This window comes from Candidatus Pantoea communis (assembly GCF_011752685.1).
GTDB classification, from domain to species: domain Bacteria; phylum Pseudomonadota; class Gammaproteobacteria; order Enterobacterales; family Enterobacteriaceae; genus Pantoea; species Pantoea communis.
Map to the genome: position 1 here is coordinate 1 of NZ_VWXC01000020.1, position 57,671 is coordinate 57,671.

The following is a 57,671-nucleotide window of genomic DNA, read 5'->3' on the forward strand; positions in this document are numbered from 1 at the left end:
TGGAAAGAATGAAGTATGCGTCCGACGTTTCCGACGGATTAAAGCACCCCAGCGCCCTGTAGGCCGTCGTGAGGCTGAATCCGCTCAGCAGCGGCAGCGGCCGCGGCCCGCCGGGCAGCTCTTCCACTCTGAGATACAGCCCCTGTTCCATCCAGAGCATGGCCACCTCCGTAGCGCCTCTTCATTCTTCAGTAAAAGTTACGGTGCCGGGTGCCTCCCGGTGATTCAGAAAGGCTACCACCTGAATCGCGCTTTTGTTCCTGCTGTACCTGTGTAGCCTGGCCCCGTCGCATAGAGGGATTCACCGTGTTCAGAGCATAGCAGCCAGTCGGCTTTGTTTTCTGACATCACAAAAAATAGTGAAGCAGGACGTTATCTACTGCTGCAGCCATTGAATCAAAAAACATGAATTTATTTTTCATAAAACTACCGGATACATTTGGGAGAATGTGATTCTGGTTAACAATACTCGCCAATTGACTGACAAAGAGAAGGAATTAACTGAAATGATTATGCTGAGAAAAAGCCCGATGGCGGCCAGGTTGTTCTGATTAGTCAGGTCAATAGGGGGGAAGCGGAAAAACCAGCCCATTTTGGACCAGTAAGCGCTTGTTCTGAAGCCAGATAATATCACCTCGGCACTACCCGTGTTCCGCACTGGCCCCTGCTTCCGGACAGCTGCGAAGCGAAAAAATCAGGACAAATCGCCAGGTCTGGAAAAAAATCCCGGGACGGTACCCGGGAAAAAGATTCAGTTTCCATTACACCCAAATCCGGAGGAGTTCCGGACCGGAAATAACTATAGGCAGAATAGAAGGCGTGTCAAAATTTTTCGATAAATCATGTTTTTGGCAAATGCGCATGGGATATTTTCTTTCAACATGCAGCAGGCTTACCCGGCCTTATGTATCTATGCAATACATTCTTTTTTAAAACTTCGAACCCTGTACGCAATATCCTGAACGAATAGCACCGAGAGCCAACCACAATAAGCAGTCCCGCCCGGCAGACTTTGTGCGCAAACTACATGACTCACCGTCGCAATGAGCTGTTTTATTCACATCCATACAATCAGGCAGTACGTAACTCGTGATCGGACCTTAGCTGTGAATACCTGCCCCTGCCAGAATTTTTTTCACCGGGCTGTCGCAATCCCCTCAGGCGACTACACTCTGATGCGCCTCACCGCCCTTACTCACCTGCAGGCACTTACCGGACGCATCACCCTGCCCCGCCGCCGGTATGGAAGGTATATCCTGTGCATTGCATTAAGGTGTGAATGTGAATTCTCAGCCTGAAACCCTTCTGCCGCAGAAAAGACTGGCAGCGATAAGCTCCGGATTGTCAGTCTCAGTCCACACCGGATTAATTAAATGCGTACTTCACGCTACCGCTATGCCGGACGTGCTGACGCTCTGGAAAAATTATGCAAAGAGTTACCGCCCTGACGTTACTGAGATATAAGCACTGGATGGATGCCGGGATGCTCAGCGCCATTGCCGAAACGGACGCGCGCCGTTTCCGCGCTGAACACCGTGAGATGCTCAGGCTCATGTACCACATGCACGCCACTGACATGCTCATTCGTGCCAACCTGAAGGGGGAAGCACCATCCCGGCCGAATATCAGACCGCGCAGGCCGCCTGAGCAGGCAGTACTTATGCCGTGCATGCTGGCCTGCTCCGGCTGGTTCATTGAATATGCGGCCGGCATGACGGCCGAAGCCTGGGATCGCCCCATCATTTATCAGCGCAGAGACGAAAAGATGGCGCAGACAAGCCCCCTCAGCCTTATCGAGCAGGTGATACTGCATGGTACGCGACACCGCGGCGCGGTGAGCTGGCTTATCAAAGCGTGTGGCATTCAGCCCCCTCAGGACGTGGTGTCACATTTTCTGCGTAAACAGCTGACGTCTTTCGACACAAGGGGCTGAAGGAATGGCGATAATCCCAAATTTTTGCCGCAAATCCGGCCGTTTCGACAAAATCGGGCGAAATAAGGTATGAGGCCTGCTAATCAATTGCTGATGAAATTTCAGCAGAAAAGTTATCGGACTTACATCCGGGGGTTTCCGGATGAGAACATTCCGAAGGAAAGCGGCCTAATCTTAAATAACAATCTTTGTAAATTATAGGGTTACGGATTAGGCAATGCGATGTTAGATTGGAGTGCAACATTAGCAGTGCTTAACCCCACCTCTGCGAGAGAGCGTTGTTCCGGCGTGAACAAAACAGGCCCACTGATACTCATTAAGTGGGCTTTTTTTTGATAAAAATTTTTGCTCATTACGGTCAGCCATTTCAATTTTAATCCCCTCAGTTTCAGTGCCATTCTTCGTCTGTGTCACACAGCAAATAAGCCGTTTTGTCCTTAATCCGGGGTTTTGATGAGTTATATTTTTCACCGCCGCGAGCCGGAAGATAAAAAGATCATTGTGATAAATGAACAATGGCAGATTACATACTGGATGCTCACTTTACAGACTACGCAGGATAAGCTGGTGAAAGCTCTTAAAACGGTGGGCACAGACCCGGAAACCGTTAAGCGCTATCTCCTACACTGAGCTTTCTGACTTACCCACCTCCCGGTGGGTTTTTTATTTAAATCGGGCCGCCGTGAACTGTTCGGGGATAAAAAACAGGAAAAAAGTGGATAAAAAAATCCCGGGCGGATGGCCCGGGAGCAACAGGAGTAAGCACTTCCGGTCTGAGGCCGGCGATGTTGGATCCTGATAGCACGTCAGCTATTGCAATACTTCACACTGGTGTTGGCACGAGGAGTAACACACGCGATAAGCTTAGCGCCCAACGCACTTTTATTTACCAGGAAGCGCCTGATTTAACGGGGCGAAGTGCCGGTACGGTTACAATTTATTAAACGCCCTCTGGCTGGATGAACGTCCGGCAGACCATGCTTTGCTCGCCGATGAGCGGACCGGTGAGAAAGTCCGATTGCTGTTTCAGCATCGCGGTAAGACTGCCGGCGCCGTTATACTCAACCGCACTGTAATACCGATGTTTTGCAAGCGTGCGGGTGTCCCTTTGCAAGACAGCGGCGGGACGATAACCAGTCACCGGTGACGGGCCTCAGCGGTGACCGCGCTGGACAGCTTCCCACAGGGCATATCACTGTACGAACTAATGTAATGGACGGAGCATTCAACGCCTCAGTCCACAATGCGTTATCTGCGTATTTGCCCGACACAGCATGCCGTTTCATTTATAAAGGCAGACAGGATCGCGCACATGATAAGCGTGCTGAATGATCCCGAAGCCGCCAGCCTGACGGGACCTGCAACGTATTATGACCTAGGCTATTCATACTGCTCGAATCCCTTCTGGAGCACCTATCAGCACCAGATGGCCTGCATTGGCTGTAATTTTAATCTGCTCAAAGACAGCGCGCGTGGGCTGATATTGGAAAGCTAAGCTTATGTCAGATGTTACTTTGAGGAAGTTCCGCTCACACCAGATGAGAGAGCCATTGTGGAACAGGACGCGGAAAAAAATTGAACTGGCTCTTAAAAGGTTGCCCCTAAAACCAGAAGGGTAAAACGGACCGCTTTGTGCCAGAAGCGGACGTTAACGCGTTATGGTGATGTGCCGTTCAATCAAAAATCACCGGCAAGAACTCGTATCTGAGAACGCATGTCCGCCCCGCTTTTTCAGCTGTTCTTATAGATGGAAAATTTTCCGGAAGGATAGTTCCTGTAATCAAGCAATCCTCCTGGCTAAAGTGGTAAAGAGAGTTACGCAGCAAGCGCTGTGCCCGGGAAGCCAGAGCGCGTCCGCGAAACGTGGGAAGGATGACCTCTTCTGAAATCCGGCAACCCTTTAAAAAAGCTATTTCCCCTGGCTCGCAAATGATTAAGCCGGCCCTATCGCCTTGCTCGTAAATTATATACGCATGGCCCTTGAGAATATGTTTACTGAGGTCTTCGTGATCTACAGAGCGTAGGCTACCTGATAAGGCAGGTATCGTAGACCATGAATGCTGGTAGGCCTCCAGCAAAGCCTGTCGGCACCAATCAAAATCCGCGCCTGCGGCAGGTTTTAGGGTAAGGGCATCGTCATAATATTTTGATTTATTAGCCGGGAAGGATGCATATATAAGCTGATCAGTTATACCCCGGGCAGCAATGTGGCCGGGTGTGAGCTGGCGAATGTGTTGTGGTTTTAATTCCCTCCATTCCCGGCTGATAGCTTTGAGCACGGAATCATCCATACCGGCGCTCGAAGCTACGACATCAATAAAAGGGCAGTTAATATCGCCGCCTTTATAACGCGGGCCTGTCAGAAAATATCGACCATTGATACAGAGCTTTCGCTGTAAAAAATAGGATTGATGCAAACCCGTTTCTTTCCAGGGAAATCTTGCGGCAAAAGCGCTGTCTGCGCATTTTCGTTCCTGCTCATAAATCCATTTTTCGAGCCAGCTATGAAGTTTATTCTGTGAAAAAGGCAGCCCTGCATATTGGGAAAGCATAAACCTAAGCATCATATCCATCTGACATCGCTCCGGGTCACAAATTAAGCTCTTTAATTGTGCTTTTTTTTTTTACTCTTACAGCAAGTGGCATCTTAAGCTATAACGTCCGCTTTTCGCTCATAACGGACATTAGGCACCTACAGTCCGCTATGTGCTGTGAGTTCAATGGCTCGATGCAACGCTATCCTTAATCAAGGGGGGACGTTGCCATGAAACGAAGAACTCGGATTAACTACACGCCAGAGCAGAAGGCGATTATCTGGGACAGATATAAGCAAGGTGATTCCCTGCATGATATCGCCAGAATGTTCGACAGATTTCATTCTTCAATCATGCCCACAATCCACCAGACAGGTGGCTACCGTCCTCCCGTTCGAAAGCGGCATCGATTAGCGCTCACGCTTGATGAAAGAGAGGAGATCTCCAGAGGACTGGTAGCAAAACTCAGTATCAGGGACATTGCTGCCAACTTATCAAGAGCACCCTCAACGATTAGCCGCGAGGTCAGGAGGCACGGAGGTGCCAAGCAATACCGTGCAGCAAAAGCCGATACTGCTGCGTGGGAAAATGCTCTGAGACCAAAACCTTGCAAGCTAATTGAAAGCCCCACATTGTGTAAAATCATTGCAGAGAAGATGCATCAGGACTGGTCGCCGGAACAGATCGCCGGTTGGCTGAAACGCTGTTATCCGGATAATCAGGAAATGCATGTGTCACACGAAACGATTTATAAAACGCTTTTTATACAAACCCGGGGGGCATTAAAAAAAGAGCTGCAGCAATGCCTCAGAAGCGGAAGAGCGGTTCGTAGATCCCGAACGTCATCACTTAAAGGGAAAGGATTAGGGAAAATTCCGAATGCGATACCTATCAGCGAAAGGCCACCGGAAGCCTCAGACAGAGCCATCCCTGGTCACTGGGAAGGTGATCTGAGCCAGGGCTCGAAAAACTCCGATATCGTTACCCTTGTAGAACGCCATTCCCGTTTTGTTATGTTAGCCAAAATCAGGGACAACAAGACCATAACGGTTATATCTGCACTCATCAGACAAGCCCGGGAATTACCTGTTGAGCTATATAAAACATTAACCTGGGATCGGGGAGCTGAAATGACCAGCCACACCCGGTTTACTGTAGAAACAGACATCCAGATTTACTTCTGTGATCCTCAATCTCCCTGGCAACGTGGCTCAAATGAAAATACGAACAGGTTGCTAAGACAATATTTTCCAAAGGGAACTGACTTATCGGTTCACAGTCAGCAGAGACTAAACAGCGTTGCCAGACAGCTCAACGAAAGACCGAGAAAAACGCTAGACTATGAATCACCCGCAGAACGGTTCAATAAGTGTGTTGCGTCCATCAGTTGAACTCACAGCGAGAAGCGGACATCCGAAGCTGTCATTACTCTGAGAGAATTTGCTTGAATAGTCGTGTATTCATTAAAAGGGATCAGGTCTAAACACGACCATCGATGGTCAGTAAATAACAGAAACCTATACATCTGAGCCTTGTCTGCGGGCTTCAATGCAAAGATACTGACGTCTTTAAACTCAGCCAGTATTGATAATTCTATGGAATCTTTCTTTTCATCCACTGCAAATTGTCTCGTCCGCTGGCAGGATCTGCCCGGCAGCGGAACACCCCTGATATTTGTGCATGGACTAGGGTGTGCTTCTTCGTACGAATATCCACTTATAGCCACAGACCCTCGTTTAAATAAAAGACGTGCGATTCTTATAGATTTGCCAGGGTGTGGCTACAGTGAAAAGCCTCGTGATTACAGCTATTCAATCACTGACCAGGCCAGTGTGGTGGCAGAGTTAGTATGGTATTTAGGGCTGAATAAATGTTTTATTTACGGGCACAGTATGGGGGGGAGTATCAGTATTGAAGCGGCAGGCTTAATCACAAATCGCATGGAGGGACTTGTGGTATCTGAACCTAATTTTAGACCCGGGGGCGGTTTTTTCAGTCGGCAGATATGCAGCCACAGTGAAGAAGAGTTCATAAACAAACACTGGAAACAAATGATTGAAAACGAATCAGGCCCCTGGGCGGGAAGCCTCGCTGTTGATGCCCCTTGGGCGGTCTGGCGAGGTGCTTCAAGTCTGATAGCAGGCGGTGACTGGCTTGAGCGATTTATTAAAATGCCTGTGCGTAAACAGCTGATCTTCGGTGAATGGTCGTTACCTGACGACGATGTCGATTATTTAGTCAAGTCAGGGATTTCAACGGTAATCCTTGATGATTGTGGGCATTGCATGTCATGGGAACAACCGGGTTATCTTTCTCTTGCGCTGTCAAATTTTGTCGGTGAGTAGCAGTAAAATTCAGCACTCAATTGAGTTTCGCGGCTTGGTGCCCAACACCATACTCAGAACCGGGCGATAATGGATGGCTGTTCATGGCACACAACAGCCGTTCAGATGTAAGGCCTCATGCCAACTAAATCTAATGGGCAGTTTTAGTTGGCGATGGTCAAGTAATCTGCAAACGGTCGTCAAATGCAAATGGGTAGTCAGGTCAGATGCAATTGCTCAGATAGAAGCACAGATCATCATTTAATGGCCGGGATATCGCGTAGTCGCGTGGTGTACCGTGGGGACAGCATTTCGCGCTTCATCTGCCAGCTGCTGTCCTGAGCCCCCTGGCCCGCAAACCACACCTTTCCCCGGCCCGAGCGGTTAATGCCGTCCAGCGCCGCCATCAGCGCGTCAGCGTTGGCGCGCGGCAGCTGCTCGCTGAACATGTCGAACTGCGCCACGCCTGACTGATAAAAATCACCCAGCATGACGCCGGCCTTCGCGTACCGGTAGCCGTCACGCCAGATGGTGCCCAGCGCCCGCAGCACGGAATCAATAATGTCCCGCGTATCATTCGTCGGATAGTCGCAGATGCACGATGCCGTATTGGAATAATGCGGCCCGTCCCCGTGCCGGCCCGTGTCGATAGAGACGCTGATGTGCCGGCAGCGCGAGTCCTGCTCCCTGAGCTTTTCCGCCGCGCGCGTCGCGTAAAGCACCACCGCCTGCTGCATGTCCTCCAGATGCGTGACGCGCTGCCCGAAGGAGCGCGAGTTCACTATCTGCTGCTTGGGCGGCGGTGCATCCTCAAGCGCCAGACAGGACTCTCCGTTCAGCTCGCGCGCGGTGCGCTCGGTGATGACGTCAAAGTTCTTCCGTATCATGCTGACGTTGCTGTCGGCCAGCTGCAGAGCCGTGGTGATGCCCAGCTGGTTCATGCGCACGCTGATGCGCCGCCCGATGCCCCAGACGTCGCTGACGTCAGTCAGCTGCAGCAGCTTCCGCTGCCGGCTCCGTTCGGACAAATCCACCACGCCGTTTGTCTTCGTCCACTTCTTGGCCGCATGGTTGGCGAGCTTGGCCAGCGTCTTGGTCGGCCCGAAGCCCACGCCGATAATCAGCCCCGTTTCCTGCCGGATACGCGCACGCATCTGCTGGCCGAACGACTCCAGCGGGATCAGGCTGCCAATCCCGGTCACGTCCAGAAAGCTCTCATCGATGGAATAGACTTCCTGCCGGGCCGCCATCTCTCCCAGTATGGCCATCATGCGCGCCGACATGTCACCGTACAGCTCGTAGTTGGAGCTGAACACGTGCACGTCGTTCTCACGGAAGAAACGCTCGTTCTGAAACAGCGGGGCGGCCATTTTAATGCCCATCCGCTTCGCCTCTGCCGAGCGCGCAATCACGCACCCGTCGTTATTAGAGACGACGACAATGGGGCGGCCGCGCAGGTCGGGCCGGAACACGGTTTCGCAGGAGGCATAAAAGTTGTTGGCATCCGCCAGGGCAAACATGGTCACTCTCCGGCGGGTCCGCTGAATCCCAGCCCGGCCACGTCGGTGAGGGCATAGGCCACCACGCCCCAGACCGGCAGCGGCTGGCTCACGTCGATCAGCGTGACGGTTTCATCCGCATCCGGCGCCTTCAGGGCGGGAACGGGGTTGAGCAGCAGGCGCCGCAGCGTCAGCTCGCCTTCCACCTCGGCAACAATGAGCTGGCCATGCGTCGCGGTCAGCGCCCGGTCGATGGCCAGCACTGAACCTTTCACGATGCCGGCGTCAGGAAAATCGCTGTCGCTGCGCATCAGATAGGTGGAATAAGGGGAGAGGCTGACGAGGTCACCCAGGTTCAGGCGCGTCTCTCTGTAATTCTGGGCCGGGCTCTGAAAGGCCATAGACAGTCTCCGTTCTGACAAAAGGTAAGCCCGGTAAAATGAACATGCATAGTTTAACCGGCTTCAGTGTCGCGGGGGCATATCACATGCGCGCGCCCTGCAGTATTTTACGCGCCCGATTATCCACTGTCGCCAGGGGTGGGCTGCCGGCCGTCTGAACAGCGTCTGCCACTGCGAGGCGGCAGTCGGCCAGTCATGCGCCATCTCCGCTCTGACGGCGGGCTGACTCAGCTTCTGATAGTAATTCATCTGCAACTCCTGTCTGCACCTGCGCACCAAATTAAAGCGTCTGATATCAGTATATGTCGCTATCCTTACAGCAACAGCGGGAGGTCTCTATGTGTGGAAGATTTGCGCAGTACAGCAGCCGTGGTGAGTATTTTGACGCGTTGTGCCTGACATAGGACGAAATTACGCTCGACCCGGATCCCATTGGCCGGTTCAACGCCGCGCCAGGCACGCGTGTGCTGCTCCTCATCAGGAGCAGGCCAGAAATGCTGAACCGGATTAAGGCCTAAGGAAAGCTGCCCGTAATGGCTCTTGTAACCAATTATTTTAAAAGCCGATCAGCAGGATTTTAAAGGAGAAGTAAACAGTGTTATCAACGAAGGCCACAGGCGGGTTTCTCATTTTTAGCCATTATTCAGCCCTGTTTGTGTACGGGAGATCTCATGCCGTCTGAACCTGGTATCCGACACGATCTTACTCTGGGGCTCTACTGCCTGCCCGCCATCATCGTTATCAGCGTTGCAGGCTATTTGACCGACCATGTTGCCGCAGCCAGTATTGCAACAGGTGGCGCGATTACCCTTGCTTTCGGAGCAAACAAAACATGGGGGGGGTCATCACTGTCATTACTCGCAACTACTGTGGCGGGTCTTATTTTTTCTGCCTGGCTGGGTAGTCTGACTGGAAATATATTTTCCCTGTATGTGGCCGGTGCACTGCTTTACACCGGCTTGTATGTGGTGATGGCTAACATCGATGTCAGTGCATGGTGGATGCTGCAGCAGTGGACAATTACTTACCTCGTGTCGGGCAGCTTTGCCGGAACCCCGGAGCATGCCCTACTGCGTGCTGGTCTTGTCGGTGCAGGCGGAACACTACAGATGATAATTCTGGCAATAATCTTCCAGCGACGAAAATTTCAGCTTCGCGATTTCAGCCCGGGCACGTGGAAACGTTTTTTAATGCATTTTCTTGTTAAGTACAAACATCGTGTCCATATGCAATGGTCAGTCATATGCGGCATGCTGGGGATGGCTGGTGCGCTGACGGCAGTTCATCTGCTAAAACTGACTAATGGCTACTGGGCGGGTATGACGCTGCTCATCTGCCTGCGAAATAATTACCGGGATACCTTATCAAGGGTGCAGGCACGTGTGCTTGGTACGCTGACAGGCTGCATTACGGCAGCCGGCCTTATCGATTATTGCAGCAGTTCGTTATTCATAATGGCTGGCTTTATTATCACCGGGTTTGCTGCCTTCACCTTCTCTTATTCAATGATCAATCGCTCGTATGGCCTCTTCAGCTTTCTCATCACCACAATGGTGGTTTTCATGATCTCCGGATTCGGCATTCCTCAGACAGGTATTGCCCTGCACCGGTTTGAGTCGACTGCCATGGGAGGGGCAACAGCTATTCTGTCGATCATACTTACCCGTATGGCCACGCGCGCACAGATTATGAAGGTTAGCCGTTCCGGGACAGGATGATTTTTCATCATTAATGCCATCCCACAGGACGATGGCCGGGGGGCGTTAGCGTGACGCCCGCTATGAACGCCAAAATAAGTACCGAAAACATGCATGCCATGCAGGTCACCTGCGAATGCCAGTGCATAATGTCAGGCAGCAGAATCGATACCTTAAATGCAGGGAGCCATTCTGCAGAAACGGAACCAGAGATAGCCTGTGGGCTCAGGCTACGCTCCCCATTAATGGTCTTATCCACAAATACACAGGAGCGATCCAATAACAGTTCCATATAGATCCCTTAAGTTCCATATAGATCCCGGCCCTCTGAAAACCCCGCCATCGCTGGCCTGAAGCCATATTCCGATGTGTACTGAAGGGATCTTCGTGTGTGCTGGAGGGTGAAATATGTGTGTCAGCGGGATGGAAATGTGTCGTGCCGGGATGTATTGTGTGTGCTGGCGGGAAGAGCCCGGATCATACTCTTGACCAGCACATACGCGCAGGGAATTCACATAACAAAATGAAAGAAAACACTTTTATTGGCGATGCGCTGTACAGCGACATGATCAGCAAGGAAAAACAACTCACAGTTAATTCTAATAATACCGTGCAGCCCGTCGCCCTGATGCGACTGGGCGTTTTTGTGCCCAAGCCTTCAAAATCGCAGGGGGAAAATAATGTTGTGGATGCCTCCGAGCTGTTTTCCCAGCTGGAAATCGCCAGAGCTGAAGGTTACGACAACATCAACATTGCGGGCCCGCGTCTGGATATGGACTGCGACTTCAAGGTCTGGATTGGCGTCATCTATGCATTCAGCAAGCACGGGCTTAATTCAAATAAAATCGAGCTGAAATTTAGCGATTTTGCAAAAGGGTGTGGGTTTTCAGCCAAGCGCATAGACAGTCGTCTGCGCAGTGCCATTCATGAATCGCTGGGTAAACTGCGTAACAAATCGATCTCGTTTAAGCGGGGAAAAGACGTACGTGGCAGCTACCAGACAGGCCTGCTCAAAACCGGCTATTTTGACGCTGACAAAGACATTGTTCAGCTTGAAGCCGATGAGAAGCTCTGGGAACTTTTTCAGCTCGATTATCGCGTGCTTCTGCAACAGCATGCTATTAAGGCGCTTCCAAAGAAAGAGGCAGCCCAGGCCATATATACCTTTATTGAAAGCCTGCCCGCTCATCCCATACCCGTGGCCTTTGCGCGCCTGCGTGAACGCCTTTCGCTCTCCAGTTCGGTGAGCGAACAAAATCGCACGATCAAAAAAGCGCTGGAGCAGCTGCAGAAAATCGGGTATCTGGAATTTTCACTTGTCCGTAAAGAACGTGAGAATTACCTTATTATTCATAAACGTAATCCAAAACTCAAACCATCAGATCTGCAATGATATGAGATAGTCGGGTCTGATCTGGCTATCAGTAAACGTGTGTGCTGCCGGGCACGCTATCAGGAGCAGAGTACCCGTGTGAGTGATCAGGATCGGCTCATTCGTGTGTGCTGTCGGGAAAGGCTCTTCTTCACCTCGTATCTGAGTCTGGTAACGCCCTTAAGATGTGCGCTGGCGGGAAAAAACTCCGTCATTCCCCCGCCAGCGCACATCCTCGGTATTCTTATCCCGTCAGCACACACTTACCTGCTTCTTATCCCGCCAGCGCACATCTTAAGGGCCTGCACCTGCACCTGGCAGCCTGATTATCCTCATATAAATGCACCACGTATAAGCGACAGCCGGACTGACGATGGCTCAGCACGGTTACTTTGCGCTCTCTCAGCACTGCAGCACTTTCCCGCTGGCACACATGCTCTCGGCAGTACTCTTCTAAATATCTCAGTGCGCACGGCTTTGCCAGTGGAAAGCGAGGCTCAGGGCCTCCCCGTCCTTCTCCATAATTATCCGTTCTCTGGCACAGACGCCGTTGGGTATGACTTTTTTCCAGTGCCGGTCTGTCAGCTCCGGATGCACGGGGATAAAAAATATCCCCGTCAGAAGCCACAGGCGGGATTCAACCTGACTGACCGTCTGGGGTGACAGCCAGAGCGGCATGCTGAAACCCAGGGCGCGGGTGTCCGCAATCCGCAGGACACCCTCTGGTGGCGGTGAATCGGCAAACACGACCGCGGGCAGAGGAGCACGCAGGCAGAGAGAGCCGTACCGGGGAAAGCTGTCACCCTCGACCGTAACAGGAAAATCGAGATGTGCCCCAGAGATACCGGCGGCGGAAGACGTCCTCCCGCTGAATCTGTCCTCGCTGTAAATAATGCCGGTAAGATTTTCTTCCCGGACTGCCCGGGCGTGCGCGTGTTCAGCAACAGCGCTGCAGAAGGCGCTGAACGTAGATGCTGGCATCTCCCCGAGCGGATAGCGCCGGAAAATGATTTCCCGCTCAGGATGGTTGAGGAGTGACTGTCCGCGGGTCTGTAAAACATTTTTGAGTGTGAGCTCAAACCCGTCGCGGGATACCAGCGTCCAGAACAACCAGGCTGCCGCATCTTCCAGCAGCTGTGGGTGAAATTCATTTTTCATGACGTAATTTTCCTTATGTTATCCCGGTGCACCCGACTGAAGGGAACGGGGCGAAGCCTTTGTATGCCCCGTCGGAACTATGATAATCATGCGACAGCAGTCAGCTGATCTCGCTGGTCAGTTCTCAGTAAAAACGTTGCTTCGGGACAGCCGCACACAGCCTGTGGGGCAGAAACTGGTTGTCCTGCAGGCAGGCCGCTGAGGCCGCCCCGGGCAGGGTCGCTGACGTTAAGATTATCTTTATTATCCCTGATTTTATTTTGATTGCGCCTCCGGAGTGACGGCGTTCCATTCCGGCATTGTAGGCCATGAGACCTTTACGGGTAAAATGATTGCAGATATATATCAGGCGGCAGCGCAGCACGCAAAGGATCCCGTCGCTCATGACCTGCGCCAGCCTGGTAAGCACATTCCATCCCGCCTGTGCAGGTGCAGCCGCGGTGAAAATACTTAAATTTGCTTAATCCACTGAAACTGTGCGCGATAATTTGTAAAATCGCCGTATTGCGGCAATAAGCCGCGGTTTTAGGGGATAGGGAATGCTGGAACTTTTTGACGTGAGCTATGAAGAGCTCAGGACAACGCGGGCGTCAGAGCTTTACAGGCTGCGCAAGCAGACGTTCAGTGACCGCCTTGGCTGGGACGTGGTCTGCAGTCAGGGAATGGAATCGGACGAATTTGACGGGCCGGGCACGCAGTACATTCTCGGAGTTTATCAGGGGCAGCTTATCTGCAGCGTCCGCTTTGCCGCTCTCAGTCAGCCGAATATGATCACCCACACCTTCCGCGACTGCTTCAGCACGGTAGCGTTGCCTGCCGACGGGACCGAATCCAGTCGTTTTTTCGTGGACAAGGCGCGCGCGCGCAGCCTGCTGGGCGAGAGCTATCCGGTCAGTCAGGTGCTGTTTCTGGCCATGGTAAACTGGGCACAGCAGCGGGGACATGCCCGCATCCACACTATCGTAAGCCGGGCCATGCTGACCATCCTGCGCCGATCAGGGTGGCAGATTGCCGTGCTGAAGGAAGCACACCTCACCGAAAAAGAGCGGATTTACCTGCTGACGCTGCCGGCGTCAGGCGAAGACCAGCTGAAGCTGGCAGGCTCCGTTATCGCCCGTACGGGCTGTGAGCCTCAGGAGGCCACTACCTGGCCGCTGAAGCTGCCGGTCTGATCAGATCCAGCTCAACGCCCAGGCGGATGGCCTGCCGGGCGTTGCTGACTCCGAGCTTCACAACGACATTCTTGATGTGAAACTTCACCGTACTCACGGAGATACCGGTAATGGCCGCGATCTCAGCATACGTCTTACCCATGCTGGCCCAGTAAAGAACCTCGTTTTCCCTCACCGAAAAAATCGCGCCACCGGCACTTTCACCCGATGCTTTCGCTTTGTCGGCCAGCGATCCTGTGAGCTTGTACATCTGCTCGTTGAAGTCGATCAGCAGCATCTGTAGCGCACCCTGCTCTGCAGAAATCCGGGCTTCAAGCCCTTCCTGCCCTGAGCCATTAATGATGAGCGACAGGAGCGCAAGGTTATTCATGTGGTCATGCAGCACAAAGGTGAACCCGTTGACGATGTTGTACTGCCGCGACAGCGTGAAAATTTTAGTAAACCGCAGGTCGGACATCAGCGTGATGTTTTCGTCCCAGGAAAAAGGCGAGGTGCGCTTAAAAGCAGAAAGAATTACGGGATCGGTCAGCTGAAAATTGTTGGCACGATAGAGGTGAACCCACTCGTCCGGATAACTGGAAATAATAAGAACTTCTGAAGGATTTTTTTTGTTAACGACGGTATAGGCATATTCAGGCGAGCCATAAGGCTGCAGCTTTCTCTGGATGTAAGCCTGAAGAGTATCTGTAATCGTGTTGTTTCCAGTAAAAAAAGCAAACATCACTGCTCCGGGTGGTTTCGTATTGCGGGTTTTAAACCATACCTGAACTAAAGTACAGGCCACACAATACTTAAGCATAACTTACAAACGAAAGGCAAGCAGTTACAATGCGTGTAAGTTGTTGAGGCAGAAAAAAAACCTGACCTTTCGGTCAGGTAGCTAATACAGCCAACACCAGGGAAATCCGGTCAGACGGTACGCAAACAATAAAGTTACCGCTGACCGGATTCACATTTTACCATCTCCCCCTGCCGCAAGGCAATTCATCGCGTTTAATCTGGTCCTGTTTCCGCAGCCTGCCGTCAGGTTCAGCCATTGCTGTCGTCGACGTTAAGCAGCACCGGGACAATGTCCTGTCCGGCCCGTCCTGAAAGGATAAGGAAGCGGCGCCATACGTGATAGGGCACAAACGCAAAGCCCAGACGATACTCATGCAGCAAGTGCGAGGCTTCACCGCCAATGCCCAGCAGAACGGCTAACCTGTCGTCCGTGGCGTACTCCGGTATACACGCCTGGAAATGGCCGAACCAGGCGCAGACCACTTCTCTGGCAGGTGGTTTCCACCCTTCCGTCATTTCCCGCAGATGCGCGGTGTCGTAGTCGCGGTACCGGAACGAATCCGGCCCGGCGACGGTTGGTGCGCCCAGTCCTTTAAGCATGAGAGCTGATGCTCTGCGCACGTTTTCCTGACGCAGGGCTGATCTGTCAGAGCCCGGTTCCTGGGTTACCAGTTCTTTCATTGTCATCCTCTTATCTGAATATGTTGGAATCGCTCCGGCAGGCTGACATTAAGGCTATGCCGGCCGGTCGTCACTAAAGCAGGGGATCGCCCGCAGCAGGCACAGGCACGGTGGGAGCGCCTGGCCATTACAGCGGGCGGGCATCATATGCCATTAAGATCTTCCAGACGAGAATATCGGCAGCAACTTACGTTCAGCTGAGTAAAAAATGGTTAAACCCGTGCAGAACAGCCACGCACGTGCTGCGAAGGTTACCAGGCTGCTCACGGACGGCAAAGGTGTACCTGCAATCCTGAGTGTCAGTCTGGGCGGATCCGGGAGCCACTGTAAACAGTAAATGCGCTCAGAAAATGTCAGATCTGAGCAAAAGACGCATGCAGAGGGGCGTAGCAGATGGCAGCGTGCATATAGTGTACATTTTTACAGTATACAGTGAACCCAGGCGAAAGCAGCCCGCCCCGATCCCTCAGCATTGATGTCATACAGGACGAACATCCGATAAGCAGCATTTCCGGAAGCTGCTAATGCCGTTTAGCGGGAAGACTTAAAGATGGCAGATAAAAAGGGCGTTCTGCAGGTGCCGGCGCGATCCATCGCATTCCCTGACTGCTGCTTCACGCCCTGCAGCCGCCGGCCGGAGCGGCCCGTGGATCCAGACAGACGGTCAGGGTGCTTTCATCTGCACGTGACCGCCGTCGCTGAAAGTACCGGCCGCTACCAGAAACGCCAGCCGGTCAGATGCAGCGCGCGGGCGATGCCCCCGAGCGCGGTAAGGATGAGCAGGCCAGCCAGCCCCGCCATGGCGCTGAAGCCAAACCGGACGAAAAGAAAATAGCCGGCCACGCACCCCGACAGGAACGAGACGATAGTCACGAGGTGCGTGCCGAGCAGCGCCCGGTGCGCGGGCGCGTCAGCCGCCTCGCGGCGGCTCACCGACGCCCGGAGCCAGGAGCCCAGCGCCATACCGGCATCGGTCAGGGTCCCGGTCACGTGCGTTGACCTGACCCGCCCGCCGGAAAGCTGCGTGGAGGTGGCGTTATGCAGGCCCATCAGCAGCGCGAGCGTGACCAGCACCTCGCCGTTGTTGCGGATGCTGTACCAGCGGATTTCAACCAGCGAGGTCGCCAGCAGCAGCACGCCCTCACACAGCAGCAACAGGCAGAATACCGTGCGCACGTTACGCCGCAGGCCAAAGGCTACGGCGAGGCGCGCCAGCGTGGCGCCCGTCACGAAGGCCAGGATCAGCACCGCCAGAAAAAGCAGGCCGTGCAGGTCATAACTTCCCGCCTCCGCGGACAGCTGGGAGGTGTTACCCGTCATGTGGGAGGGGAAGAAGCCAAACGCGCCGAAGGCCATGGCGTTGAGGACGCCCGCCGTGGTGGCAAGCGTAAGGGCGAGCAGGCGATCCTCACCGTGGGTACGGTGTTTTTTTCTCCTGAGGAGCATACGGTCAGATCCTGATGATAAACGGAACTTTATTATGAGTAATCATGCGCCGTTAGCAATCAGACCCTTACGCCGGCCACTGCCTTTTTTCCGCCGGGCGCACGTTCCGCATACCGGCAGGAGCACGGCCAGCATCCAGACGCTGGCCAGCCCCGTCACCAGCGTCGTGAGCAGCAGCGGCAGCGGCGACCGCTCAGGCGGCAGAAACTGAACCTACAGGCGGAACCGCCGCCGACGCCACCGCCCGACCTTTGCACCCAGACTGACCCAGAGATAAAGGTTCACCGCCGCGAGCCCGGCCATCAGCAGCAGGTCCGTCAGCGTCACAAAATTCCGCCAGTCCGCTATCACAGTCGCCCCCCAGGCAGCAGCAGTGAGCGTGCTTCAGCCGGATCCATCGAGAACCGCACGCCGAGCTGGCGGGTCACGTCCAGCGCAAACACCCGGGTATACCACTCTGTGGACTTCGCGTCCTTGTGCCCCATCAGCGTCTGGATAACCTTCTGCGGCACCTGGTGTTGCACCAGGTGCATCGCAAACGAGTCCCGAAACGTTTTGGGCGTCACCGGTCGGATGGAGAAGGTGACGCCGTCACGCTCGGCGGCCGCGACCGCCTGTGAGATCCAGCTGCGCGCGGTATCCTCGCTCCTGATATCCCACAGCCGGGCGCCCGCCGGCGGGTTTACCGTCGCAAACCATTCTCTTAACCGCTGCACGAACCCTGGATCGGTGAGCGGCACCGCGCGCGGCGGGTTGTCCCTGATTTCGGCCTCAGCCTCCCGCTCCGCCTGCTGCTGCTCCTTCGTCGGGCGCCCGCGCCGGCGGCTGCGGTTTCTTGCGGCCTCCTCGAGCCCGCGCTGCTTGAGGGTGCGCAGCACCACGAACGGTGACGACAGCGGCGCGCCGGTGAGCGGGTCGTCAAGCACAAAGTCCTCCCGGGTCAGCGGCAGTATTTCGTTCAGCCGGCCGCCGGTGTTCCACAGGGCGTCGATGAACAGCCGTTTGCGGAGATCGGTCACCTTAGCGAGCAGCACCGCCACCTCGGGCGCCAGCAGGTAGCGGGGCATGTCGGTGCCGTAAGCGGCGGCGAGGTTGCGCAGCGCCACCGCACTTTCATAGTCAAAGTAGCGCGCGGCGCCATGATCGTGCAGATTATGCTCAGTGACAACGCTGTGCGAATTCTGCAGGATTTCGCGGGGTAAAGTGCTCAGATTTTCAATCTCCGTCGTCTGGCATGTGAGAACGTATTTTCGCGCGTCTGTCCAGCGAAAACCACGGGAATAAATCGATCCTCACCGGATCCTCTGCGGATCGGTTTTCCGGCTATTCTTCCGTATACGGAGAATAACCTGGAAGGCCCGGAATAAAAAGCGGGGCGATCGGCGGCGGTTCCGGCGGAAAATGTACCGTAACTCACTGACGATAAAGCAAAGTTAAGCCAGAGAGGCCCGTCACGATCGTACCAGGCACTCTTGGCTGCGTGCCTGGTCAGTATTAATTTCCACATAACCTGATGAATGAAACCAATCGGCCGGAGGGATTTGATCTGAGCACCTTCACGAAATTCATAACAAGGAAATAATGTCAATAATTTATATCGCTTTTTAACGTCAAAATTTGGTTGTAAATCATTACGTTTTGTCTGCATGAAGGATACGTTATATTCCCTCAAACAAAATATAATTATCACTCAGTATCTATAGCATGCGAGGTGATTATTCATGAATATTTATTAAATTGATTGAAATAATAAAAAATTAACTTAATTTGCCTGAGTGACGCAAAGGGCGGTAGCATGTTTTTTTGTCACTGACTGACAGGGTCATTTATAATTGATTGTTTTTTTCTGAAATACCTTCCATGCCGTAATAAAAGAAAGAGAAATAATAAGCCATATAAGAGTTGAACATGGAAAAGAACTTCTTATATACAATCACTTTATTGGATTTACTTTCAAGCAGAAGTAAACCTCTTGATTCTGCGTCTAAAATCATGCTTCTCAGATGTGTACGAGATATACCACAACGTTTAGCAATAGAGCTTATCGTATCTTTAGAATTTTCGTTACGGATTCCGAGCATATAAATATTAATGAGCACCATGTGACCGGAATCTTTTGCGATAAATACTTCAACATCCTTTACAAGATTAATCAGAAAAACAGAAGACTCATGAATTTCTGTATATCTTTTAAAAAAAAATGGGAGATCAAAACCACTTAAACGTTCACCCTTTAATGATTCAGGAAAGATAGATTTCAAACTAGGGGTCATAGTATTAAGCAGGCATAAAGTATCTTCAATCCCTTTTTCAGTCATCATATATATTTTTTTTCGACGATCTTTATTGCTGTTGCAGACACGGATCCTCCCACTTACCTTAAAAAGAGTCAATAAAGAAGATACAGTATTCAAACTGACCATACCTGTTTTGAGACACTGACGTGAAACTTCTGAGAGAGAGGCATCTTCCTGACTGTAATAAACCGAAGCAGTGATGGTTGAAATTATAAATCGATTATTGCTGAATATAAATTTATAAAATAACTTCTTACGATCGAACTCATTCAAAATCATTTTGCAATGAATATTTACCGCTAGTTGAAAATTTTCATCCGCTTTAATTTCGTCGTTAATTGATTTTATTCGCATGAACGTTTTTACTTTTCTTTCCATAACAACCTCTTCCATCCTAAAAGGCTATGTTAAGATGAATTCAACTTCAACAAAAGACTTATCACATTAATTTAATTTAAGCTTTTTTTGCTAACTCTGGTTAAATCAAGGAGTTGATATTTTTTAATGAGAGAGATTATGAAAATAATTGGATCGGAATTTGATAATTTTTATTTGCTTGGATTAAAAAGTTACCTGAAGAAATATAGGGTCAGTGATGTGGAAAATTTTTCTGATTTTTTTTTAAAAAAGATATCTCAACAAAATCTACTTCAAACACTAACTCTTTCACCACGCATAATAAAAGGCGAAGAGAAAATTATACTCCTTAGTTCGAAAAAAACATTGCCTTTGTCAGTTTTCCTGATAAACCAAAGAGAGGGTGTTTTTTTGTTGAACTCAGGTGCATTATACGGAAAAAACTCGGATTTGAGGAGCGTGGTTTCAGATAAAAATAATATAATCACATCCGGAGAGTTTAACTCTCTCTATGAGAGTATAAACGTTTCACGAAGTTGCCATGCACATTTCAAGACGAAAGGCTTCTATTCACAAAGGCTGTCTGCATTGAAAAAGCTCGGCATCAGCTCCCTGAATGATGTCTTCTTTTCATGAAGTAATACCTGTTTTTTTAAAAGGTGCACAATGAAAATAGCGTTTGAGCCTATTCTAAGTTCCGACGGTAAACTATACGCAGTCGAATGCCTCACCAGAGCTTACGGTAAGAAAGGCGAAAAATTGAATAACACTGAGCTTTTCTTTAAAACAGCGAACGGCGAAGCGTTAAATGAAATCCTTAACTATCAACTCGATGTGATTGAAAAAAATCACCACTTTTTTTTAAATAAAAAAATTCGCGTCAGCCTTAATTTAAATTATAAGTGTATTGAATTTATTAATCCGGAAGCTCTGAGAAAGCTCAATGAACTTGAAATGTTATGTTTGGAAGTTGATGTACATGATATACAGTTTTTGTCTGAAAATGGGGTGGAGTTCCTGAATTCTTTGAATAACGAAATCTGGCTTGATGACCTGGATGCCAATGAAGAGTACCCCCATCTGAATTTAATCAAAAATATCAAATCAATAAAAATAGATAAATATATTTTTTGGAAAGATTTTTCTAATATAAACTCAATTGAAGAGCTAACGGAAAAATATACCTCGAAAAATTTAAGGGTTATATTCGAGGGTGTTGAGACGAATAAGCAATTTAGCACCATAGAAAAAAAAAGACTTCTGTATGCTCAGGGATATCTTTTTGAAGAATTTTTTGAAGACTCCTTAAAGGATCTTACGTTGCTATTATCGGCCACGCCACATCGAAGGGATAATAAGTTATCTTAAAGAAGAAAATTCATTTTGGATAGATAAAATTTCATCTGCTTTTCTCATGCTAAATTAAAGGGTGACTTTCCTGCGGAGGAATAACTATAAACACTAACGCCATCTAGATTCACTATAAAATTATCACGTACGACATTTCATATTGTAAGGTTAAATTAATCATGAATAGAAAGGTTAATATTCTTTTTTCAATTATGTTTATTGTTTTAATCATCAAATAAATCATTGTCATTGGGGTCCTATTTTGAAAAAAAATAATATAGCTATTTTTTTATCCTTGCTTTCTGGTGGCGCAGTTTCTATTGCATCTGCTTCAAATGAAACAGTTTATGATAGTGGTTCGACAGAATATGCAAGCTTTTTGACATATAGTGAGAGATTTAATACTTCATCTAATTTTTTAGTTACTGGATCTGAAACATCTGTCAAAGCAAATTATAGCAGCAGTTCGCCATCGAGTGGCACCATAAATATAGGTAACGGCGCAGCTCCGGGTGATACTGATGCTTACATGCTGATTAAAAATGGCGCCAGTGTATTTTCTGAGCAAAATGTTTTTATTGGAAGTGTTAGTGATCTTACCTCTTATGTAACGGTATCCGGACGAGATTCAACACTTATTACTCCTCAAATTCTCGTTGGTAATGCTGGCGGAGGAAATAATAATTCTCTAAATATTACCGATGGTGGCCAGGTAACTGCGTTTGACGTCTACGCAGGCTATGGCGCTGACGGCATTATTAACGTCAATGGCAAGAGTTCCGTTTTAAATATTAAACCCGGTATCGATGCATCAGGCACAGAAACAAAACAACTCACAATTGGTTCTGGAGGTTTCACCGGTGTGTTGAACGTATCAGAAGGAGGTGTTGTTAACGTCTCTGATGGTGCAATGTTAAGTCTGGGTGGAACAGGTTATGGTAGTGGTGGTTCTGGAACCCTTAACATCTCTGATGGCGGGGTCGTCAATGCCGGAATAGTTGCTGGGGGTAACAGTATTGATAGTTCAGATATTAATATTTTCGTTAATGGCGCTGGCTCAGAGTTGAATCTTAATACTTTCTATCTGGGCGCAGATGAAGGCACTGCAAAAGCTACTGTCAGCGATGGTGCCTCTATTACAGTATCTGACAGATTATATCTTTCGTCTAGTATGTCAGGTATGGCTGAGATGAATATTGAGAGCGGTGGTACACTTTCAGTTGGTGGGAAAAATGGTATCGTTTATGGAGGAAGCAGTACCCCTGCCATTTTCAATCTAAACGGTGGAATTCTAAAAGCATACAAATCCCTTCTGACAACCAGCGTCAATATTAACCTGCTCGGTAATAGTATCTCTTCCTTAGACACTAATGGTGTCGGTATGTCAGTTTCAGGCGTATTGTCTGGCACAGGAAGCTTACTTAAGTCTGGATCTGGAACACTAACTTTAAGTGCTAAGAATACTTATACTGGCGATACTCAGATTGAAGACGGTACGCTGGAGACAGGCGTCGAAAATGCCATCGCTTCAAGCCGCAGTTTAGCTCTTCATTCAGGGGCTACTTTAAACCTAGGTGGTTATAATCAGAAAGTAAGTTCACTCACCGGAGCAGGTAGTATTTTACTCGGAAATAATACCCTCGATGTAATCAACATTGGCGACAATGAGACCACTTTTTCTGGCATTATATCTGGAGATGGCAGCCTCAGTAAAACAGGAGAAGGTACTTTTATTTTAAACGGCAGTAATACTTACACGGGCTCCACGACTATTAACGGCGGTACCCTTAAAACGGTCGTGGAGGATGCTTTTGCGTCGACCTCCGGCGTGAGGGTAGCCGACGCCGCCACCCTTAACCTTGCCGGAAACGATCAAACTGTCACCTCGCTTAACAACAGCGGCACGGTGCTGATTAATGATACCGGCGCAGGCGTGCTTGCGAAAGTAGTAACCCTGTATGGTGACATGATAAACAGCGGTCTGGTAGTGATTAATAACGGTGCCACGAATGCAGGTCAGACGCTGGCCGTTAAGGGGGACTGGACTGGCAAAAGTGGTACGGTTTCCATTGGAACCGTACTGGGTGGCGACGACAGCCTCACCGATAAGCTGGTCATCAGCGGAAACGCTTCCGGTACAACCTATGTCAGTGTTGCCAACGAAGGCGGTACCGGTGCACAGACCCTGGAAGGCATCGAACTTATATCCACCGGCAGCTCCGCAGCAGATGCCTTCGTGCAGAGCAGGCGTGTCGTCGCCGGCAGCTATGAGTATCATCTGCAGCAGGGTAGCGCTTCCGGCGCAAATATGAATAACTGGTACCTGACCAGTCAGAGTGACAATGGTGGTAATGGTGGTAATGGTGACACTGAACACACCTATCGCCCTGAGCGCGGGAGCTACGCCTCCAACCTGCAGGCCGCGGCCACGATGTTCAGCATGCGCCTGAAGGATCGTCAGGGCGGCAGCGTCTACACGGATCCGGTCACCGGTGAAGGCCATGAGAGCAGCCTGTGGGTACGTTCGGTGGGCGGTCATACGGAAGGCCGTCTGTCAGACGGGCAGTCAAAGTACTCTGCTAACCGGATGGTGTTCCAGCTGGGTGGTGATGTCCTCAACGGCAGCCTGGGTGCCGACGATGCCTTTAGTCTTGGCCTGATGGGCGGCTACGGTAAACAGTACAGCAACACGAACAACAACATCTCTGGTTATCATTCAAAAGGCTCCGTGTGGGGTTACAGCACGGGCATCTATGGTACCTGGTATCAGAATGCGAAGGACAGGACCGGCCTTTATGCGGACAACTGGCTGGCCTGGAACTGGTTCGATAACTCGGTTAAGGGTGATGAACTGTCCTATGAGAAGTACAAATCAAAAGGCCTGACGGCCTCCCTGGAAACGGGGTATGTCTTCCATGCCGGTTCGTATGTAACGTCAGGCGGGATGGAAAACAACGTCTATGTGACGCCACAGGCACAGGTACTGTGGTCCGGGGTGAAGGCTGATGACCATACGGAAGCGAACGGCACGACGGTGCAGGGCCGCGGCAGCGATAACGTCCAGGCCCGCCTGGGTGTGCGCCTGTCAATGACCGGTCAGAGCCGCCTGGACAAAGACTCTGTCCGTCAGTTCGAACCGTTTGTGGAAGCAAACTGGTTGTATACGTCAAAGGACTATGGCGTGAAGATGGGTGACAACAGCGCGTATCTCCAGGGAAACCGTAACGTAGCTGAGCTGAAAACCGGTGTTGAGGGGCACGTGACCGAAAACCTGAGCGTATGGGGTAGCGTTGCACAGCAGATTGGGGGAAACAACTATCAGGACACGCAGGGAGTGCTGGGCGTAAAATATAGTTTCTGACGGAAGCCATTCTCTTACGATTGAGATGATTAATCAGAGCCCCGTGATGGCGGGGCTCTTCACTTTCTACCTGTCATTGCTCAATTTCAATGACTGATTCGCAACAGCTCAGGCGCGGTTTATGTAATCATCAAGACAGTAACCCACACCCTCTCGCGTAAAGAAATGAGCAACGATTTTCTTCCGACATAATACATTGTGACATTATAACCGGATGTCGTAAGCGCCGCCCTCAGCGGCTGACCTGATTCTTCGGTTGATTTGGGCTGCATTCCTAGATAACAAGGGATAATCGGTGAAGCGTGCATCCGGTCACTTTTCTGCGCGACCTTCATCCAGTAAAACAGTGACTCACCTTTGCGCAGGTACCCGCAAACCCTGACGAACAAAATGCGACTAAGCCATAACCGGCATCTTCCCGGCGCCGTCGTGCCCTGATCAGGCTTAACGTCACCAGAAGTATTGAAGAAACAATCTGAGCACCAGCGCGTATCCGGCTTAAGTGTCACGACGTTGCCGGTATGACAGCGCTCTGGCTTTTTATGGCCAGATTTTGCCAGCAACTGGTTATTTGCCTGCATGATCCGGTAAATACGTTTGGGGTTAACGCGCCAGTTCTGTTCCTTCAGCGCACGATTGAGGTGCGCAGTCACGCGACGGTTGCCGTTTGTTGCCCGCACGCTGCTTATCTTGCGGATAAGCGGTAACAGTCGGGCGTCATCGTCTATGCTGTAGCGGGCTGACCGGTGCTGGCGTTTCTCCAGCAACCGGTCATACAGATTTGAACGCGATACACGTAGCACTTCTGCTATTCTGATGAGGGGATATCTTCCGGTGGCAGCAATGGCATGCGCGATATCAACTTTTTTGCCTGGGCTATCTCAAGCGCGTCGCGAAGGATTTCGGCTTCCATCGTTTTACGTCCCAGCATCTGTTCAAGCTGTTTGATTTTTTTCTCCAGCGCTTTGAGCTTAGAGACGCTGACTACCTCATCACCTGCGGCGATCGCAGACTTGCCACCTTCGTTCATGAGCCGTTTCCACTTAAAAAGAAGACGGGGAGTGATGCCATATTGCCGGGCAACGAGTGAGACGGTTTAGCCGGGTTGCATGGCGAGCGTAACAAAGCGGGCTTTCTCTTCGGGAGTATAACGACGGCGCTTTTGCTCGCCAGTGATCACTTCGATTCTTTGCACAGGACACTCATTAAACATAGCTCTAAGACTATGTCTTACAGATGAAGTGTCCGGTTTAAACGGGGGCTATTACACCTGTGCCTTTAAAGCCTGTGTGCCTATGCAATACAACTAGGTTTGTTTGTTTAATTATTTCACGAATTGCTCCGCCGTCAGGTTCGCAGAAAATGGGGAAAAAACGCAATACCCTTAAAATACCCAGGCGTGAGAAGACGCGAACGCGGGCCTGACGCGCCTCACACGCACCGGAATTGCTATCACATGCTGTTATTAAGAAACAAAAAAATCATATATGCGGAAAGGATGCGCACTGGGGAGTCTGACGGAAATGCCCAATCGTAAAAATCCGGCAGACGGATCCCGGACGAAAAGCATGACAGGAACAAAAAGGGGGAGGGTTCTTGGAACAGCAGGGTCAAAAAAGGCCTCTGTGAGGAAGCCTTTTTCGAAATTTTCGCGTCCCGGCCTTAGCCGGAATCGCTCACACAGTCAGAGATCCTGTCTCTGGGAAAAGAATATTGTACAAACTAACGGGTACGTCGAGCCTTAAATCTGTGCCATCCGCTCCAGGCCGCAGTAAAACGGACTTGAAAACCAACGGTATGTGGTCTTGCGATAGTGGCGTAGCTATCTGTTATGTAAGATTATAATGGACATAAAAAATCTTATAACAATGGTGTCTTAAACGCGAAAATGGCACTCAACGAACAGCGTTGACTACTAACCGATCCTTCGTGTGTTCATATTTTTTTTATCGTACGTTCCCGTACCGTTGTTACTCAGGCCACAATCACTAGTCGAACCTCGCATAAAATATATCAAAAGTATATCTAGCACGTTTACAAAAGATATAGATTTGATATCATCTCAACATTAACCACCACAATAGGAGACCAAATGCCATAAGAGAAACTGTCCTACATTAGTCAGCGCGCAGATGCGTGCACAAACTGTATCAGTGGACTAATAGCGCCGTAGTTGTTTTGCCTTTTTCCAACGGTTAGCTAACTCACTGAGTGCATCCATAAAAAGGAATCGAAGAAGAGAAGAAACCTATGAATCTCAACGCCGAAAACAAAGCTAACAGCTTTTTGTTTAGATTACGTAGCAAGGATACCCCTACGGGTGTCAGTGCAGTAACGCTGGACAAACTGATGCAAGAGACCGGCCTGAGCAAAACCGAGCTTACACATCTGGCCCTGCGCAATTTGGCGAATGAATATTTGCCATATTACGAACCGGATGATGGGCCGCTAACAGATGCTCAAATCCAGCGTATAAACGAAGTCAGCAAGGCAGCGGATATACCGGAAGAGAGTTTCACCGAAAAACTCTTTTGATGGAGGGAATGCTTGAATGGCTTCCAATAATAATAATGGCCCGACTCAGTTTCACCCATTACCAGCGGTAGGGAGTATCGTTTGGGTGAAATTTCCATACGCTGTAGGCCAGCCGGGCCCATATGCGCGCCCGGCCATAGTGAAAGAAGTGTCACCAGCTTACCATCGCGTTAAGCTGGTGTTTGGTACTAGCCAGAAGACCGAAAAATTGTATCCGACAGAATTTGTAGTCAAAAAGACGGATCCTGATTTTCTACAGACCGGCCTATCATATGACACTAAATTTGATGTAAGCCGTATAGCAAATGTGCCCTACGATGATGAATGGTTTGAGATTCACTCACCTAGGCCTGGAAAGCCGCCTTTCACATCACCCGTTATCGGCCAACTCCCAGCTAGTTATATCCCCGCCATTCAACTTGCAGTATCACACGTCAAATAATCCGCTGCCCCGAAAGGGGCTTTTTCGTTACATTGATTATCACCATCACTTACGCAGATGTCTGAAAATAAATGGATTATAATGATAACCTGCCGATAAAGTCAGATAAATAGGCTCATATTATGGACCAATACTCGCTTCTGTTAATCAAGTCGCTCATTGAGGCGACTCAGCAAGATCACCCATTCAAGGATTTTATATTTCCTGTTGTAAGCTCACTGTTTTCTGCGATTATGGGAGGGCTAATAGCCATATATATAAATAATCAACAGGAAATAAGCAAAGCCGAGAAGGATAAATTTAAATGTTCTATGCACTTAATGTTTACCATCATTGAATCTCTCAATAACTTAATAACGGTAAAAGAAAATTACAGAAACATCGATACAAAAAACCCTTATCTAAGGCTTTGGATCTTTCCAGAAACCCTCTTAAAAGCAGACAGAATCTCTATCGATTTACCTGATTTTTCATTTATCAAAGAGCTTAAGACCTGCAACTTCTCCAGAAAAGAAAGGATGAAAAGATTTATATCCCATAGTATATTCAGGAAAGCAGTAGAAAAGCCAAGCAATCTGGAATTAGGGAAGTCATGGCGTAATTTATCAAGGTTAAGCGCTCTGATTTCGAACTACAACACTGCAATTTATCAGATTGAGAAAAGGAATGTATTGGATGACGACGCCAGAAAGAAAGTGCATGATTACATTAAAGATAAATCCATTAAAGATGATGCAAGCTTTCAGATGGCCCTTCATGCCTGTCTTTCAGATAAGGAAATCCACAATCTGATTGACCTGACAGAACTAACCATATCACTTATTGATCATGTTATAAAAGAAATGGATTCTTTTGTAAGAGAGTTCCCCGATATTGCCGAAAGCAATATTAACCTTTCGAAATTGAAAACAGGTAAAAGACTCATCAGATATAACAACGACAGGCAGGCATACGCTTATTGTTTAAAAAAAAACATTGAGCCTGACTTTCATTTACTGGCTTCCTTATTCAGAGTTGATATTGAATCAATAAAGAAAAGATATACATTAACTGATTGGTATTAGCTGTAAAAAACCATACTTATCAGTATCACATGAATATTTCGAGCAAGTGTTGCAGCCTGAGCTTCACACTCCGCTTAACGACAACGAATAACGCATGACCTAACGGCCTTTAGCTAAATCCATAAAGCACCGCGTAAGCGTTTTTACATGCCTGACAGCTAAGCTTCTGTTTCAGGTCCAGAGCACACTTCGTGCAGATGCCATCATGTCGGCATCTGCACGAGCAGAGGTGCAATATTAATAAGATTGCCAAGTTATGTATGCACCATACTACTTTTTAAGTTATCTTTTGATGTGTCATTAACAAACTATTGACTAGCAATTACTAACATGTAAACCTAGTTAATTGGCAGCCTAAAATTATCTTGCAGAACTAATCACAGATAATTGCCTAAGAATTGATTAATGAAAATCAATCCCCCTATCACCTAAGCACAATGATTTCATTGTCATCTATATCCTTGCACTCGCCTTTCCTTTTAATTGAAGTGTTAATTCTACCACCCTGGTTTATATATTCGTAATGAAATGAATTTTTTAATGCTTTATGTACCATATCACAAGAGTCTTTATTTAAACCTGTCACAATATATGCAAAGGATTTCATATCCCTAGATGTTTCCTCAAGAGGTGGAATTTCTTTCATATATATATTCTTTGGGATTCCTTCATCAAGATAGAATTTTTGAATCCATTGAGGACCTTTCTTCATATAGTCAATATAATACTGTTCAAGTTTAAAATAATATGGCCCTGGCACCTCATTTACCTGTGTTAAAAGCTTTAATATTTCAGTTGAATCATAAATAGCATTTACCCTCTTAATTCCCTCTGAAAAATGATTTACATTTGAAACTGTTTCAGCGACTTCTAGAAGTAATAATGGTGACGCGGATACATTAAATGTAGTTAACTTAACCATTGAGAGTAAAATTAAACCTTGAAATATAGTTTTAATTCTTAATGGGGCTTTATAAGGGAACATGATTTTTCGATCCTTTGATTTAAATTTAAATTCAACTCAGATAAAATGAAAAAGTTTAATAAACTGATTTTAGATTACAATTACACCCGTTTCTATAAAGAAATATAGCGGCCCTCAATGTTGTTCCTGAAAAAGGCGTCAGCGTCCGCGGCCGCGCAGAACGCCTGATACACCTTTGCCGGCACCGCGAGCCAGCGCCGGCACGCGCCGTTGCGGTACTCAAGCTCCAGCACGCCGGTGGTCGGATCGTAGCCCGCGCTGCGAAACAGCTGAGACGTCACTTCATGCCTGTTCATGGTGTGGTTCCTGTCCTGGCGACCGCTCACGTGCTCGCCTTCCAAAAAAGTGGGGCGCCGCCGGGCAGCACCCTGTTCAGGGAATGAAAACAAACGATTTATTATTCTGCTTACGCGGGAGTTATCGGCCGCCCGCCCTGAAACCTGAGTGGCATGTAGGTTCACTGTAGCCTGTAACGTCCGTGACCATTCCGGCCCGCGCATCACGCTGCCCGGAATCCGTCCGCGAGCAGATGATGCAGATGTTCATCCGCCCCGCCAGCCGCTTCCCGGCGCCATCCCGAGCGCTGCAGCAGCTTATCGAGCGCGGGCAGTTCGCCGGTAATACGTGCGGGCAGGGGAATGCGCTGACGGCCACGTTCGTCAAAGCCGGCGTCCAGCGCGTGACGGTTCAGGTAGATGCCCGATACGGACGGGCTCAGGCGCAGCTGCCGGCGGCCGCTCCACTCGCTCTCTGCCAGCACCATGTAAATCCAGCCGGTAAGCTTCACCGCGTGCAGGGTGTGCTGCAGCCGGAAAAGGTCGTTCTGCGCCAGCAGATGGCCGCTGCTGGCGCGCCACAGGTAGTCGAGCTTGCCGGGCAGGTCGGCGCGCAGACCTTTTTCCCGTCCCTCTTTCAGCAGCCAGCTGATGTCCCCGGCCAGCTCACGTGGAAAGCGGCGCTGCTTTTCGGCGGTGGCCAGCCAGCGGGTCAGAAACAGGTTGTCCTGTGCGGGAGAGGTCACAATACCGTCCTGCCGGGCGGTATTCAGCGCAATCAGCCCGCACCAGGCGAGGTGACTGACGTTCAGGTTGTCGTTATCCATAAGCCGCGTCCTTCATGACGGACCACAGGAAAAAGTGGCCCTGAAATCCGGCATTTTATGACATCACCATTCTTCAGAAAACCCTGAAGAGCCTGCACCCGTTTCAGCTGTGAAGTCTGACTTCATCAGGGTCGTCACCCCGGAGTTGTTCAATCGCGAAGATCAGTGAGGGATTACAGACTTGGTTTTCTTTAATGCAGGCTTTTACGAGTGTAACCAGCTCCTGTATCAGTCGTTCACGATCGGTCTGCTGGCCCCTGTCGGCCAGATTCAGGCAGATCATTCCGGTAATCCGGCATGCCTCCCAGTAGGTGGATTCTGTCAGTTCATTTTCTGAGTCTTTCATCCGCGTTTCTTCCGTTTAGATCTGATGCACATGAGCGTACTGGCGAAAGGCAGAGCCCGTTATTGTCGGTTTACCGATAATGTAGCGCCGGGCAGCACTCTGGCTGAAGCCTTAATTCAGACGGGCGAGCAGTGCGTAGTCCGTCCTGTGAATGCCGCGTGAGCGGCATGGAGGCGCCAGAAACCGTTCAGGACGGCACTGATCACGATAAAAACGTTGTGGCATATGACAAGGCCGATGCCCCTGCGTGACAGCCCACCAGTTGCCGGGGACAAAGCAGATGCAGTTATAAATTCATCGGTAAGACAATAGCATCTACTTGATAATGATTATCATTAGTTTTAATAAATATCTTGCTCACTACCACTCGATTAAAGGAGTTAATCATGGCAGAACAGCCACCGATCAATGTTATTGCGACCCCGGTTCCGGCCCCATCATACCCCTCATCCTATGATTATTCCGCCTTTTCGGATAATGGCCTCCCTGCAGGTTTTGCTGATGCAGTTTATTTACAGGCACGTATCCTGGCCTGTGAAGACGGTACTAAAACGGCTCAGATTCTTGAGCAGTGCCGGGAATGGTATCAAAAGCATCCTGAAATACTGAAGCGCGTCCTGGGCGCCGCAGCCTATGCCGACAGTCAGCGGGTAACACACCCCAACTGGGCTTACTGGGATATGTTCAATGCCAATGAAGCAGATTATTTTGAGGCGAACCAGCAGACTGAACTGACCAACAATGCCTTTGGACCGCTGGCGGCTCTGTATCACTTTATTTACGGAGAAGGGCTTCCGCTTAGCGCCGATATGGCCAAGCTTTCCTTCAGTTTTGACCGGCAGACGTTGCCCCCTGTTAACACTATCCTGAGCACGGTTCAGACGGGAACGTTTCCGATTAATGAAAAAATTGGCTACGATTTCCGTAACAGTAGCTACTGGGAATGGGCTTATCTTGGACGCGTAAGCCTGACACTTCAGGGTAGGGGTTTGAGGGCCAATGGAACGAATACGTACGCTAAGAAGTTAATTCATTGTTTAAATTAAAATTTAATTCTCTCAGTTCCCCCTTCAAAATATCCTCCGGTAGCGTAAACGTATAATGCCCAAGTATATTGATATGCCCGTGCATCAGTGGGGATAACCGGGCGATATCTTCAACCCCGGTTTCTTCTGCATTCCTGCGCATCCAGCTCAGGGCTTCCTGCATATAAAGTGTGTTCCACAGTACCACTGCGTTAGTGACCAGGCCCAGTGCACCCAGTTGATCTTCCTGACCTTCACGATAGCGCTTTCTGATCTCACCGCGCTGTCCGTAGCAGATCGCCCTCGCCACAGCATGGCGGCCTTCTCCCCGGTTTAGCTGCGTCAGGATCCGCCGACGATAATCTTCATCATCAATATAATTTAGAAGGTATAGCGTCTTGTTGACGCGCCCGACTTCCATGATCGCCTGTGCCAGCCCTGATGGGCGCGCGCTTTTCAGCAAAGAGCGAATGAGTTCTGAAGCATGAATGGTGCCCAGTTTCAGGGAACCGGCGGTTCGCATCATCTCATCCCACTGATCCTCGGCTTTCGACAGATCGACACAACCACGAGCGAGTTCGTCCAGTGCACCGTAATTTGCCGATTTATCCACCCGCCAGAATACTGCTTCACCGGCATCGGCAAGCCGGGGAGAAAACTGGTATCCCAGCAGCCAGAAGAGGCCAAAAATAATGTCGCTGGTACCGGCTGTGTCTGTCATGATCTCAACCGGATTCAGCCCTGTCTGCTGCTCCAGAAGGCCTTCCAGCACAAAAATGGAATCACGTAATGTGCCGGGGACAACGATGCCGTGGAATCCAGAATACTGATCAGAGACGAAGTTGTACCAGGTGATGCCACGTCCGGAACCAAAATATTTTCTGTTAGGTCCTGAATTGACGGTTTTCACCGGCGTGACAAAGCGCATGCCGTCAGCTGAAGCCACTTCGCCGCCACCCCAGCGGCCAGCAAGCTCCAGTGTGGACTGAAAATCAACCAGGCGGACATTGGCGCTGACCAGCGTTTCTGCCCGGAGGTAATTCTGTTTCACCCAGCTGAGCCGGTGGCGCGTCAGCGCCGGTATATTGTGCTTTATCAGCGGTTCCTGCCCGATATTGCAGGCCTCAGCATCAGGACCGCGCATAGGCTGATGTGCAGTTCCTGCGCCCGGGCCCCGGATTCACTGACATGCGTAAACTCACGTGTAAAGCCCGTTCTGGCATCTATCTCAAGCAAAAGTTCCGTCAAATCTACCGGCGGGAGTAGCTGCCTTACCCGACTGTTGAGACGATGCAACGATGGTGGCTCCTCCAGTTTCTCCAGGCTGCTGATAGTCAGGGAAGGATATTTACCGTCATGGCAGATATTAACCTCCGCATTTCCTTCAAAGCGGGATGCTACGGCTTTCCAGGTTTCATCCAGTTGGACCGCCAGCTGTTGCACGCCTTTATGTCCATCAGTGGGATGTCCCAGCGCCCGGCAGACGGGAACCCGCTGAGCCTGCCATTCTTCCCCCTGCAACAGCTTCTCGCGGGGATTGCCCCAGCGATCGCTGTTTTCGAGCCAGATGTCCCGTCGGCGTAGTGCATCCTGAAGGCGCTCCAGTAGACAAAGCGAGTAGCCAGCACGCTGTATCCGGCCATCCGCATCGTATACCAGGCGTTTCCAGGGGCCGGTAATAATATGTTCAGGCGCATCGTCCAGGATGCGCTTTTTCGAGCCGTTCAGTTCGGTCAGATAATGAATGGCGGACAGCGTATGTTCTCCGGCTGGCGCTGCCTGGAAATGCAGGTCGCGCAATACCGCCGGAAGAAAACGCTTTACCCGCCCGTACTGTTCCACCATTTCGTCATGGAAATTGTTGTTCTGAGGCCGGGCCAGCTCATTTACCTTGCTGACGGATTCTGCCAGTCTGTTCTTCGGTATGCTGCTGAATATGGACTCCCTCAGTTCAGCATCGTCAGCCTGCTCATCTAGCAACAATGAACATGCCCGCGCCAGCAGTAGCGCAGCACGGTCAAGATCTTTCAGCGTCCTGAGCCGTTTTTTCTGCCCCGTTTTCTTCGCCGCACGAGTGATATCCAGTATCAGCATATCGAGCACATCAACGGATTCATCCAGCGCCGCAGTCTCCTGTGCTTTAACGAATGCAGTGAGTATGGCCAGCTTTCTCTGCTGTGGCATTCGCGCGATATATTTTACCGACGCCATGCCTGCGTAACGGGCCAGATTACGTAGTTGTATAGCGGGCAGACCAGTAAAACTCAGTCGGGAAAACTCCAGGTTTCGCAGCCGGATATACCGCTCCAGCGCTTCGATAAATGCCGGTCCGCTGACGGTGACAGGTCCCTTTTTCAGTTGCTCCAGCGGTGAAATTCTCTGTCCCTCAGGAATGTCCAACAGCTCCGTCACGCGGGCGGTCTGCCAGCTGTCAGGCAACGCGGCCAGTTTCTTCCACAGCTGCTGATTTGCCCGTTCACGTATTTCACTGACGAGACGTACAAGTGTGGTTGCTCCGGGCAGCAGGACCTTATTCTGAAGCAGCCAGGCGGTGGCAAAATCAAACATCAGGCCGGGTCGCTCATTACTGAGCCATGCGCGGGTGTATAGCAGGCGCTTCAGGCGGAAAGACCAGGGGAAATCGCCAAATTCATGGTAACCGTAATAATCCTTAATCAGCGCAGTATGCTCTCTGAGGGTGGTATCCCGTTCTGCGTAGCGTGAAAGGACTTCCGTACGGCGGATATTAAGCTGCACCGCGACAAATTGCTGAACACCCGGCAGAACCAGGGTTAAATCCGTCAGAAAGGTGCCCAGAAAACGGGCGGTGGTGAGCTGAAGCGCAATTCCCAGCCGGTTATGCCTTCCCCGTCGCTGGTTAATGAAGGCGAGATCCCGCTCATCAAGATGAAAATAGCGCGCCAGCTGCACGTCATTGGGTTCTGCAACATAGCGACCATAATTCAGTTCCTGCTCAGTGGTCAGAAAATCGACGGGCATATCGGCCTCCCAGCCTGACGGTTATATATTAACAATTTCGCAACCGTCCGAAATGTTATAAATTGTCGGACACACCAAATTGGTATCAATAATGTGTCCGATATATCGATTTTTTGTTATAACAGACACCATATGTCCGATATTTGATTTAGGATACATTTTTATGCGACTTTTTGGTTACGCACGGGTATCAAGCAGCCAGCAGTCTCTCGATATTCAGATCAAGGGACTTAAAGAGGCAGGAGTAAAAGCCAACCGCATCTTTACCGACAAGGCATCAGGCAGTTCTGTTGATCGAGAGGGTCTGGAGCTCTTGCGGATGAAAGTGGAAGAAGGTGACGTGATTCTGGTGAAGAAACTTGACCGTCTTGGCCGCGATACTGCCGATATGATCCAGCTGATAAAAGAATTTGATGCCCAGGGGGTGGCCGTCCGGTTTATTGACGACGGTATCAGTACAGATGGGGAAATGGGTAAAATGGTTGTCACTATTCTTTCAGCTGTAGCCCAGGCAGAGCGCCAGAGAATCCTTGAGCGTACAAATGAAGGGAGGCAAGAGGCGAAGCTAAAAGGTATTAAATTCGGCCGCAAGCGCACTGTAGACAGGCATGCCGTTATGGAACTTCATCGGAGAGGTATGGGTGCAACTAATATTTCTCATCAGCTCAGTATTGCACGCTCCACAGTCTATAAAATTCTCGAAGAGCAAAAGTGCTTCTGATGTTTTCTGCATATCATTAAAAACAATCGGATTAAAAACATCAAAATCGTCTTTAAGGCATTGAGTCATCAAAAAATGGAAATTTAAACAGGGTAGTTATTCTATAGATTTGAATAATCTAATTCTTTATAAGAAGAAACTCATCCCGGGGACGTACTGGCTATAACAGCAAAATCCTCAGGCGATCCTTTAACGTTACATGTGCGACCAGATATGGATATCATCATTTACGATGATTAAATTTAAAATGTCAATCTCAAAAAGTCGCCAAAGAACCCATATTTCTTTCAAATAAATTGAACGAATAAATATTTTGTTACACATGTTTACTAAAAACAAACTTAGTTAAGTATTACATTACATAAAACAATTGCATTCCTATTATCGGCTTTGATGTATGTTCAGGGACTACGAAACTGGGCTATGAATTACACAGGGGTGTAAACGGAGTTAAAAGTAATGAAACAGGGACAGTTGAGAACTTTTTTTGAAAGTAGTTCTTCCGTAATTACTTCATTAGCTATGTTTTTTTTAATATTTAATTCCTCGCCATGTGTGGCGTATGAGGAGATAGACCTCCCCGATGCCAGCGTTCTTTCTGATCCCCCCGATATCTATATTAAAGGGGGTATTATTTATTATAATGGAAAAATCACAGACACATCTTATTCTGAATTCCTAAGGCTTGCTAAAAAATCCCCCATCAATACGGTATCTATAAATAGCATTGGCGGTGATGCCAGGAACGCTTTAGCGATAGGTGATTACATATATAAAAATGGCATCAGTGTTGATGTGCGCAGCGTTTGCGCCTCTGCCTGTGCTAACTATATTTTTCCGGCCGGAAAGAAAAAATATCTGGGTAACGATTCGTACCTTCTATGGCATGGAGGTATCAACGGCCCTGAGAGAGAAATTAAAATATCTGGAAGCATAACAAAGAGTGATTTTTTCTCGCTTCGGGAAATTAAAGAATTACAAAAGGATGATGTTGAATTTTACAGAAGAATTGGCGTGGGAAATAAACTATCTTTTTGTCCTCAGTTAAATTCTGATTATAGGTATAGGTTCCCGGAGAAATGGTTTTCATACACCCCGGCAGACATGAAAAAGTTTGGCATAACAAATATACACTATGCCAATTCATCTTCTCAATGGGTTATTTCAATGAGAAAAAAGCACGTTATATTCGCAACTTACTGTAATTAGGAGAAATAATAATGCGTGAATTATCTTCAAATGAAATGAGTGTAGTCGCAGGTGGGTTTTCAATTGGCAGCTGTTCTATTGGTGGTTCTTTTTCCACATCTAAAGATGGACATGGTGGCTCATCTACCTCGGGTAGCTTTCACGCTGGCTGTGGTCTGAACGCACCTGATGCCGGATCCTCTGCATCAGGGAATAATAAAGGGAACAGTGGTAAATCCAGCAACAAGGGGCAAAGCAGTCAGAGGGGAGGGGGTAAAAACCGCTGATTACAGCGTCTCCGTTTCCCGGGCGGCCATTATGGCCGCCTTATTATGACAACTACTGGCTTTTATTTCTTCAGGATACTCATGGACTCCCTTTATCGTGCAGCGGCGCTCAGTCACCGGTCACGAGTCTGGAATGGTCGGGCATTGCTGTGCCGTGGCCTTCCCGCATGGGTGCATCTCGCCCTCACCGCGCTCTTTTTTTCCCTGCTGGCCTTGTTTCTCTGCATCGGCAGCTATACCCGTCGGGTGACCGTTAGCGGAGAGCTGGCCTCCCTGCCCGGCCCAGTCCGGGTCACCGCACCCGGGCAGGGGTTTATTATCAGCCGTCTGGTCAGTGCAGGTGATAAGGTAAAAAAAGGACAGCCTCTTTATGAAATTGACGTCAGCCACACGACGCGATCCGGCGTGGTCAGCCTTCAGCAGCGGCAGAATACGCAGGCCCAGATAAAAAGCGTTGAGGGCATCATTAATCACCTGCGTGAAAACAGGCGCGTCACGCTTGAAACCCTGGAGCAGCAGAAAGCCAGTTATGCGGCGGCGCTTTCGCACACGGCTGACGTATTGAACCAGGCCGAAGAGGGGCTGAAGGAAATGAAGCAGAATATGGACAACTATCGCCGCTATCAGCGCGCGGGCCTCATCAACCGGGACCAGCTCTCCCAGCAGGCCGCTCTTTACTATCAGCAGCAGAACGACCTGCTAACGCTGAGCAGTCAGCGCGAACAGAACGCTCTGCAGGTATTGGCTCTGACGGGCGACATCCGCACGCGCGCCGCTGATTTTGATAACGATATTTTCCGCATGGAGATGCAGCGCAGCGTCCTTATTCGCCAGGACACTCTGGACGACGCGGCGGGAACGCTGGTCGTGACCTCGCCAGTGGACGGGCGGGTAGATATCGCCGGCCTGTCGTCAGGACAGTCAGTCAGCGCAGGCGACGCCCTGGCACAGGTTATTCCTTTCGCACCTCCCCGCTGGGAACTGGTCATGTGGGTGCCGGACAGCGCCGTGCCATTCATTAAGGCAGGCTCGCCGGTCAACATCCGGTATAACGCTTTTCCGGCAGAAAAGTTTGGTCAGTTTCCCGGACGGATCACGCAAATATCTTCCGCCCCAGCCACTCCACAGGAAAGGGCATTATGGTCTGGCGCGCCTGCCGTAAACGCCGGCACATCCGAGACCTGGTACAGGCTGACCGTCACGCCTGATGTGACGCACTTTGTCTGGCAGGGACACCGCCTCCGTCCAGGAAACGGGCTGCGAGCTGAATGCACACTGTTTCTGGAGAAACGAAAACTGTGGCAGTGGGTCCTTGCGCCACTCTATGACATGCGTGACAGCGCGCAGGAGGCGGTGAGTGAACAGTAACGTACCTGAAGGGCTATTACGCCGTCTCAATTTCTCACTGTACCGGCGTGTCCCCCTGATTCTGCAGACTGAAGCTGCCGAATGCGGGCTGGCCTGTATCGCGATGGTGGCAGGCTGGCACGGACATCACGTAGATCTGTTTACCCTGCGCAGCCGGGGTGGCATCTCGTCGCGCGGCGCCACGCTGAGCACCCTGTACACCGTTGCCGGGGAGGTGGGACTGGCGGGCCGGGCTTTATCACTTGAGCTTGAGGAGCTTTCGGACCTGAGGCTGCCCTGTATTCTGCACTGGAGCTTCAGCCATTTTGTGGTGCTGGTCAGCCTCAGTGGCGACCGGGCCGTGATCCACGATCCGGCCCGTGGACGGCTAAGCGTCAGCAGGAAAACTCTGTCAGAAAACTTTACCGGCGCGGCGCTGGAGCTCTGGCCCGGTCGCGGCTTCAGTAGGCAAAAAAAACAGACCCGCGTCAGGCCTGCCGAACTGATGAGCGGTATACGCGGCTTCGGCACTGCCCTGGTCAAAATCTTCTGTTTATCCGCGATGATCGAAAGCATCAGTCTGCTGTTGCCGGTGGGTACGCAGATTGCCCTGGATCACGTGGTTCCCGCCTCCGACCAGGGCCTGCTTGAGCTGGTCTGCCTGTCTCTGGGAGCACTTATCCTGCTTCAGACCGGATTTAACCTCATCCGTGCATGGACGGTGATGGTGACGGACACGCTCACCGATGTCCAGTGGAAGGAAGGTCTGCTCCGGCATCTTCTGGGACTTCCTCTTCCGTGGTTTGCCCAGCGTCGGACGGGCGACATCCAGTCACGATTCGGCTCGCTGGACGTGCTGCGCGACACTTTTGTCCACGATATTACCGGCTGCGTCATTGACGGAATCATGCTCCTAGGGTCTTGCGTGCTGCTGGCAGGCTACGGAGGCCCGCTTCTGTGGGGTGTGGTTACGTGCTTTGTGTTGATCGCCATAACAATGCGGGTGGTTACCTTTCCTCGCTACCGGCAGCTGACGGAGGAGCAACTGATAAAAAACGCGGCGGCCGGATCTCACTTTACCGAATCGCTGTGGGGTATCGCCACGCTACGCGCGCAGGGTCTGACATCGCAGCGCCGCCGGAACTGGCTGACACTTGAAGTAGACGCCGCCAACGCTGCCGTCAGCCGTCGGCGTTTTGACATTCTTTTCAGTACGGTCAGCGGTCTGACGAACGCACTGGACAACGTGGTTATCCTCTGGCTTGGCATTGGGGCCGTAATGACTCATCAGCTTTCACTCGGGGCGTTTGTGGCCTTCGGGGTATTTCGTGAAATTTTCACCTCCCGGGCACTGTCACTGACTGACATGTTCCTGCGTCTTGGCATGCTCTGCCTGCACGGAGAAAGGATTGCGGACATCGCCCACACGGAGTCCGAGCCGGCCGCCCCCGTTGCAGACCTGTACCCAGCGGGTGTCGCCATCGCGCTGGAGGCAAAAGGACTCATGTTTCGTCATGACGCACAGTCACCAGCCATTTTCAAAGGGCTCAATATCACGGTAGCTGCCGGAGAAAGCGTGGCCATCACCGGCCCATCAGGGTGCGGAAAAACCACACTCATGAAAGTGCTGAGCGGCCTTATCCCGCCAGGTGAAGGCTGCGTGCTGGCCGGTGGACGGGATATCCACTCCGCCGGCGTGAACAACTACCGCCGCGCCGTGGCCTGCATACTGCAGGAGGATCGTCTTTTTGCCGGGTCTTTACGCGAAAACATGACCGGCTTCAGCGACTCACCTGACGAGGCGTGGCTTCATACCTGCGCCCGCCTTGGCCATATCCATGACGATATCATGGCCCTGCCTATGGGCTATGACACCCTGACAGGCGAGCTGGGCGAGGGGCTCTCGGGCGGCCAGCGTCAGCGCATTTTTATCGTTCGCGCACTCTATCGGCGTCCCGGCATTCTTTTCATGGACGAGGCAACCAGCCATCTGGACGAACATAACGAGGCGCTGATAAACGAGGCCATACGCGCCCTGAGCATCACGCGGGTTATTATCGCCCACCGGTCATCCACAATTGACTCGGCCGACCGGACAATTCACCTCCGCAGCATGCCGGAATAAAAGGAGTATACCAGTGCGCGACACGCAAATTATCACGCTGATGCTGATTTTGATCCTGACCTTTATCCCCGTCAGCTGTTTCTCCGGTGCCATCCTGCTGGCCCTGCGCCAGCGTAAGGGCTGGGGCTGGTTGATTCTGGCGGGCGTCCTGACGGCTGTTGCTGTGGTGGACACCGCCATCAGCAGCTTTATGTAGCAGAAATAACCGTCAGAAGGGCGGCAGGGAGTCATAATGCCAGTCAGTTCAGCAATTTTTCTAAAGCGAGACTGCAATTTCTAGTTAATTGCAGTTTTTTTGGCCTGATCGTGGCATATCAAGATAGAAGTGTAATCCTGACAAGGTTGAGTTTGATTTCAGAGGTGAACAAAATCAGATTTATGTACTATGCAGGAAGCTCATGCAAAATGTATGAGGCAAATCAGCAGCACTTCAAATTTATGTAAGGGATTTCATGAACGCGATTTTTGATCTTTATATCAATTGCTTCCGTAAATATTTTGTTTTTAATGGAAGAGCAAGTCGACTCGAATTTTTGACTTTTAGTGTTGCGAATTTTATTTTTATCGAAATATTTAACTTGGTGCAAGTTATTGGATGGGTTTTTAGTCTGGCTATTAGCGCTCCGGGTATCGCTGTAAGCGTTCGCCGTCTACATGACCTGAACAGATCTGGTTGGTGGTTCTTCATCTCTTATTCAATTATTATAATCCTGGGGCTCGCAATGGGAATAACACATGACGGTGATGAAGAAACCAGACTGGTTATTATTTCAATCATTCTTATGCTTCTTTCGGCAATGGGCATATGGTGGTATCTTTTCCCGGGTACTAAGGGGCCTAATCGCTTTGGAAATGAAGCGTATTGCCCCTAAAAATCAAGGGGAGCTTCAGGAGAAACATCATAAGACACAGAAATGATTGGAGCAGTTTCTGTTAGGTAAATACTCGCCCTGATTATGTCGGCATTGATCAGGGCAGGATAGGTTTATTGGTGGTTTTTAATCTCGTTTCTGCATATTTCCTCGGTCTTTCTCTAACCACGCGCGGATAGCAATGCTCCCGTCTTGAAGGTGCTTTGTTGAATAATAAGTAATCATGCTTTTAGCCATATCAATTTTGGTTGAAATACCTGCTGTCGTAAAAGGCCTGTATTTCGATGCTTATGTAACCACATGATTTTACGTCAACGCAACAAGCAGTTTTGAGGGCTACACAGCATTAAATCCATTTATTCAACAACGCCGTCATACCCTTAAAAAAGCATCGTTTTGAAGGTGTTTTTCAACGTCCATTATGTTTAGATACATCATAAAGTTACTTCACTAGCGTACGTTTTCGTTCCATTGGACTTCAGACCCCCTAAAAATAACGCTCAACAAAAACAGTTCCCCGGTCCCGTTTCTGGCCCGAATAGAATAAGGATATTGATTTGAAACTGATCCGACTCGAAATCAGGAAGCTTTTTGGCCTGCTCGACTATAGCATCCCGCTCGATGAGAATGAGATAACCATGCTCACCGGGCCGAACGGATACGGCAAAACCATGATCCTGAACATTCTCCACAGTATCCTGGCCAATCGCCTGAACGTGCTCTGCACCCTGAAATTTGAACAAATCACGCTTTACCATCAGGAAGGAACTGTCTTCATCAGAGGCAACGGGACTGACTGCCTGACCCTCATCGCCGAGGGCGCTTCGGGCGCAGAACCCGTGGCTGAAACGCTGACGCTGAAGGAAGAAAAGTCGCAGGCGCACTTCTGGGGACGGAACAATTGGATCGTTGAAGAAAAGAGTGCTCCAAACAGAACCCCTGACTACGCCCGCCTCACATCAGACGTGCTCGGCGCGCTTTTCCCCGCAGGGCTCATCTCATTTATACGCGCTGACCGGCTAGAAAAAGCCGCCGATGGCACAACGGTGATCGACCGCTGCGCAGAGCAGTTGCGAAACCTGATGGGCGCCGCCGAAGATGAGTCTGCCTCGTTCAGCCAGAAACTCGACGCCACGTTCCCTATCCGGCTTTTTCAGCGCTTGCAGAAACAGAAGCAGCTGTACTACACCAATATCCAGCAGCGTCTGATCGGTATCCAGGGTAAGCGCCGCGACTATATGCAGTTCGGATTGATCCAGACGCAGGAGGAACTGCTTCCGGATGAAGGGGACGCCATGGAGGGCAGTCGCGAATACCTGAACGTGCTGGACCTGTACATCAACGATGCGATGGAGAAGCTGTCACCGTTTGAAACGCTGCACCAGAAAATTGCACTATTTGAATCGATCCTACGGGAAAAGGTACTGGCATTTAAACATATCCATATCAGCCGGGAACAGGGGTTCAGCTTCATCAGCGAGAGCGGCGACCCCGTCGGACGCAACATGCTTTCCTCGGGCGAGCAGAATCAGATAGTGCTGCTGTTCTGCCTGATCTTTAATCTGCGTACGCACAAGGTCATCCTGATAGATGAACCTGAGATTTCCCTGCACGTGGCATGGCAGCAGACGTTCCTTGACTCACTGAAGAAAATTCAGAAAATTAATGGTTACGAGAAGGTGATCATTGCCACGCACTCACCGGCCGTGATCAGTAAGAACTGGCCGCTGACGTTCGATCTGTATGATATTGCCCATCGCGACAGAGCCGCGCCTGAAGCCGCAGGAGAATCGGAATGAGTTCGCTTCGCGACGCCATCGGTGAAGAGGACTGGATGAGCACGATGCTGATGGCCATGCGCAACGGGATGAATCGTGACCGGATCCTGGTCGTGGTTGAAGGCATTACTGACATCAGCTTTTTTAACACGCATCGCCTCGATGACCGGATCCTCTATGACTCACCGGAAAGTGGCAAAAGTGAGGTAATACGCGCGGTCAGCACGCTGAGAAGCGCAGGAAACGATGCAGTTTATGGCGTATGTGATGCAGATTTCGACAGGCTGAGCAACATCAGTCATGAAGGCATCTATTTCACGGACGCACATGATCTGGAGATGATGCTGGTTGAGGGTGGCGTGGTGGACAAATTTATTATGCACTTCGCGCAGCGCCGTCTGACAAACGGAGCGCTCGCTATCCCTTTCTGTCAGAAGATCAAGCAGAGTGTCCTGCTGGCAAGCTACCGGCTGGGGCTGCTGAAGTGGTTCAACTACCTGGACCGCGCAGGTCTGAATTTCAAAGGGATGCGTTACCCGGACTTTATATCCGTTAACGGAACCGATGTCGCTGTCGATGAGATGGCCTACATCAGTCACATATTAGACAGAAGTCGCGGACGACACACGCCCCTGAGCGGTGCGGATTTGCTGAATGAAATGCGCAGACTGGAGATGATGTCCCCCGATAAGTACGCCATCTGCAACGGGCACGATTTTGTTTACTTGCTCAAAATGCTTTTTGACACGCCGGTGTCTGTCAGAAACAGCATGCGGCTTGATGAAATCGACAGCTACATGCGTATGAGCTATGACCGTCAGATTTTCAGCGCCACTCAACTGCACTCCTCACTGACCAGCCTGCTGGTACGGCACTGAGGTCCTGAACGCCGCTAAGACGCGGCGTTCAGCTGCCCACATAGTGCTTAACGGATAACAGGAGCGCCCGGGCTTCATCGGCGTCCATGGAGAACCGCACGCAGAGCTGGCGGGTCACTTCCAGCGAGAACAACCCCGTGTACCACTCCATCGACTTTGGATCCTTATGACGCATCATCGTCTGGATCATCTTCTGCGGCACTAGGTGCATCGCAAACGTCACACCGTCACGCGCCGTCGCCGCCAGAGAAATCCAATTGACAGATAAAATATGCAGATATTAAGCCAATATAATTATTTTATGTTCAAAATCAATTACATATTATTGTTGAAGCTAAGCAGAGATGACCGGGTTCAGGCAAATCTGAGATGTCCGGATGAGATGAATTGCAGCCTTTCAAATCACAGTATGATGTGGAATTATTGGCAGATAAATTTGATTATCAGGGAAGCCAACTTTGAGGCATGAACTCTGGGTCGAGCCTGATGGATGCCAGACTTTTTGTCTGAAAGGTGTCCAGGGAAATGCAGCAAGATCATTATTGGATCCTGGTGCAAAACTTATATGGGAAGTGGATGCGGCCAGCCATTATGAAGCAATGACCCTTTATTATAAATATATGGACTGGGGCCAATATATAACGTCTTTTCCTGAACAGGATTGTAAAACTTATTCCGAACTGGGTTGGGAATAAAGTTACTGAACAAGCCTGATTTAAGTATCTTTCCGCTCAAAAATTTCCTCGCTGCGGCTCTGTAAGTCAAATAACGCTTCCAGTAAATCATCCTCATTCACCGCACGCTGCCGCTTTTTAGCTGGATCTTTCTTCGCACTTCTCCGACTCGGCCCGGTTCCGGCCGGGAGGCCCTGAGACCGCGTATTATCACGCTTGTCCTGCATCAGCTTGGCCACGGCCAGCGCGTGTCCAAGCCGCTTGTTGTCAACGATCGCACCCTGGTCAACTTCAGACAGCCGGTCGTAGGCAGAGTAGGGAAGCACCGTGCCGTGACTCCTGAGTTCAACGCGACCATCCGGGTACTGCCAGGCATCCAGATATTTACCCATCGCGCGGCGGCTGTCATCGTTATCCTCAAGCAGCAACAGCATTTTATCGTAGCGGACCGTCAGCGCTTTCGAAACCTTGCGCGGTTCGCGCCAGGTAAATATCTGGTTCAGGTTGTCGTCTGCATCGAGCGGACGGTGAACGTCAAAATCATGCCTCGGTGCCTTCGCGAAACGCCGGTTGTAGTCCGCCATAAACTCAGCGGCAAAGGCGTTAGCCGCGTCAGGCGTGCTGATGTCACGCAGCCTGAGTTCCTTGACCAGCCGATCCTGCAACGTGAGGTGTGCACGCTCCACGCGGCCCTTGGCAGAGCTGGTGTTGGCGCAGATGCCGGTGATGTTCAGCTCGTTCATCGCGCGACCGAACTGCGTCTGACCGTCGCCGCCAGCCGCATTTTTATTGTTGATGCGGAACACGCTGGCCTTGTCGCTGTAAAACGCCAGCGGCTTGCCGTGCTGCTCCAGGTAGCCGCGCGTGGCTTCAAAGTAGGTGAACGTGGACTCGGAGCGGACGAAGTGAAGCTGCATCAGGCGGCTGGTCGCGTCATCCACGTAAACCAGCAGCGTGCAGGCCGGGCCGCGTTCCTCGAACCAGCGGTGATCGCAGCCGTCGATTTGTATCAGCTCGCCGACACAGGCGCGCCGGTAACGCGGTTGCTGAATCTTTGGGGCGCGATGCCTGCGCGGGATCCAGAGTCCTGACTGCATCATCAGCTTGCGTACGGTCTCTTTAGACAGCGTCACGCCGTGCAGCTCGGCCAGCTTCTCGCAGGCCAGCGTCGGGCCAAAATCAGCGTAGCGCTCGCGGATGATCTGAACCGCACGTTCAGCAAGGCCAGCAGGCAGCTGATAGTTGCTGGGCTTACCGCGCCGCCGATCAGCCATGCCCAGCGGACCATCTGAACGATAGCGCTGAAGCAGGCGACGACAATGCCTGTCGGAAATACCGAGACGCTCAGCAGCGAGATGGGTTGTCAGCCGCCGGTCGACGACGTCCTGAATAACTTTAAGCCGGTTAACTTCGTTCATCGTGAAAAACTCCGCACCAGAAGCCGTCATATCAGGATCCTCAGCAGGTAGCCCGAAGCGGCCAGGTCAGCTTTGCTTCTATAATTATAATACGCAAAATACTAATTATGTTAAATCGGCTATTTTAAAACTCACTTTCTACTTTCAGAAACTCTTAAGTGCTTTTCAACGCGGTCTTTAATATTTGCGGTGTGCTCGTGCGATTACGCCGCAGATCCCTTTATCCCCTGTGACAATCATATACTCTTTCTTCCCAGTCAGTCCGGCAGCGGCGTTATGCAGATTATCTTCCGGGCGGCGCTGAATGAGGTTTTTGCTGGATTTAGTATGTTTCACTACATCTGAGTAAGTATGGTCACCCAGACTTATCATCAGGTCGTTACCCTCGCGAAGTGAAAGTATATAACCGGCAATATGCTGCATTTCAATTACTGCAATATTTTCGCCCGCGTCATTCTGGCAGACGATAAAACGTTCTTTAGGCATATGACTAAGTGGATCAGTAAGACCCATGGTACAAAAACCTGTGTCAGCCTTTTCGACGACTGCCGGTGCGTTCAGGATGGTGTGGGTAGGTCTTGTGCGCAAGGTTTGGTTAACAGTGGAAAAATGCTTGACCCAATGGCTTGCTTCGGATGAGAGCCAGGAAATTATTTCAATCAAATCAGCATGGATCTGGCTGAGGTTAAGTTTGTAGACTGGTTCGTGATGTGCTATTCGGTTTCGGAAATGGTTCACCTCTCTGATATCGCGCTGAAAACTTTTACGGGTTTTACTCACATTGGGCAGCAGATCGTGCATTTTGGTCTGCCAAATGGAGCGGTCATACTCATCGCGGAACAGATTTGACCAGAAATCAAAAGTTAAGGTAGATACGATATCACCTGTGTTATTACTATTCGATCGGTCAATACCCCGGTCAAGTGCGTCCCGGCTTTCTTGCGTAAGGATCTGTCGGAAATGTTTATCTATGCACCAGTTTTCATTAAACATCACAGTGAAGATATCGCTGATTCGGTTACGCAATACCACTTCCAGTATGTGTAGTGGATAAAGGAACGCCTTAGCCATACGGGCATTGTAAAGATAAAGCGCGAAAGCAAAATCTTGATCGCGGGCTGCGCTAAGCAAATAAGGCTTAAAGCGGGCTTCAGACAGCGTATCGACTAAAGCGGTGCCACAGGTAGCATACTGATAGGGAACTTGACTTTCGGCCATAGTGATTTAAAATCCTTTTCAGAGCAGTTGGAACGGCCCCTCTGGTTTCTGACCAAGCGCCACCAACAATCTAATCAGATCCCCGGGACAGACCTTTATAAGGTTCCTCCCGGGGTTTCGCTTTTAAGGGGATACATAAGTATCTACCGGTTATTTTACCTTCTCATCGGCTCACTCCCAAGCGCAAATTACCCCCTTTTCAGTTCTACCCAAACGTAATCTACTTCTTCGCGCTACCGTTGTTTACGAACCTTTCTTGTCAGTATTCAGTATGTAGCATTCCTAATTATCTATGAGACGATTTCAGCCATAGAGTTCTTAGATGTTATTTTTGTTATCAACTTATCAGATAGGTCAGTAGCGCATCGCACAATGGCTCAGAGACGCAAATTTTCTTGAATTGATCACCCTCCTGCCCGACCGCTGTTTAAGCAGCGGCCTTTTAGGCGCACTGAAGCAAGATGGTCGCAGACGAAAGAAAGAGCCCGCAGCTAAAACTCACAACACTGAAGAATCCAGTAGTTACAGCATCCATTTATCAGCCACTGCAGTTCCGGCCCTCCGGGCCGGGCGGCCGGGGCTGGTCAGTGGGGGCAACCGGGTGTCAGGTACGGCGAGGGTCCGGGCTGAGAGGGGCACAATGGTGCAGAATCTGCTGACCATAGTGAATGTACTGTCTGTTGTAACTAACAGCACTGTCCGGGGCCCGCGTCAGCGGGAGCTACCTTAAATCTCTGAGCGGCGCGGACGTTTACGGCCGCTGCAAGCGAAGGCCTTATTTATTCCAGCAGAATGCCGGCATGAACACCTTATTTATCTTTTCTGATTAATTCTTTCTGACGTAAGTCAGGAATATGTTGCGGGTAATTCCAGGGTCGTTTGCAGATAAGCCATGCTTTACGATTGCGGGTAAATGTGGATAAAAAAATCCGCGAACGGAGATTAACGTGGATAAGGGATTTTTTTTGCGGGAAAACACATGCCGCAGCGAGCCGGAAACGTGCGGTTTTATCTGTGGCACAAACGCCTTTACCGCCAGTCAAGGCGGTAAAATTCACGGGATACATCAGTGGACGACGTCAGGCGGGGCGGGCTCGTAGCCGAGTCCCAGCTCCAGCTGGTTCAGGTTCTGCCACACCAGCCGGTCAAAGGCGTCCGCGTCGGTATTCATCAGCTCATGATTAGGCAGCGTACGGATAAGCCAGCTGGCCATCGCCGTGCGGCGATCGTCGAGCGGCAGCTTACTCAGCTTTTTGCGGCGCTTCTCTTTGACCGCTTTTTCACGCCGCCTCAGCAGCGTGGCCATGCGCATGCTCTCATACCAGCGCTGGCGCGCGGCGCGCACTGATTCGTGTGTGCCAGGCTCGATGATCCCTTCCGCTTCCGCCTCAAGACGCAGATTGCGCTGGACGTAGAGTTTGTCCATGTTGACGCCGCACAGCTGCCAGAAACGATCGGTCAGCACGATATGTCGCGGCATCCAGTACTCTTCCACCGGATCCCACTCCAGGTCAGGGAGTTCAACCAGTCCGAAGCGCTGCAGTTCGGGCAGCAGGCGCGACAGCCGGCCCGGCTCTACCCGGGTGCCGGTGATGACGTCGCCGTTCTCATCTTTCGGGCTGAGCTCGGCGGCCAGACGGCCCACGTTCAGGGTGACCACCCAGGTGGCCATGTCGGCGCGCTGGACCAGCAGCGGAATAAGGGCGTCGATAAGTGCGCGCCGTTCCGGCCGGAAGTCACGCTCGCGACCGGCCGCGTGACGCAGCCTGACAAAGTAAGGGTTGCGCGAAAGCCGCTGGCTCAGGCGAAGCTGACCGGTGGATTTGTCCTTTACGACGAGCCGGCGCATGGCGTGACCGAACTCACCCGGCAGCGGGCGATAGGTCTGAGGCGCAAACCACACGGGTTCAGGGCATTTGCAGAGGACGGAATGATCGCCGCGATGGCGTCCGTCGGATTTGGGAGTCGGGCAGTTTAACCCGATTAAAATCTGGTCATTCACCCTGTCCCGAACTTATGGCGGACAGGGGTTGTCTTATGAACTGCATGCGTTATAATCCTTCACAGGCCAGCGCCTGCTTTTGGACCCCCTGATTTCTGAACCTTCCGCCAAGTTGAGACAGAATTCAGGGGGTTTTTGCATTCAGAGCCCGGTAAAACCGGACTCCGTACCCTGGACGTTTTACGGATACGTCCCATCCGGTTGATTCTTCCCCGCGCCGCGCATGTCCGGCCACAGGTTTTCGCACGTCCTTATCGTCGACCACCACAGTACTCAGATAAGGATCAAAATAAGATCGCCGCCCGGCGAATTCTGAAAAGAATACCCATCTCAACCGGTTAAATCCAGCACAGATTGCACATAGCACGAATCGTATGGATAAAAAAAGTTCACCGATGAAATTTCCCGTGACCGTCATCACATTTCAGGTTTCACATTATTCATGTTAGACGTCTGGCATAAGGCCGTAAAAGGTATGGAACAGTAACAGTGGAGCACCAGAATCTCTGCAGAATAACGATCTCAACAGATCGCGTCATAGAAGACGCACTGGGCTATTTGCTGAGGTGTTTCGAACCGGTACATTAAACGAACAGTGTAAGCGCTGAATGTTTGCTTCAGCCCTTGATAAGATAATGGAAAGCGTCAGCACGGGAGTCTGACCGGTCCGTCGTGAACTGATTGTGGAGAAAGAACAGGAAATAGCGAAAAAAATCCCGGGCGGCTGGCCCGGTAGTAGTAGGAGTAAGCACTTCCGGTCTGAGGCCGGTGATGTTGCATCCTGAGAGCATGTCAGCTATTGCAATACATCATACTGGTGTTGGCACGAGGAGTAACACACAAGATAAGCATAGCGCCAGACGCGTCATTAATTAAGATTAATATACTGATTTAATGGGTTTAAAAGGCACTACGTCATGATTTTGCATAATTAAATTTTCATTTTAAAACCTGTGTGGCTAGGTTCAAAGCCCAGTGCAGAGTAGAAGTGATGTGCATCTTTTCGGGTAACATCACAGGTAAGCTGGACCATAACACATCCCCGCATGCGTGCCTGCTGAATAGCCCACTCAAACAAGTAACGGCCAAGACCACTATTCCTCTTCGATTCATGAACTCTTACTGCTTCAATCTGGGCTCGCCATGCCCCCCTGAGAGATATGTTTGGAAGGTATGTCAGCTGTAGTGTGCCAACTACGATGTTCTCAATTACTGCAACAGCAAGAAATTGGTTCGGATCTGAACAAATTGCGTTAAACGCATCAGTGTAAGTTTTCCGGAGAGGAAGTGTACTATCCTCCCGACTGGCACCAAGAGTGTCATTTGCCAGAAGTGCAACGATAGACGGCAAATCCTCCAACATCGCGCGGCGTATTAACAGTTTGTTCACGTAATGATTCTCCTTTAGAACGGTCAGCTAAGTAAGCTCGCTCGGTAAGCATGGTCATGATGTGCAGTCAAAAATGATTACAGAAGTTTCTGACGGCATTCAGACAAAGGATTTCGCATTTGTCTGCCAGAAAAATCATGTCCACATACTGGTATGTGGCGGGATTTAAAGTGCTTTTATTTTCCAAAAACAAGTAATTCCTCTCCCCATTATTAAGACGATGAAACTGAATACATACAGAAGCTGTATGAGAAGAAGCTGACTCAACTCATCGAGAAGGTAAACAAAGATAAAGTCAGTGCGGGAGGTTTTCAGTGACTTGCGTACTGGCTACTCCAAAACCGGAGACTCCCATGGCGACTGAAAATCCTGAGGCGCCATGCTGGAAGTCAATAATGTCATATTAGTGTTCGTTACGGATTTAAGCAGGCTGAGATAAACCATTTATGTTAAAGCTACAACCCACTCAAAGCTCAAGCAGGCGCATTTAAGTTTAATTAACGAAACATTATCGTTTAAAAAAATCGCAACACCCGCTTAAACGTGCGCTCTGGGAAATGGAATGCGTATCTGATACAGCCAGAGCAAATAGCATATGTTAATTTTTGGCGCATGCGGTTACCCTTTAGAATATAGAGTAAAAGCCATGAACGTATTATCTTCTGCTCATAGCCAGCTTTACGGCAAACAACAGGAATAAGCACCCGGTGAGGCGGTCCATCCCTTTTACCACAGCAGGTTTTTTCAGCACACCGGAAGCATAGCGGGCAGCAGTAATGAGTGTCAGTGACCACAGCGTACCAATCAACACATGGATCGCAACCAGAAGGAACGTCCAGCCGACAGGAGAATGTCCCGCCGGGATAAACTGTGGTAAAAATGAGACATAAAAGACACCCATTTTGGGGTTAAGCACATTGCCTAGCATTCCGCGAATGAACCAGTTATTTGTAGAATTCTTCTCCACCTGACCCTGACTGAAGCTGAAATGTCGTCGCGGACGCAATAAAAGCTGGATGCCCAACCATAACAGGTATGCCGCACCGCACCACTTCAGCATTGCATAAGCAAGCTCAGAGACTGCCAGTAAAGCCCCCAAACCAAAAGCCACCAGAGCCCCCCAGATAAAGCACCCCATATCAATACCCAGCGCCGCATGAAAGGCTTTCCGGCCGCCTTCAGCGGCAGCCGTACGGAGAATCATGGCGGTATCAAGACCGGGTGTTAAGGTCAGAAGTGTTGCAGCGAGAGTGTAAGCAAGCAGTGAATCAGTGACGGACATTTCCTGTCTCCGAAAGAGCTGATGCTACTAAAATACCCATACTCCTGCAACAGGAAGGACGGTCATCAGAGCACTCTCCGGCAGGGCGCTAAGCCGGTTTACACAGCGGACATCGGCACTTAATTAGTATCCCGGGTTCTGTTTTGGTCGGTGCGTAATTCTCAGAGTTATAACAGGCAAAGCCATAACCAGGGGTAGACCATCCAAACAAGAAGCCACAGGCAATGGCGGTTGAACCTCATCTAGCCAACTAACTCCAGAATACGGGGGACCGGACGTGCCGGAAAGCAACCGACCCTGACGTCTGCCGGATTCGGGTTCATATGAGGGTCAGTTCATTAATGGTAATCAGCGAGAGAAAGCATCGGATTCATTCTGGTGATGAACACCCCCGGTTTGTAGCGCGCCCAATGGTAGAAATACCCAGAGCAGTCATTTTATAGTCACGACATGTTCCCCTCACCTGCATGTTAGGGCTTCACCACGGTAATGGGCCGGTTGCATGGCTACACTGTTCCCTAAACCTAAACAGAGCGGAGTATTTCGGCGGCTCTTACAGAATATTCTGGTGAAGAATAAATTGATTATCTGGCCTGTCTTTCGGTGGGATACTCCGGGCGTTAACCGGTTAAGTGCAACCTGCGAACAGCCCGTGAGATATTGTTGTTATAACCGTGGCTGCGTTGCCGCACAGTGTTGCCTGCGCGGCTTTTCCTGGTCCCCGCCACGCCATTGTGGCGAAGAGTTTAAAGTGAGGTTTAAATGAGAGCTCCGGTTCTACTGGTACATGGTCTTTTTGGTTCACTCAGTTCTCCCGGTATTCTTGCCCCTTTCGGCAAACAATGTGTCTATGCTCCTGACCTGATCGGATATGGTCAGTGCCAGAAACAAGGGAACAACGGATGGACGCTGAACGACCAGGCCGACCATCTTGCAGACTTTATTGATGAACGGAAGTGCGGGCCGGTTCATCTGGCAGGTCATTCAGTTGGCGGAGCGGTTGCTGTACTGATGGCAGTAAGCCACCCTGACCTAGTCAGTTCCCTGACTCTCATCGAAGGTAATCTCACGCTGAATGATGCGTTCTGGTCTCAGAAGATATCCGGGCAGAGTCTGGATGAGATACAGACTGAGGTCAGTGTTTTTCGCGCTGACGTTGCCGCCTGGATTGCAGGTGCGGGCGTGTCACCCACGGATTTTGCGATTGAGACTGCCACCGCCTGGCTGGATAACCAGCCCGTTTCCACCCTACGGAAGCAGGCGCGGGCGGTGGTTGCTGCAACAGGCGAAGAAAGCTACCTAGAAGGACTGCGTCACATCCTGTCGTCTTTAACGCCGGTTCATCTTATATCGGGTGAACGCTCACAATCCGGGTGGCATGTTCCCGCCTGGCTCAGAGAGCGCGCAACCACGAATACTGTTATCCCGGAGACCGGCCACCTTATGATGATTGAGCGGCCAGAAGAATTTGCGCGCGCGGTGCTTAACAATCTTTGAGACTGAGCTGCCCGGATTTATGCTTGCCCGCATGTCAGAGTCCTCTGCGCCTGCCTGAAGTTAAACTGCCGGATGTTCAGTCTTCCGGCAGACTTCTCAGAATTTTAGTTTCGTGCCGCAATAGCCGCTGCTGCACCACCCATTGCAACAGCGCCAATACGATTTGCCAGCCTTACCGCTCCAGGTGTACGTAATAAAGCCCGTGCTTTGTGGGCGAGGAATGTCCACGTAAGATCTATGCCAGCCAGTGTAGCCAGAGTAATGCTGGCAAGAATTGCCCACTCACTGGCACCTGCTTTTGGCAAATCAATAAAAGACGGAAGAAGGGCAAGATAGAACACCATGATTTTGGGGTTGCCCAACGTTAATGCCATTCCCGCACTGAACATTGACCAGGAAGAGGAACGCCGGGGAAGTTCCTCTGCCCCCTCAATCACCGGCTTATGCCACATTTTAATCGCAAGCCAGCAAAGATAAGCGATACTGCCCCACTTAATTATATGAAATCCTGTCTGAAATGTTTGTGCGAGTGTCGTCAGACCTGCCATTGCCATAGTGAGCCAGATAACTTCACCGATCCACATTGCAGCGATGAAAGGGATTACATTGCGCCAGCCATTCGTGATTACTCTGGAAACAAGCGCCGTAATACTGGGTCCGGGAACACCTGCATTCAGAAATAACGCGGCTGCAAACAGAATATAAGATATCAGTTCCATAGTTAATCTCACGGTAGAAGCGTATTTATATGTCAGATCTTTGCCAGCAGCTCAGTATAAAACTGTACATGTTTTAGCACGTAACCGGTCTCAGTGCTGACGCATCCTGCCAGAATCGGTCCTATCTGACCCTGCCCTGAACGAATATTTCAACGGGCTGTTCATCTCAATGGACATATTCACTCATCTTCATCACGTTACCGGAGCTGCACGATGCAGGCTATCCGTATAAATACCGGCGTGTTTGCCGGAATGCCATATCGCTGCAGGCCTGGCCGGAACTCTGACGCAAGTCGGGCTGAAAGGTCCTTAGCGAGTCTCTTCCAACTGCTGATGTGTACCTGTCTGGCTTACTCGCGTTTTTACAAATTCTCCACAGGTATTTATACCCGGATATTATTGACATTGTTTTTTACCCGGGTAATATTAGGCCATCGTTTGAGAATGAAATGCCATCTCGCAACGACTTGCTCAGGATGAGCGTCGAACGATGGGCCAGGGCGGCAGGGTTACTTATGAACTCACAGCCTGTCTGTTTTTTAAGCCGGGGAAGTCTGAGCCTGAATTAGCCTGCTTAATGAACGGTTGGCGCATCACTTTATTCAGACGTTACCGGGGAAGGATTTCTGACCAGCTTTAAAAAATTAGCGCGGCTCAGCGCCTGCTGCTCGAGGAAGAAGTTCCTGATGGGCAGTCCGGGAGCAGGAATTTAAAAAAAGAATGTCACTTCCTGAGCTGCGATATGGTTGGCGACAGACCTTTTTTCGTAGATGCAACCTGATCCTTCTTTACGGACGCCTTCGGGTGTCTGGAAGAGCTGGCCGGCACACGTACTCCCCTGGTTGAAGGTAAAAGCATTGCAGGCTTCGCAGACATGCGCCGACTGTACGATTGCTTCAGAAAAGGAGAAACACTGATGGAAAAGGCCAGACGTAAAGAGCTTATCAGTACATACAAGCATACGTTCCCATCGATGGGGATTTTCTCCGTCACAAACAAAATCACAGGAAAACAGCTGCTAGGGAAAAGCAAAAATTTAAACGGTTCGCTGAATCGCCACCGAATGGAGCTGCGCATGGGTGTTCACCGGAATCCGGAGTTGATGGAAGACTGGCGTTCGCTCGGGGAAGATCACTTTGTGTTTGAAATTCTTGAGCTGATTAAGGAGCGTACGGAACCGGGCTTTGATTACACATCCGAGCTGGACAAGTGCCTGGAGCACTGGCAAGGCAAAGTTCCACCGGGTTCATCAGGTTCATACCTTTGATGTTCTACTTCCCAATTTTTCCGGGCTCCTGTGTACATAGTCTGCACAGTGCCCATCACTGAAGAGACTTGTCTATGAAAGGATCCCCTTCAGACTCCTATACGAGTTTCGATGGCCACAGACGCATCGCAACGGGGTCTCTGCAAACCAATGCTCTGGCAGTCAGGCGGGCAAGTGAGAATTCGGCCGCAGGGCCTTTCCTTATAATCGATAATGCGACAGGTCGTCCGGTCGATATTGATTTCAGAGGTTCAGAGGAAGAGGTCGTTGCAAAACTAACCTCCGCAGCATGCGCCCAAACAGAGGGGATCAGCCAGAACGACACATCAGAACCTTCCCGCTCCAGAGGCCGTGGCCGTCCGAAATTAGGCGTGATTGCACGTGAAGTGACCTTGCTTCCCCGTCATTGGGAGTGGCTTGCCGGTCAACCCGGCGGGGCCTCTGTGGCGCTGAGAAAGCTGGTCGAGGAAGCACGACGAGCCAACAGCGAGAAAGAAAAAGTTCGCAAGGCGCTCGAGCGGGCCTACTACTTCATGCTTGCTATCGCCGGTGACCTGCCCGGATTTGAAGAAGCAACGCGGGCGCTTTTTGCCATTGAGCCAGTGAAATTTCAGGAGCTCATCGCCGCATGGCCCAGCGATATACGGGAGCACGCTATGCAACTGGCATTCACTGATTAGCCGTCTGGATCACTTACTGAAAGACGAAAGAGTGCAAAACCAATGACTTCTTTGTCTGCATACGCTCGCTACCTGGAACCCACGCAGGAATCAGGACATGCGCTGAGCAAGCGTGGAATACAGGGCAGCATTATTATGCTGAATATATTGCGATTCCGCGAAATCGCCAATTATTCCGCCAGCCCGGAGTTGGCGCCGGAGGATCCTGTCAGCGGTGCCGACGCTTTTTATCGCTATGTTCACCACGCGCTTCCCTTCCTCCATCAAAGCGGGGGAGAACTTTTATTTCTCGGATCGGGCGGCTCTTTCCTTATAGGTCCGGACCAGGAGCGCTGGGATTTAATCATGATGGTCCGCCAGAGCAGCGTTCAGTCTTTTTTCGCTTTAGCGAACAACAAAGATTATCTTGCTGGCATTGGACACAGGACGACTGCACTTGAAGACTCACGCCTTCTACCTCTAACTCCTTTTGATGATCCCGGATTTAAGAAGGGACAAAATGATGGTATCCGTTGAGTCAAACGGCATTACCCTGAGCTACGAAAGTTTTGGGTACGGAGATGCCGGGTCAATCCTTTTGATATCTGGTCTCGGGTCTCAAATGCTCCGATGGCCAGAAGTATTCTGCGAAAGTTTAGTGGCAAAGGGGTTTCGGGTCATTAGGTTTGATAATCGCGATGCAGGTTATTCGACACACTTTACGAACTCCCCAACACCAGATTTTTCAGCTCTGGCGAACGCAGTCATGGCTGGCCGGACGCCGGCCGTGCCATACACGCTCTTCGACATGGCAGAAGATGCGATGGGACTGCTCAACGCTCTGAAAATAGACAAGGCACACGTCGTTGGAAGATCAATGGGCGGAATGATTGCTCAACTGTTGTGCAGTGAACATCCGGAACGCATGTTGTCTTTGACGTCCATCATGTCCAGTACGGGAAATCCGAATCTTCCCTCTGCGGCCCCGGACATCCTGGACATGTTAACGAAACCTGCACCTCATCCTTTGAAGGATGAGGCCGGCTTTCTGGCACACAGCCTGGCTTTTGCAAAGCGCATCTCCAGTCCGGATTACCCTTTCAATGAAGAAGCACATAGGGTTCTGGTTCTGGAAGAAACCAGGCGTGCCTTTGATCCGACTGCACTGGGAAGGCAGATTGCCGCTATAGCTGCAACCGGGGATATACGTTCAAGGCTTACGCGGATAGTAGCGCCGACTTTGGTGGTGCATGGAGTTGATGATCCACTGATACCTCTGGACTGTGGCAGGGATACAGCCGCATCCATAGCCGGAGCTGAATTCATGCCTGTCGAGGGCATGGGTCACGATTTTCCCAGCGCATTGTATCAAACCGTATCGGATGCGATTGACAGGACTGCGCGCAGATGGCACTCGGAAAGGCGTACGCCTCCTAAATGATCAGACCGTTACAGCTCGTATCAGTTTCAGGATAGCCGCCCTGTAAG

Annotated in this window: 49 protein-coding genes and 3 pseudogenes; 29 read left to right on the forward strand and 23 right to left on the reverse strand. The window is 50.4% G+C overall.

From position 1 onward, the window contains the following. The first annotated feature begins 1,426 nt into the window (after nt 1–1,426). The gene (locus F3J37_RS21600; RefSeq protein ID WP_166935688.1) at nt 1,427–1,933 is read left to right on the forward strand and encodes a DinB family protein; all 507 of its coding nucleotides are present in this window, start codon (nt 1,427–1,429) and stop codon (nt 1,931–1,933) included. Nucleotides 1,934–2,136: 203 nt separating this feature from the next. Here F3J37_RS21600 and F3J37_RS21605 read toward each other — a convergent pair whose 3' ends face one another. Then, complete coding sequence (locus F3J37_RS21605) at nt 2,137–2,331, reverse strand: hypothetical protein (RefSeq protein ID WP_166935690.1); 195 nt, start codon at nt 2,329–2,331, stop codon at nt 2,137–2,139. Nucleotides 2,332–2,386: 55 nt separating this feature from the next. Here F3J37_RS21605 and F3J37_RS21610 point away from each other — a divergent pair, with 55 nt between their 5' ends. Together F3J37_RS21610 and F3J37_RS28170 are read left to right on the forward strand one after the other, a co-directional pair. Beyond that, complete coding sequence (locus F3J37_RS21610) at nt 2,387–2,563, forward strand: DUF3606 domain-containing protein (protein WP_072050593.1); 177 nt, start codon at nt 2,387–2,389, stop codon at nt 2,561–2,563. 682 nt (nt 2,564–3,245) lie between these two features. After that, nucleotides 3,246–3,428 carry a hypothetical protein gene (locus F3J37_RS28170; protein ID WP_240154157.1) on the forward strand — a complete coding sequence of 61 codons (183 nt, stop codon included), beginning with the start codon at nt 3,246–3,248 and terminating at the stop codon, nt 3,426–3,428. A 178-nt stretch (nt 3,429–3,606) separates the two neighbouring features. On the opposite strand, the gene F3J37_RS21620 is transcribed toward F3J37_RS28170, so the two are convergent. Next, complete coding sequence (locus tag F3J37_RS21620; RefSeq protein ID WP_505543779.1) at nt 3,607–4,506, reverse strand: GNAT family N-acetyltransferase; 900 nt, start codon at nt 4,504–4,506, stop codon at nt 3,607–3,609. Between the two features lie 191 nt (nt 4,507–4,697). Here F3J37_RS21620 and F3J37_RS21625 point away from each other — a divergent pair, with 191 nt between their 5' ends. Further along, nucleotides 4,698–5,858 (forward strand): IS30 family transposase, encoded by a 1,161-nt coding sequence (locus F3J37_RS21625; protein WP_166935692.1) that lies wholly within the window; start codon nt 4,698–4,700, stop codon nt 5,856–5,858. Between the two features lie 204 nt (nt 5,859–6,062). Then, a complete protein-coding gene (locus tag F3J37_RS21630; protein WP_166935694.1) occupies nt 6,063–6,812 on the forward strand; it encodes an alpha/beta fold hydrolase in 750 nt (249 codons plus the stop codon). Between the two features lie 236 nt (nt 6,813–7,048). Here the strand turns inward: F3J37_RS21630 and umuC are convergent, their stop codons facing one another. Further along, entirely contained in the window at nt 7,049–8,311 is a 1,263-nt protein-coding gene (gene umuC / locus F3J37_RS21635; RefSeq protein WP_166935696.1) for a translesion error-prone DNA polymerase V subunit UmuC, read from the reverse strand. A 2-nt stretch (nt 8,312–8,313) separates the two neighbouring features. Continuing rightward, nucleotides 8,314–8,691, reverse strand: a complete 378-nt coding sequence (locus F3J37_RS21640; protein ID WP_166935698.1) for a S24 family peptidase — start codon at nt 8,689–8,691, stop codon at nt 8,314–8,316. Between the two features lie 671 nt (nt 8,692–9,362). Here F3J37_RS21640 and F3J37_RS21645 point away from each other — a divergent pair. Continuing rightward, nucleotides 9,363–10,409, forward strand: a complete 1,047-nt coding sequence (locus F3J37_RS21645; protein ID WP_052127522.1) for an FUSC family protein — start codon at nt 9,363–9,365, stop codon at nt 10,407–10,409. 502 nt (nt 10,410–10,911) lie between these two features. Beyond that, on the forward strand, nt 10,912–11,781 hold the full coding sequence (locus F3J37_RS21650; protein WP_034827977.1) for a RepB family plasmid replication initiator protein: 870 nt from the start codon (nt 10,912–10,914) through the stop codon (nt 11,779–11,781). A gap of 441 nt (nt 11,782–12,222) precedes the next feature. Here the strand turns inward: F3J37_RS21650 and F3J37_RS21655 are convergent, their stop codons facing one another. Further along, nucleotides 12,223–12,918 (reverse strand): hypothetical protein, encoded by a 696-nt coding sequence (locus F3J37_RS21655; protein WP_166935700.1) that lies wholly within the window; start codon nt 12,916–12,918, stop codon nt 12,223–12,225. A gap of 539 nt (nt 12,919–13,457) precedes the next feature. Between F3J37_RS21655 and F3J37_RS21660 the strand changes: the two genes are divergently transcribed. Further along, nucleotides 13,458–14,090 carry an acyl-homoserine-lactone synthase gene (locus tag F3J37_RS21660; protein ID WP_166935702.1) on the forward strand — a complete coding sequence of 211 codons (633 nt, stop codon included), beginning with the start codon at nt 13,458–13,460 and terminating at the stop codon, nt 14,088–14,090. Here F3J37_RS21660 and F3J37_RS21665 read toward each other — a convergent pair. The 5 genes from F3J37_RS21665 to F3J37_RS21685 all read right to left on the reverse strand — a co-directional run bounded on the left by F3J37_RS21665 (nt 14,062) and on the right by F3J37_RS21685 (nt 19,672). Further along, nucleotides 14,062–14,811, reverse strand: a complete 750-nt coding sequence (locus tag F3J37_RS21665) for a helix-turn-helix transcriptional regulator (RefSeq protein WP_166935704.1) — start codon at nt 14,809–14,811, stop codon at nt 14,062–14,064. The genes F3J37_RS21660 and F3J37_RS21665 overlap by 29 nt on opposite strands. A 308-nt stretch (nt 14,812–15,119) precedes the next feature. Continuing rightward, nucleotides 15,120–15,551 carry a hypothetical protein gene (locus F3J37_RS21670; protein ID WP_166935706.1) on the reverse strand — a complete coding sequence of 144 codons (432 nt, stop codon included), beginning with the start codon at nt 15,549–15,551 and terminating at the stop codon, nt 15,120–15,122. A gap of 714 nt (nt 15,552–16,265) precedes the next feature. Next, entirely contained in the window at nt 16,266–16,997 is a 732-nt protein-coding gene (locus tag F3J37_RS21675) for a YoaK family protein (RefSeq protein ID WP_166935708.1), read from the reverse strand. A gap of 347 nt (nt 16,998–17,344) precedes the next feature. Further along, nucleotides 17,345–18,103, reverse strand: a complete 759-nt coding sequence (locus F3J37_RS21680) for a tyrosine-type recombinase/integrase (RefSeq protein ID WP_444505531.1) — start codon at nt 18,101–18,103, stop codon at nt 17,345–17,347. Between the two features lie 720 nt (nt 18,104–18,823). Next, nucleotides 18,824–19,672 (reverse strand): hypothetical protein, encoded by an 849-nt coding sequence (locus tag F3J37_RS21685; protein WP_166935710.1) that lies wholly within the window; start codon nt 19,670–19,672, stop codon nt 18,824–18,826. 138 nt (nt 19,673–19,810) lie between these two features. Between F3J37_RS21685 and F3J37_RS21690 the strand changes: the two genes are divergently transcribed. From F3J37_RS21690 to F3J37_RS21700, 3 genes and pseudogenes are all read left to right on the forward strand, one after another. Continuing rightward, the gene (locus F3J37_RS21690) at nt 19,811–20,287 is read left to right on the forward strand and encodes a hypothetical protein (RefSeq protein ID WP_166935712.1); all 477 of its coding nucleotides are present in this window, start codon (nt 19,811–19,813) and stop codon (nt 20,285–20,287) included. Between the two features lie 27 nt (nt 20,288–20,314). Continuing rightward, a pseudogene (locus F3J37_RS21695) lies at nt 20,315–21,019 on the forward strand (EAL domain-containing protein); the annotation flags it as partial. Nucleotides 21,020–21,263: 244 nt separating this feature from the next. Continuing rightward, complete coding sequence (locus tag F3J37_RS21700; protein ID WP_166935716.1) at nt 21,264–24,362, forward strand: autotransporter outer membrane beta-barrel domain-containing protein; 3,099 nt, start codon at nt 21,264–21,266, stop codon at nt 24,360–24,362. A gap of 467 nt (nt 24,363–24,829) precedes the next feature. On the opposite strand, the pseudogene F3J37_RS28180 reads toward F3J37_RS21700, so the two are convergent. Further along, nucleotides 24,830–25,557 (reverse strand): annotated as a pseudogene (locus F3J37_RS28180) (transposase); the annotation flags it as partial. Between the two features lie 1,055 nt (nt 25,558–26,612). Between F3J37_RS28180 and F3J37_RS21715 the strand changes: the two are divergent. From F3J37_RS21715 to F3J37_RS21725, 3 genes are all read left to right on the forward strand, one after another. Next, nucleotides 26,613–26,897, forward strand: a complete 285-nt coding sequence (locus tag F3J37_RS21715) for a hypothetical protein (protein WP_166935720.1) — start codon at nt 26,613–26,615, stop codon at nt 26,895–26,897. 16 nt (nt 26,898–26,913) lie between these two features. Further along, nucleotides 26,914–27,339 (forward strand): hypothetical protein, encoded by a 426-nt coding sequence (locus F3J37_RS21720; RefSeq protein ID WP_166935722.1) that lies wholly within the window; start codon nt 26,914–26,916, stop codon nt 27,337–27,339. Between the two features lie 122 nt (nt 27,340–27,461). Continuing rightward, on the forward strand, nt 27,462–28,403 hold the full coding sequence (locus F3J37_RS21725) for a hypothetical protein (protein ID WP_166935724.1): 942 nt from the start codon (nt 27,462–27,464) through the stop codon (nt 28,401–28,403). Nucleotides 28,404–28,827: 424 nt separating this feature from the next. Here F3J37_RS21725 and F3J37_RS21730 read toward each other — a convergent pair whose 3' ends face one another. From F3J37_RS21730 to F3J37_RS21745, 4 genes are all read right to left on the reverse strand, one after another. Then, complete coding sequence (locus tag F3J37_RS21730) at nt 28,828–29,388, reverse strand: hypothetical protein (RefSeq protein ID WP_166935726.1); 561 nt, start codon at nt 29,386–29,388, stop codon at nt 28,828–28,830. A 92-nt stretch (nt 29,389–29,480) separates the two neighbouring features. Beyond that, the gene (locus F3J37_RS21735; protein ID WP_166935727.1) at nt 29,481–29,684 is read right to left on the reverse strand and encodes a KTSC domain-containing protein; all 204 of its coding nucleotides are present in this window, start codon (nt 29,682–29,684) and stop codon (nt 29,481–29,483) included. Between the two features lie 203 nt (nt 29,685–29,887). Then, the gene (locus F3J37_RS21740) at nt 29,888–30,490 is read right to left on the reverse strand and encodes a DUF2913 family protein (RefSeq protein ID WP_166935729.1); all 603 of its coding nucleotides are present in this window, start codon (nt 30,488–30,490) and stop codon (nt 29,888–29,890) included. A 103-nt stretch (nt 30,491–30,593) separates the two neighbouring features. Beyond that, nucleotides 30,594–30,836: a DUF2767 family protein gene (locus F3J37_RS21745; protein ID WP_166720329.1), complete on the reverse strand. Its 243-nt coding sequence runs from the start codon at nt 30,834–30,836 to the stop codon at nt 30,594–30,596. Between the two features lie 386 nt (nt 30,837–31,222). On the opposite strand from F3J37_RS21745, the gene F3J37_RS21750 reads away from it, so the two are divergent. Next, complete coding sequence (locus F3J37_RS21750; RefSeq protein WP_166935731.1) at nt 31,223–31,882, forward strand: lipid II-degrading bacteriocin; 660 nt, start codon at nt 31,223–31,225, stop codon at nt 31,880–31,882. Here F3J37_RS21750 and F3J37_RS21755 read toward each other — a convergent pair. Continuing rightward, nucleotides 31,854–34,861, reverse strand: a pseudogene (locus F3J37_RS21755) (Tn3 family transposase). The gene F3J37_RS21750 and the pseudogene F3J37_RS21755 sit on opposite strands and share 29 nt — an antisense overlap. Nucleotides 34,862–35,024: 163 nt before the next feature. On the opposite strand from F3J37_RS21755, the gene F3J37_RS21760 reads away from it, so the two are divergent. The 9 genes from F3J37_RS21760 (at nt 35,025) to F3J37_RS21800 (ending at nt 44,057) form a co-directional block, all read left to right on the forward strand. Then, complete coding sequence (locus tag F3J37_RS21760; RefSeq protein WP_166935733.1) at nt 35,025–35,582, forward strand: recombinase family protein; 558 nt, start codon at nt 35,025–35,027, stop codon at nt 35,580–35,582. A gap of 459 nt (nt 35,583–36,041) precedes the next feature. Next, nucleotides 36,042–36,791 carry a hypothetical protein gene (locus F3J37_RS21765; protein WP_166935735.1) on the forward strand — a complete coding sequence of 250 codons (750 nt, stop codon included), beginning with the start codon at nt 36,042–36,044 and terminating at the stop codon, nt 36,789–36,791. Nucleotides 36,792–36,802: 11 nt separating this feature from the next. Further along, nucleotides 36,803–37,057 (forward strand): hypothetical protein, encoded by a 255-nt coding sequence (locus F3J37_RS21770; RefSeq protein ID WP_166935736.1) that lies wholly within the window; start codon nt 36,803–36,805, stop codon nt 37,055–37,057. Between the two features lie 81 nt (nt 37,058–37,138). Further along, nucleotides 37,139–38,425 (forward strand): HlyD family secretion protein, encoded by a 1,287-nt coding sequence (locus tag F3J37_RS21775; protein WP_166935738.1) that lies wholly within the window; start codon nt 37,139–37,141, stop codon nt 38,423–38,425. Continuing rightward, nucleotides 38,415–40,529 carry a peptidase domain-containing ABC transporter gene (locus F3J37_RS21780; RefSeq protein ID WP_369410693.1) on the forward strand — a complete coding sequence of 705 codons (2,115 nt, stop codon included), beginning with the start codon at nt 38,415–38,417 and terminating at the stop codon, nt 40,527–40,529. Before F3J37_RS21775 ends, F3J37_RS21780 begins: the two co-directional genes overlap by 11 nt. Before the next feature lie 13 nt (nt 40,530–40,542). Continuing rightward, nucleotides 40,543–40,725 carry a hypothetical protein gene (locus tag F3J37_RS21785; protein ID WP_166935740.1) on the forward strand — a complete coding sequence of 61 codons (183 nt, stop codon included), beginning with the start codon at nt 40,543–40,545 and terminating at the stop codon, nt 40,723–40,725. A gap of 256 nt (nt 40,726–40,981) precedes the next feature. Then, nucleotides 40,982–41,401 carry a DUF805 domain-containing protein gene (locus tag F3J37_RS21790; protein ID WP_166935742.1) on the forward strand — a complete coding sequence of 140 codons (420 nt, stop codon included), beginning with the start codon at nt 40,982–40,984 and terminating at the stop codon, nt 41,399–41,401. A 557-nt stretch (nt 41,402–41,958) separates the two neighbouring features. Then, a complete protein-coding gene (locus tag F3J37_RS21795) occupies nt 41,959–43,200 on the forward strand; it encodes an AAA family ATPase (protein ID WP_166935744.1) in 1,242 nt (413 codons plus the stop codon). Continuing rightward, nucleotides 43,197–44,057 carry a DUF4435 domain-containing protein gene (locus tag F3J37_RS21800; protein WP_166935746.1) on the forward strand — a complete coding sequence of 287 codons (861 nt, stop codon included), beginning with the start codon at nt 43,197–43,199 and terminating at the stop codon, nt 44,055–44,057. The genes F3J37_RS21795 and F3J37_RS21800 overlap by 4 nt, the downstream gene beginning before the upstream one ends. Nucleotides 44,058–44,085: 28 nt before the next feature. Here the strand turns inward: F3J37_RS21800 and F3J37_RS21805 are convergent, their stop codons facing one another. From F3J37_RS21805 to F3J37_RS21835, 6 genes are all read right to left on the reverse strand, one after another. Next, nucleotides 44,086–44,280: a hypothetical protein gene (locus tag F3J37_RS21805; RefSeq protein WP_205299021.1), complete on the reverse strand. Its 195-nt coding sequence runs from the start codon at nt 44,278–44,280 to the stop codon at nt 44,086–44,088. 492 nt (nt 44,281–44,772) lie between these two features. Beyond that, on the reverse strand, nt 44,773–46,179 hold the full coding sequence (locus F3J37_RS21815) for an ISNCY family transposase (protein WP_166935749.1): 1,407 nt from the start codon (nt 46,177–46,179) through the stop codon (nt 44,773–44,775). A 147-nt stretch (nt 46,180–46,326) separates the two neighbouring features. Next, nucleotides 46,327–47,367 (reverse strand): Abi family protein, encoded by a 1,041-nt coding sequence (locus F3J37_RS21820; RefSeq protein WP_166935751.1) that lies wholly within the window; start codon nt 47,365–47,367, stop codon nt 46,327–46,329. Between the two features lie 1,066 nt (nt 47,368–48,433). Then, nucleotides 48,434–49,369, reverse strand: a complete 936-nt coding sequence (repA, locus tag F3J37_RS21825; RefSeq protein ID WP_166935753.1) for a plasmid replication initiator RepA — start codon at nt 49,367–49,369, stop codon at nt 48,434–48,436. A 931-nt stretch (nt 49,370–50,300) separates the two neighbouring features. Beyond that, complete coding sequence (locus F3J37_RS21830; RefSeq protein WP_346303304.1) at nt 50,301–50,759, reverse strand: GNAT family N-acetyltransferase; 459 nt, start codon at nt 50,757–50,759, stop codon at nt 50,301–50,303. A 655-nt stretch (nt 50,760–51,414) separates the two neighbouring features. Next, nucleotides 51,415–52,041: a LysE family translocator gene (locus F3J37_RS21835; protein WP_166935755.1), complete on the reverse strand. Its 627-nt coding sequence runs from the start codon at nt 52,039–52,041 to the stop codon at nt 51,415–51,417. A 762-nt stretch (nt 52,042–52,803) separates the two neighbouring features. Between F3J37_RS21835 and F3J37_RS21840 the strand changes: the two genes are divergently transcribed. Further along, the gene (locus F3J37_RS21840; protein ID WP_166935757.1) at nt 52,804–53,538 is read left to right on the forward strand and encodes an alpha/beta fold hydrolase; all 735 of its coding nucleotides are present in this window, start codon (nt 52,804–52,806) and stop codon (nt 53,536–53,538) included. A gap of 104 nt (nt 53,539–53,642) precedes the next feature. Here F3J37_RS21840 and F3J37_RS21845 read toward each other — a convergent pair whose 3' ends face one another. Then, a complete protein-coding gene (locus F3J37_RS21845) occupies nt 53,643–54,257 on the reverse strand; it encodes a LysE family translocator (RefSeq protein ID WP_166935759.1) in 615 nt (204 codons plus the stop codon). 916 nt (nt 54,258–55,173) lie between these two features. Between F3J37_RS21845 and F3J37_RS21850 the strand changes: the two genes are divergently transcribed. From F3J37_RS21850 to F3J37_RS21865, 4 genes are all read left to right on the forward strand, one after another. Continuing rightward, entirely contained in the window at nt 55,174–55,524 is a 351-nt protein-coding gene (locus F3J37_RS21850) for a GIY-YIG nuclease family protein (RefSeq protein ID WP_166935761.1), read from the forward strand. A 74-nt stretch (nt 55,525–55,598) separates the two neighbouring features. Beyond that, nucleotides 55,599–56,204, forward strand: a complete 606-nt coding sequence (locus tag F3J37_RS21855; RefSeq protein ID WP_166935763.1) for a DUF2239 family protein — start codon at nt 55,599–55,601, stop codon at nt 56,202–56,204. Nucleotides 56,205–56,246: 42 nt separating this feature from the next. Then, nucleotides 56,247–56,720 (forward strand): DUF1330 domain-containing protein, encoded by a 474-nt coding sequence (locus tag F3J37_RS21860; protein WP_166935765.1) that lies wholly within the window; start codon nt 56,247–56,249, stop codon nt 56,718–56,720. After that, a complete protein-coding gene (locus F3J37_RS21865; protein WP_205299022.1) occupies nt 56,704–57,624 on the forward strand; it encodes an alpha/beta fold hydrolase in 921 nt (306 codons plus the stop codon). Before F3J37_RS21860 ends, F3J37_RS21865 begins: the two co-directional genes overlap by 17 nt. Nucleotides 57,625–57,671: the final 47 nt, after the last annotated feature.

Excerpts from the sequence above, each read along its gene's own strand:
- F3J37_RS21600 (WP_166935688.1), top strand. The coding sequence starts at position 1,427 with ATGCAAAGAGTTACCGCCCTGACGTTACTGAGATATAAGCACTGGATG.
- F3J37_RS21605 (WP_166935690.1), bottom strand. The coding sequence starts at position 2,331 with ATGGCACTGAAACTGAGGGGATTAAAATTGAAATGGCTGACCGTAATG.
- F3J37_RS21610 (WP_072050593.1), top strand. The coding sequence starts at position 2,387 with ATGAGTTATATTTTTCACCGCCGCGAGCCGGAAGATAAAAAGATCATT.
- F3J37_RS28170 (WP_240154157.1), top strand. The coding sequence starts at position 3,246 with ATGATAAGCGTGCTGAATGATCCCGAAGCCGCCAGCCTGACGGGACCT.
- F3J37_RS21620 (WP_505543779.1), bottom strand. The coding sequence starts at position 4,506 with ATGGATATGATGCTTAGGTTTATGCTTTCCCAATATGCAGGGCTGCCT.
- F3J37_RS21625 (WP_166935692.1), top strand. The coding sequence starts at position 4,698 with ATGAAACGAAGAACTCGGATTAACTACACGCCAGAGCAGAAGGCGATT.
- F3J37_RS21630 (WP_166935694.1), top strand. The coding sequence starts at position 6,063 with ATGGAATCTTTCTTTTCATCCACTGCAAATTGTCTCGTCCGCTGGCAG.
- umuC (WP_166935696.1), bottom strand. The coding sequence starts at position 8,311 with ATGTTTGCCCTGGCGGATGCCAACAACTTTTATGCCTCCTGCGAAACC.
- F3J37_RS21640 (WP_166935698.1), bottom strand. The coding sequence starts at position 8,691 with ATGGCCTTTCAGAGCCCGGCCCAGAATTACAGAGAGACGCGCCTGAAC.
- F3J37_RS21645 (WP_052127522.1), top strand. The coding sequence starts at position 9,363 with ATGCCGTCTGAACCTGGTATCCGACACGATCTTACTCTGGGGCTCTAC.
- F3J37_RS21650 (WP_034827977.1), top strand. The coding sequence starts at position 10,912 with ATGAAAGAAAACACTTTTATTGGCGATGCGCTGTACAGCGACATGATC.
- F3J37_RS21655 (WP_166935700.1), bottom strand. The coding sequence starts at position 12,918 with ATGAAAAATGAATTTCACCCACAGCTGCTGGAAGATGCGGCAGCCTGG.
- F3J37_RS21660 (WP_166935702.1), top strand. The coding sequence starts at position 13,458 with ATGCTGGAACTTTTTGACGTGAGCTATGAAGAGCTCAGGACAACGCGG.
- F3J37_RS21665 (WP_166935704.1), bottom strand. The coding sequence starts at position 14,811 with ATGTTTGCTTTTTTTACTGGAAACAACACGATTACAGATACTCTTCAG.
- F3J37_RS21670 (WP_166935706.1), bottom strand. The coding sequence starts at position 15,551 with ATGAAAGAACTGGTAACCCAGGAACCGGGCTCTGACAGATCAGCCCTG.
- F3J37_RS21675 (WP_166935708.1), bottom strand. The coding sequence starts at position 16,997 with ATGCTCCTCAGGAGAAAAAAACACCGTACCCACGGTGAGGATCGCCTG.
- F3J37_RS21685 (WP_166935710.1), bottom strand. The coding sequence starts at position 19,672 with ATGGAAAGAAAAGTAAAAACGTTCATGCGAATAAAATCAATTAACGAC.
- F3J37_RS21690 (WP_166935712.1), top strand. The coding sequence starts at position 19,811 with ATGAAAATAATTGGATCGGAATTTGATAATTTTTATTTGCTTGGATTA.
- F3J37_RS21715 (WP_166935720.1), top strand. The coding sequence starts at position 26,613 with ATGAATCTCAACGCCGAAAACAAAGCTAACAGCTTTTTGTTTAGATTA.
- F3J37_RS21720 (WP_166935722.1), top strand. The coding sequence starts at position 26,914 with ATGGCTTCCAATAATAATAATGGCCCGACTCAGTTTCACCCATTACCA.
- F3J37_RS21725 (WP_166935724.1), top strand. The coding sequence starts at position 27,462 with ATGGACCAATACTCGCTTCTGTTAATCAAGTCGCTCATTGAGGCGACT.
- F3J37_RS21730 (WP_166935726.1), bottom strand. The coding sequence starts at position 29,388 with ATGTTCCCTTATAAAGCCCCATTAAGAATTAAAACTATATTTCAAGGT.
- F3J37_RS21735 (WP_166935727.1), bottom strand. The coding sequence starts at position 29,684 with ATGAACAGGCATGAAGTGACGTCTCAGCTGTTTCGCAGCGCGGGCTAC.
- F3J37_RS21740 (WP_166935729.1), bottom strand. The coding sequence starts at position 30,490 with ATGGATAACGACAACCTGAACGTCAGTCACCTCGCCTGGTGCGGGCTG.
- F3J37_RS21745 (WP_166720329.1), bottom strand. The coding sequence starts at position 30,836 with ATGAAAGACTCAGAAAATGAACTGACAGAATCCACCTACTGGGAGGCA.
- F3J37_RS21750 (WP_166935731.1), top strand. The coding sequence starts at position 31,223 with ATGGCAGAACAGCCACCGATCAATGTTATTGCGACCCCGGTTCCGGCC.
- F3J37_RS21760 (WP_166935733.1), top strand. The coding sequence starts at position 35,025 with ATGCGACTTTTTGGTTACGCACGGGTATCAAGCAGCCAGCAGTCTCTC.
- F3J37_RS21765 (WP_166935735.1), top strand. The coding sequence starts at position 36,042 with ATGAAACAGGGACAGTTGAGAACTTTTTTTGAAAGTAGTTCTTCCGTA.
- F3J37_RS21770 (WP_166935736.1), top strand. The coding sequence starts at position 36,803 with ATGCGTGAATTATCTTCAAATGAAATGAGTGTAGTCGCAGGTGGGTTT.
- F3J37_RS21775 (WP_166935738.1), top strand. The coding sequence starts at position 37,139 with ATGGACTCCCTTTATCGTGCAGCGGCGCTCAGTCACCGGTCACGAGTC.
- F3J37_RS21790 (WP_166935742.1), top strand. The coding sequence starts at position 40,982 with ATGAACGCGATTTTTGATCTTTATATCAATTGCTTCCGTAAATATTTT.
- F3J37_RS21800 (WP_166935746.1), top strand. The coding sequence starts at position 43,197 with ATGAGTTCGCTTCGCGACGCCATCGGTGAAGAGGACTGGATGAGCACG.
- F3J37_RS21815 (WP_166935749.1), bottom strand. The coding sequence starts at position 46,179 with ATGACGGCTTCTGGTGCGGAGTTTTTCACGATGAACGAAGTTAACCGG.
- F3J37_RS21820 (WP_166935751.1), bottom strand. The coding sequence starts at position 47,367 with ATGGCCGAAAGTCAAGTTCCCTATCAGTATGCTACCTGTGGCACCGCT.
- F3J37_RS21835 (WP_166935755.1), bottom strand. The coding sequence starts at position 52,041 with ATGTCCGTCACTGATTCACTGCTTGCTTACACTCTCGCTGCAACACTT.
- F3J37_RS21840 (WP_166935757.1), top strand. The coding sequence starts at position 52,804 with ATGAGAGCTCCGGTTCTACTGGTACATGGTCTTTTTGGTTCACTCAGT.
- F3J37_RS21845 (WP_166935759.1), bottom strand. The coding sequence starts at position 54,257 with ATGGAACTGATATCTTATATTCTGTTTGCAGCCGCGTTATTTCTGAAT.
- F3J37_RS21850 (WP_166935761.1), top strand. The coding sequence starts at position 55,174 with ATGGAAAAGGCCAGACGTAAAGAGCTTATCAGTACATACAAGCATACG.
- F3J37_RS21855 (WP_166935763.1), top strand. The coding sequence starts at position 55,599 with ATGAAAGGATCCCCTTCAGACTCCTATACGAGTTTCGATGGCCACAGA.
- F3J37_RS21860 (WP_166935765.1), top strand. The coding sequence starts at position 56,247 with ATGACTTCTTTGTCTGCATACGCTCGCTACCTGGAACCCACGCAGGAA.
- F3J37_RS21865 (WP_205299022.1), top strand. The coding sequence starts at position 56,704 with ATGATGGTATCCGTTGAGTCAAACGGCATTACCCTGAGCTACGAAAGT.